Genomic DNA, 57,671 nt, shown 5'->3' with positions numbered 1-57,671 from the left:
ATTAAACTTGGTCTAATAAAAGAGTCATTAAAAAGATAATTTAAAATAACATCGTAATTAGAATCATTGATGTTATGAACCCTTTCATGGAACTCAATTAACTACAACCAAGTTTCATGCCAAAACATAAATCACTGATTATTAAGTGAAAATACAAAGGGTAAATGATAAGCCTGTGGCTTCTTTGTAATAATTACAGTCCTGCTTGTCAATTTTGCATGGTTCACAATGAAAATAGATAACTACTCAGGCCGTCGCTATTTAAGCCTATTTCTTCGTTGAAAAATGCTCATTTAAACCACTAAACTGCGCTTTTTCGCCTTGAACTAAGCATAAATAGCTTAGCCCTGAGCATTTACGTTTTTATTTTGGTAAAAAGCACTCAGTTTTAATGAGTGCTGAGTAGTTACGAAAATAGATAATCAACAAGTTACATTATCGAATAATGTCTTACACCAGCAGTTGAATCTAACAACGAGGCTGTAGAATGTCATTAAGTATATGATCAATTATTGGCAAGTAAATATGCATCAATTTAAGGCTGAAATTGCGTCAAATAGTTGTTCTCTTTGCAAAATGTCTAACACAGAAGTGATGTATTTTAAGCAATAAAACTCATCAGCTATTTAGCAGAATTGGACTAATTATTTGTTAACGTAAACTAACTCACTAAGTAAAGGAAAGTGATCTGAATCGATAGACGGCATTCTTTGAATTGTGCCCAACTCAAAATGCTCACTATGAAAGATATGATCTAGAGGCCAGCGCATAATAGGATAACTGGCATGAAACGTATTAAACATGCCTCTGCCCATCCTTGGATCCTTAAGTCCACTAATACGCCTAAAAGCACGCGTAGTTGGCGACCAAGCAACATCGTTTAAATCACCTGTCACTATAATAGGCTCCGTTTGTCCTGCAACTTGCTTTGCAATTACCAATAGCTCCTGATCTCTCGGCGTTGAAGTTGTATTCTCCGTTGGACTTGGCGGCGCAGGATGTAGAAAATGACATTTAACTTTAATATTATTCTTTAATACTAAATAACAGTGTATTGAAGGGATCCCTTCCTCGATAAGGTCTAACAATTGTACGTCCTCTAATACAAACTTACTGTAAAGGTGCATACCGTATAAATTATCTAGTGGGCTATTAACGCGATGTGGATATTCGCTATGGATGGGTTGTAATGCATCTTCCCACCATTGATCTGTTTCCAAGGTCACCACTACATCAGGTTGATGTAACCGAATTAACTTAATTAACTTATCAGCAGAATGATTGGTCATCAGTACATTACTGGTCATTATTTTTATTGATTGTTGATACGGTGCGACAGCCTTTTTTACTTGTATTGGATATAGCCTTGTATAAGGGAAAATCCAAGCGATTTGATACACAGATAACAAGCCGTTAATACTAACCAGAACGATTGCCATGCTTGGAGAAGCTAGGAACAAACTAGCAATGGTAAGACTCACCGTGAGGACGGCAATTTGTACGCGCGGAAACTCCCAGACTCTCGATAACCAATGATTACTCGGCAATAAAGGGACCAGTGTCACGCACAACATGATGCAAGTTAATAGGGTAATAACAATTTCAAACATCTTCAATTCCTCAGCATAACTATTTTCTAATTATGTATTAATATGGCTTATTTATACTCTAATGACGTGTATCTTGATTAATGCTAGGGTAATGAAGAGACAATCTTGTAAAGGCAAGATCATCGAGGTAATTCAGCAACCAATATCGATGCTTTGTATTTAAGGTTGATTGTGTATCTTGACTTTTCGCAAGTGTCTCTATTCGCACTCTACTTTGAGATCCCTCTTTGTTTTCGCGCTTCCTCAATACTGCCAGCATTGTGTAAATTTTTATACCCTTCTAGTTTTAACGCTGAAATGGCAATATCCGACCTTCCCCCTGTTTTATCATAAAAATAGAAAACTGTTTCTCTATCGGGAAACATTTTAATCACTTCTCTAACAATATTAGAATGCGAAATACGTAAGTCTCCCGCAATATTGTCACGTTGATTTTCCACTAAGGTACGGACATCAATCCACACCGGTTCTGCATAAGACAATGAACTAAATAGCATAGCCAAAGTGAATGAAGCGATACTAATAAGTCTTTTAATTTTCATTAAATAACTCCTTTTGAGTTAATCATAGTCTTTAGGTTAATTTAATAGATCTCGCAAATTATAAACCGCAGAGTCAGTCCGTTTAATATAACTATAATCCGCAATCGGTGATAACTCTAAAATAGCTCTGCGTAACATATCAAAAGCAATAGCAACACTTAAGTCACGTATATAATCTCGACTACGGGTTGAACTAATACTGATACTTTGACAATAAATTTTATGTTTCGCTTTAACGGCTATTACTACGGTGCCAACTGGACGATGTTCTGTTCCACCACTAGGGCCAGCAATACCGGTAGTCGCGATCGCAAAGTCAGGCGTTGTAATATTAGAATTAGCGCAAGCTACGCCGACAGCCATCTGTGCAGCACAAATTAATGACACTTCAGATTGCTCAGCAATATCTTTTGCTTGTACATTAAGCAAACCTATTTTTGCTTCATTACAATAACTAACAACACCTTGTTTAAGGTAATGAGAGCTACCTGAAAAAGCAACTAATTGACTACAAATTTCACCACCTGTTAGGGATTCAGCAATGGCTAAGGTGCTATCACCTTCACTCAAAAGCCGATGCACTTCTGCCGCTAACGTATCTTTATTTCGAGCAACAATCGCATCGCCTAACAAAGTTTCTGCTTGCGATATTGCTAACGCTTGCTGCTCTTTACTAACATCACGGGCAATCAATTTTAATTCTAAATAAGGGGTATAAGAGCGGTAACCAAGTGTAATCCCCGTTGGCCAAGATAGTTTTTCTAAACGTTCAGCCATGTCAGATTCACCGATACCAATACTCAACAGTTTAGTCACTTCAACTTTACTCTGTTTTCCTGCTTGGGATTTTACAAAGGGGATAAACTGCTCTAAGACCATTGTTTTGTATTCATGGGGGACACCTGGTGTAAAAAAGAACCAAGCTTGATTTAATTTGACTCTAAACCCGCAAGCACTGCCCACTGGGTTATCAACCACTAGCGCGCCTTTAGGCAATAAAGCTTGTTTTAAGTTACTAGCAGTTAAGGTGATATTACGCCCTTTTGCCCATTGCGTTAATGTTGCACGCCACTCCGCACTTTCTTCTAATTCAACCCCCATTGCATTAGCCATTGCCAGAGAAGATAGGTCATCCGCCGTCGGCCCCAACCCGCCATTAACTAAAATGATATCAGCACAAACACTTCGCTCTTTAAACACATCCACTAAATCCGTTAAACGATCACCAACTGTGGTACGACGATGCATTTCAAAACCATGTTCCATCAATTGATTACCTAACCAGGCAGCATTAGTATCGACAATCTGTCCTGCTAATACTTCTTCACCAGTGCATATCATTTCTAGCTTCATAAACTCTCTTTATTAGTTGTTTGATTGCTTACATAAAACAATGCTAGCGTACTCATCTATACTGACTAAAAGATAGTACGCCCATTAGGATTGGTAACAACGCCTTGATTGTTGGTTTACTTTAACATGTTCAAATAAAAAATATTCTATCTATATTTGATTAATCAAAGCGGCTCCGACAAGGCATTAGGGCTGTTAATTTATCTATATCTATTATCGTTCACAGTTAACAATTAAAGCTGATTTTATCGAGTAAGTACAAATAATATGCGACTTTCAATTCACCGATCAAAAACGTAGACTACCCTATAAGTACAATTTAAGAATAGGTTTAATTTCTCGGTCAACACAACGATCAACATTCAATACAAAAAGCATGGTTAATATGGATAATCAAGTACTTCCCAACATTTTGTCTTTTCTGCAGACCATCCCTACCTTCAGTGAACTTCCAAGGAATACACTCAAAGAGGTTGCTGAAGCCGTTGATATTATTGTGCTTGATGGAGGAGAAATACTAAACCAAGATCTTGAAAAATCGTACCTTTATATTATTAAAAATGGTGTTATTAAACAAAATAATCCAGATGGTTCGCTACGTTCAAAACTAAGTAATGATGATATTTTTGGATTTAACCTGCAGCCCGATGATGCTAAACAAACCTATTCAACGACTGCTATTGAAGAGACCTTACTCTATCAATTCAATTACCGTGTGTTGATGAAACAAATTGAAGCTTATCCTGACATTAAGTCACAGTTGAATTTAAGCTTAAAAATCCGTTTAAAAGCCAGCATCACCGATCCCAATAAGTCACGTCAATCGTCACATCAATATATGCGAGCCTGCGCTGATTTAATGACCTCTAAAATGGCCTTGGTATCAGCCGATGACAGCATACAAAGTGTTGCCAATCAAATGCGCGATGCGGTAGGTGTTTCCTGTGCGTTTATTATTGCCAAAGACAACACATTAATTGGTGTGGTCACCGATAAAGACATCACCCACCGTGTTGTCGCTGATTGCGTTGATATAAATAAACCAATTAGTACTGTAATGACCGTCAACCCTTATACTATTTTTGGTAATGAGTTGGTGATGGAAGCAATACGCTTGATGACTAAATACAATATTCAACACATTCCAGTGGTGGATAATAAGCATCAAGTGATTGGCTATATTACCCCCAAAGATTTAATCCAAAACAGTGGTGTTCAAGGTATTTACTTAGTCGATAAAATTCGCCATGCGCATTCTATTACGCATTTAATTGAGTTGTCGGAGCAACGTAATGAGGCCTTCCAAGAAATAATGGAAAGTACTTCGTCACCTAGTTTAGTCGGACAAACACTAACGACTATTTATGATGCTTTTACCCATCGCTTAATTGAATTAGCGATTGAAGCCTTTGGTAAACCACCCTGCGCTTTTTCTTGGATGGTCGCCGGTTCACATGCTCGTAATGAAGTTCATTTAGCTTCAGATCAAGATAACGCAATTATTCTAGCTGAGGATGCAACGCGAGCTGACCGTATGTATTTTAATCATCTGGCTATGTATATCTGTAAAGGGTTATCTAACCTTGGTTACACTTTATGTACCGGTAGATTTATGGCAGCAACACCCAAATGGTGCCAAAATAGCCAAGTATGGAGAGAGTATTATCGGAAATGGAGTGATAAACCAGAGTATGATTCACTGCTTAACCTAAATGTGTTTATTGAAATTCGCCATATTTACGGGGATAAAAATTTGTTTGATGGTATCAATGAATATCGTCAGCAGCAGATCAGTAATAATTTTCAATTATCCTTGGCTTTGGTTAAAAATGCACTGAGAACTCGTCCTCCACTAGGTATTTTTCAGAACTTAGTGTTGGAGAAAGACGGCCATAATAATCGTGTTTTAAACATCAAAAAAGCAGCGATCAGTTGTATCTCTGACGTCGTGCGTATTTATGCCATCATGAATAATTGTCGCTATATCAATACTAATGAACGTATCAAATGGTTATATCAAGAAAAAATTCTCAATAAAGTGACTTATCAAGATTTGAAAGGCACCTACCAATACGTTTGCCATTTGAGGTATCGACACCAACAGCAAGCAATAGAGAATAATCAAACCATTGATAACCTATTAAAGCCGAATTTATTTGGCAGTTTTGAACGACAGCATTTAAAAGACTCTTTTCGCATTGTTAGCAGTTTTCAGAACCAGATTAAAATGAAATTTATGAAATTCACTAAGTAACCATTATTTAACGGTTACTTAATAAGTAGGAAAGCTACTTCGCACTTATTAAATAACCTCAGCTTGAGATAAGCTAATCGATAAAGAGCAGCTTGCTCCGAACTTATTAAGTAAATGCTTTAAAGATAATCTACAACAGCACAACAAAAACGACAATAGTCGTCAAAATAACAACCATCATTGCAACTAAATATCTTCCTCAATTAAACCTTAACTTCCTCTTAACCCTCACTATGAGATTATTGAAAAATCCGTATCTATTGATACTAAATTTGTCATTTAAGGTTGATCTATGTTTTTTACTCGCGAAGTTAAATACTCTTTATTTTTATTAATCCTACCCTTGGGTTTATTGGGGTGTAGTGACCAAACTGAGACTAATAAAAGGCCGGTGCAGAGTATCCACGTTGATACTTCAACGTTAACCTATTCCACATTACGCTTAACTACCGAATTACCAGGGCGGATTACCGCTTTTAAGGAAGCTGAAGTAAGGCCACAAATCACTGGTATAATAGAAAGCCGCTTATACAAAGAAGGCAGCTATGTAGAAAAGGGAGATATCCTTTTTCAAATAGACCCAACGACTTATCAATCAACCGTTAACAGTGCTAATGCTGAACTAAAAAAAGCTTTAAGCAGTGAAAGAAATGCAAAAAAAGAAATGGCGCGTTATGCCCAGCTATTAAAGAAAAAGCTAAGTAGCCAACAATTATTTGATTCTGCAGAAGCCGCATACCTAGAGGCCAAAGCTGAAGTAGCCGTTCGCCAAGCAACGTTAGATTACGCAAATATAGAATTATCTTACACCAAAATTAAAGCACCTATATCAGGTAAAGCAGGCTTCTCTCAAGTCTCTGAAGGGTCGCTATTAACATCAGGCCAATCAGACTACATTACCACTGTTATTCAAACTGATAATGTCTATATTGATATGCAACAATCTGCAGTTGCTTTTTATAAAATACAACAAGAATTTAAAAATGCTACGACTAAAAACCCAACTGTCCCTGTTTCTATCACGCTAGAAGATGGCACTATTTATGATCAAACGGGCCACTTAGAATTTACAGATACTCAAACTAATGGTTCAACGGGCACAGTCGCTTTACGTGCAATTATTGCAAATCCTGATAATGCCCTGTTAGCTGGAATGTATGTTAGAGCTAAAATTTCAATGCCAGAAGCGCGTGACTACCTTATTGTAAAACAATCAACTGTTGTAAGAAGCCAGTCAGGACTACCTTCGGTATTTATTGTTGATGATAACAATCAGATTGTAAAAAAATCTATCGTATTGGGTAATGAAGTAGATAACGGATGGGTTGTTAAAGAGGGATTAAAAGCAGGTGATAATGTCGTCATTAACAATTTAGCTAAAGTTAAAAATGGCTTAACAGTCATTGTTGATAATGCCTCTAGCAATGCAACAACAAAAACTGACAATCAATCAAAAGATCAGGATTAATTACATGTCTAACTTTTTTATTCACAGACCTATTTTTGCTTGGGTGCTTGCCATTGTTGTTATGATGGCGGGTATAGCCTCTATTTTGACATTACCCGTAGCGCAATACCCTACTATTGCACCACCAGCAATATCTATTTCGGCAAGCTACACGGGTGCATCAGCTAAAACCATTGAAGATACTGTGACCCAGGTTATTGAACAAAGTATGACAGGGCTAGATAATTTACTCTACATGTCATCAACCAGTGACTCTTCTGGTAGCGCAAAAATAACATTAACTTTTAGTGCAGATACCGACCCCGATACTGCACAGGTGCAAGTATCAAATAGCTTACAAAAAGTCAGCAGTCGCTTACCTACTGCAGTACAAAATGCAGGTACATCTGTCACTAAAAGTACGTCTGGTTTTATATCCGTGACTACCTTATATTCAGAAGATGGCTCGATGAGTGCTGGTGACATTCAAGATTATGCAAACTCTAACATTAAGGACATTATTAGCCGTGTAAATGGTGTGGGTAGTGTGACTGTTTTTGGTCCATCTTACGCCATGCGAATTTGGTTAGATCCAGCTAAATTAAATAGTTATAACTTAACACCAGTAGATATTTCTACTGCAGTATCAGCACAAAATAGCCAAGTCACTGTAGGACAATTAGGCGGCACACCTTCAACAGAGTCACAATTAATTAATGCCACTATCACAGCACAAAGTTTATTAACAACGGTAGATGAATTTAAAAATATTTACCTTAAAGTTAATTCAGATGGTTCTCAGGTCCGGCTTCAAGATGTTGCTCGTGTTGAACTTGCAAGTGAAAGTTCGAGTGTTATCCCTACTTTTAATGGCTACGCAACTTCAGGTATAGCAATAACACTTGCTTCAGGTGCAAATTCATTAGATACACAAGCAGGAGTAGATGAAAAATTAGCACAATTATCTGAGTCATTTCCTACCGGTTTAGAGATTGCGAAAGCAGTCGATACCAATGCCTTTATTCGAATCTCTATTAGTGAAGTAGTCACAACATTAATAGAAGCAATCGTATTAGTGTTTTTAGTCATGCTGTTATTTTTACAAAATTTTCGCGCAACGTTAATCCCAACCATTGCGGTACCTGTTGTATTACTGGGTACGTTTGCCATCATGTCGGTATTGGGTTTCTCTATCAACACCTTAACCATGTTTGGGTTAGTGTTAGCCATTGGCTTGTTGGTTGATGATGCGATTGTTGTGGTCGAAAATGTCGAACGGATCATGCATGAAGAGAAACTGTCCCCATTTGAAGCAACCAAAAAATCAATGGGACAAATTACCAGCGCGTTAGTCGGTATTACTATGGTATTGATGGTGGTCTTTATTCCCATGGCCTTCATGTCAGGCTCTACGGGTGTTATCTATAAACAATTCTCTCTGACTATTGTATCTGCAATGGGATTATCAGTATTAGTGGCTTTAGTATTAACACCGGTACTGTGTGCGACTTTGCTAAAGCCGGTTGATAAAGAAAAAAACCTTAAAGTATTCGAAATATTTAACCGTTTATTTGACAAATTATTAGGAAAATATAACACATCTATTAAACACTTATTATTGCGTCCGATTCGTTTTTCTTTAATCTATTTCCTATTGTTCGGCGGTACTGTTTACTTATACAACTCATTACCAAGCTCTTTTTTGCCTAATGAAGACCAAGGTTCATTTATGGTCATGGTGTCTTCGCCAACGGGCTCAACGTTAAGAGAAACTAATGCCGTCATGACCGAAGTACAAGAATACTTTAAAGTAAATGAGCCAGATCTAATCACTTCTGTTTTTACCGTTGCAGGTTTCAACTTTTCTGGAACGGGCCAAAATGCCGGCATGGCGTTTGTTGGTTTAAAAGACTGGGGAGAAAGAACTGCACCAGGTACGGATGCAGACGCTATTATTGCACGTACGATGAAGCATTTTTCAGGTTATAAAAAAGCATCTGTATTTGCTTTTAGTAGCCCTGCTATTAGAGAGTTAGGGCAAGCGACTGGTTTTGACTTTTATCTTCAGGATGTGGGTAGTATTGGTCATGAAAAACTCATTGAAGTACGTAACCAACTATTGGAAAAAATAGCACAAAGCCCATTGATACAAAATTCAAGACCAAATGGTTTAGAAGATACGGCACAATTTTACCTCGATATTGATTATGAAAAAGCCAAAGTATTAGGTCTCGATATTGATGATATTAATAACTCATTATCTATTGCGTGGGGTTCTTCTTATGTAAATGACTTTATAGACAGAGGTCGATCTAAAAAGGTTTATATACAGGCAGATGCTGAATATCGTATGACACCAGAAGACATGAATCTTTGGTTTATCCGTAATGATAAAGGTGAAATGGTGCCATTGTCAGCTTTTAGTTCCTCGCATTGGGGAACAGGCTCCCCGCAATTATCACGTTTTAATGGTAACTCTGCAGTCGAAATATTAGGCGAAGCAGCACCAGGCTATAGCACCGGTGATGCAATGGCTGAAGTTGATAAAATAGCAGCAGAGCTTTCTAGTGATGTACAAGTTAGTTGGACAGGTATGTCATATCAAGAGTTAGAAGCAGGTAATCAAGCACCTATTTTGTATGGTATTTCGCTATTGATGGTATTTCTTTGTTTGGCAGCGCTTTATGAAAGTTGGAGTATTCCAATCGCGATCATTTTAGTTGTACCGTTAGGTATTATGGGTGCGTTAGCAGCTGTTATGGTACGAGGTCTTGAAAACGATGTTTATTTCCAAGTAGGCGTACTGACCACCATTGGATTAACTGCTAAAAATGCCATTTTGATTGTCGAGTTTGCCAAAGAGTTATATGAAAAAGGAATGAACTTAATTGATGCTACAGTCAAAGCTTGTGAAATGCGTTTACGTCCGATCATTATGACATCATTAGCATTTGGTTTAGGTGTTTTACCCTTAGTGATCAGTACCGGAGCTGGTGCAAATGCCCGTAATGCGATTGGTACTTCAGTGCTTGGTGGTATGATTGCAGCAACCTGCTTAGTGATTTATTTTGCACCTTTATTCTTTGTTTTAATTCTGAAGATGGTTAAAAAAACGCGCTCGGTCCTAACAAACAAATAGCGTGATATCAGCATTAAAAAGGCTAATTCACTTATCGTGAGTTAGCCTTTTTATTATAGGTGCAAGCCCGTAAGCAATGAAGTTATAATCGAAGTTAAATGTTAACTTTCTCTGCCCGTTTATTTAACTGCCTATATAACGTCGATAAACCCGTTAACTAATTGCACACATACTTTCCCAATGTTCAGCTTGTTTAATAGCATTTTTTAATAAATCCCACTCTAAAAGGCTTTGCTGATACTCTCCTGCTTTACCTGGCAATGTAATCCCATAGCTATTAAGACGAAATGCTAAAATGGCATAAAAGGCATCGACTGCACCAGCAAGCTCAAACATATAAGGCAAGGTCGCACTTTCAAAAATAGTCTCCACACGGGCTAACTCTTGGTGAATTTGTTCATTCAATATTACCGGTGTTTTTATAGGTTTTAACATGAAAGGCAACTGTTCGCGTAATAAGGTAAAACCAGCATGCATTTCTGCACATAAACTTCGTGCACAAGCTCGCTGTTTAACACTAATAGGGTAAAGCGCACCATGTGAATGTTCATTTAGGTGCTCAATAATTGCTAGCGAATCATTAATCACAATGTTGCCATCAATATAGGCAGGTACAAGTCCACTTGGTGAATACTCTAAAATTTTTGCTTGGTGATCAGTACAGCTTAAATCAATCACTTGCTCAGATGCTTCTACTTTAATTAGCTGTAAACATATCCACACTCTTAGTGACCATGTTGAACCCGTTCCTACAATCAATTTCATTTTATTGCTCCACTATTAAAAATTCACTCGTCTATTTTCTATCACCATCAATCATTATTTATATTTTGTCGTTTTTATTGCGCTTATTGCAGCTCTGCATTGTAATATTACTTCATAACATCAGCTCTCAAGGTTTTTATATTGTGTTGCTGTGTTGCATTACTACCTTACAGTATCAGCTTATATTGTGTCGTTTTTGTTACCTTATGCAGAATAAACCAAAGATTGAATCGCACTAGGTATATTGATAAATTCAATTTTAGTCAGGCAAACATTTGCTTTACTAAATTCATGATCTCGCATTAATTGTGTCACTTCTTGCGTAGAAAAAACACGTTCAGTTTTCATTAACTGCAGATCACTCTCAGCTGCCTTGATCAAGTAGGTCATTCCGTTTGAATCAACGACAGCGTCATCATCACTCACAATTAACTCTTGGCATTCGTTAATAAACTCTGATTCATCAGCTAAATAAATAAGCTCGTCATCCCCTTCTAATGTTAACAAACATGGCCAACAAACCATCAATATACCTCATTCAATAAAAGACTAAAAATAAAAAAACATTGCTTACTACCTAATACAAAAAATGTAAAAGCTAATTAATAAGGCTTAATATAACGCCTCTAAATCTGCAATAGTATCATCCAGTTTTGATTGTACACTGCTTAACTGCTTTGTATTTAATGAAGCAATTAATTGACTAAGAAAGTCAGCCCATACTGTCTGATTATGCTCGAATACAGCTAAATAAGCCTCGGAACGAATACTATTCGAATCCATGAGAGCCGGCCTTAATGCTTGTTCAAATGCCAAACGTTGACTGTCGCTATCACCATTAGCCTGGCCGCGAACTTGATAAGCCGAGGCGATTAAATTTGCCCACTCCCGACGAAACTGAATACGTAGATAAAAAGCAGATAATAATGACTGATTTAATTCACTCAGTAGTACCTTTTGTGGCTCAGTGATCGCCCCTGTAAATGAGGTGACTTGCCCTTCTATACGATCGAAACGATTAGTTAAGCGCTCTTGTTCATTACTATTGTTATGTTTTTCTATTTTATTAATATTTTGCTGTTCTATTTCAGACAAAAACTCAGTGACTTGTTTATCTGATAATGAATAAGCCAATTGCATTATCTCAGGCTCAGCCTTAAGGAGCATCACATCTACAAATTGTTTTAAAGAAGTAATGTACTGTTTGATGGTCGAAGGTTTTATGCCATTCTTAAGGTCAATCTTGATATATTTAATTTGCACCACGTGGTTTTGTAGTTCGCTCGTGCGATGCCACAACAGCAAAGATTCAACGCTGTTATCAAGTTGTTTTTCTTGTGTATTAGTTAACGTAACATAGTCGTCTATATACCAAGAGGCTATCCAATCTAGATTGTTATAAGCTATTTTAGTTGAACAAGCTGTCATGCCAAACATCAACGAAATCAGTAGCCACCATTGAACACTTAACTTTTTAAATTTAAAGTACTTATATTTTTTAATATACTTTTTAAAGATCATAAAATGTACTCCTGTTCAGTCGTCATCTCGTTTATTAAACAGCTTTTTTAAATGACTAACTTCTTTTAACATCAGCCTTTTACACTTTAAAGTACGCTCACGGTAACGACAGCAATACTGTCTCTCAATATTGTCTAGCAATAATCGCTGTTACTGCGCAGTAAAGTAGATATCTCCATAATAAGTGATCGCCTTTTGCCCTGAACTGTCGCTGTCAGTCATCACTGCAATTGCATCGATATAACGTACCTCTTTTCCTAAAGTAGTTTTTAAATCGTCACGCACATTACGTTTATAGTTCATCCATTTACCTAGATTGTTAGGGCCTGACTCAACGGCAAACATAGTCGCATTGGAAGTGTAAGGATTAGGCCAAAATTGCTCGTGCTTAAAAGCGGACGACCAAACATAATTTAGGGCTTTTGTTTTCCACATAAACATACCACCATCTATAACGATATAGATACGTGCTACAAAGTCATCCCCTGCTTTTTTAAGTTCATTCAAACCAGAATATAAATGTTCTGTTTTCCAAGACCAATGCAGGTAAGGTGTTTTGTGCAAATCAATACGTTGCTCTTTAAAGAGTCCTGAAGCACTATTATCACTGCTTGCTCTTAATCTCTTTTTAAGTTTTTCCTGAGTGATGCCATTATCTCCACCCTCTTCAACAACAAGTACGTAGTTAGTATTACCTGAAAAAATTTTCTCTTCCCACCCCTTAAGGTCGCCTTGTGAAAAGTTACCCATAATAAGTTTTATTGCAGCCTCGTTAACGGGTTGCGCAGCACTGGCGTTGAAACTCAGCACTAAAAAACCACAAAGCAATACTTTAAAGAAACTCAAGTACCAACGATTGAGGCGATCATTGAAGCGATGAGATAAAGGTTTTAGAAGGTAACAATGAATGTGCATATAAATAGCCTATTGATAATTGTAAAATACTAGACTCGCGTAAAATATGATGTGCGAAGTATTAAGTACTAATAATGATGCTTCAGCTATATAACAGCTAGCAATCTAGCAATTAAAAAGATGAATTAGGTTGTGTTAAAAAGACTATTTCTTCAGCTGTAGATTGTCGCTGTAAAATTGAATTTCTATGCGGATAACGTCCAAACTTAGCAATGATATCGCGGTGTAGTATTTCAAAATCAAGATTGTATTGAATGCCATTGCCCTCAAATAATGTGATGGCAACATCATGAATTTTTAAAGATTCGCTGTGCATGAAGGGCATAAACAAAAAACAACGCTCAACGGCTGTTAACTCATTTTCTACACCTAATGCAATCGCTTCTTGCGCTAATACCAACGCTAAGGGATCTGATGAGAAAGCATCAGCACTATCTCGAAACATATTCCGAGAAAACTGATCTAAGATGATGATTTCAGCTAAACGTCCTTTCGCAGAATGTCGCCAATCGAATAATTCACACTGCTTTGCTCGCTGATGTATAGTTAAGAATCGTTGTTTAATTTGCACGTCTAATTGCAGATCTTTAACCCACCACTTTGACGGCTCAATTTGCTCAAACCAAAATGATAAAACATCATCAGCAGTGATCGCATCATTGTTTGTATTATTGGTTACTCGACTCATCATTTACCCTTGGTTTTTTTTGAGGGGGTGTTGGACCTTTGCTTGATAGGCAACTTGAACAACAACTTCATTAGCGACTGGCTCAGAAAAGCATTACTATTTACCACCCGCTAACTCTAAAAATGAGCCGGTAATATAAGAAGCTTCATCACTTAACAAATAAGCAATAGCCGAAGCGACTTCAGCAGGTTGGCCGCCACGTCCCAAAGGTATGCTGCTTTTGACTCTGTTTATTCTATCTGGTTCACCACCATCTGCGTGCATACTAGTTTCAATAAATCCTGGCCTGACACCATTAACGCGAATACCTTGATTAGCCACTTCGATGGATAACCCCGTCGTTAATGTATCTATCGCTCCTTTTGACGCTGCGTAATCAATATATTCATTTGCTCCTCCTAAACGTGCGGCTGCAGAAGATACATTGACAATAGCGCCCCCTTTTCCTGCGTGTTTAGTAGACATCCGCTTAATGGCTTCACGGCAACATAAAAAGTAACTAGTAATATTAGTGGTTAATATTGTATTGATACGCTCAGCGGTTAAATCTTCAACACGGCTTTGAGGTAATAGAATGCCCGCGTTATTTACCAGTACCGATAATCGTCCTAACTTTTCATCTATGATTTTAAATAAACGAACAACGTCATCTTCATCAGAAATATCTGCTTTTACAGCAATACACTTTCTACCTAATTGCTGTATTTCATACAACACTTTATTTGCAGCAACGTCGTTTGATTTATAGTTAATGCAAATGTCATAACCTTTAGCCGCTAAATTTATTGCGGTGGCAGCGCCAATACCTCTGCTTGCACCCGTAATTAATGCTATTTTTGACATCTATAACCTCTTATTATTTACCCTTAATCGTTTAATCTTAAACATGTTGGCTTATTCCATTTTCATGGTCTTATTTTTAATATTATATGGGTTTAATTACGGGTGCTGTTATATAGAAGCGAGTTTGATATGAACGGCCATTAGCGTTTGATCACCAATTAATTCCGCACGATGGCCATGAACGAGGTCATCGAATGCTTCATTAATTTGTAAACGATCCTCGGCGACGAACAGGTCTCCAGCGCTAAAATCACGGTATTCTCCACTACGTAAGGTAATACGTAATGTGCCTGAACGGATAATGATTAATGTAGGGTCACCAGCGACATGCCATGAACTAATGTAACCCGGTTGACTAATGCGATGACGGAAATTATGCGCCTCTATTCTATCGGTAATAAACAAGCCATTATAATCTTCCACTGAATAGGCCATATCATTAAAGAACGAAGATCCAGTTTTGTAACGACCTTTAACCGAACTTGCTTGCTCAGTTACCTGTAATTCGACAGTGTTTATTTCTTTGGTACTTAATTCAGTATTGCTTACTTTTGTTTCATTTAAGGCTGCGCTAGATTGTTGGTCACATTGATGAATGAGTGACGCCGTTAACACCGGTACAATAATTTTATTCACTGTTTGTTATTCCTAATAAAGTACTTATGAAACAATTGCCCGTATGTTAATCATTTCCATTTCCAGGCGAGAGTCACATAGTAATTAATACAGTCAGCTCCTAATAAACGGTCACTTCAGCGACTTACTATTGATTCTTTTTAGCGCCTATCAACATCGCATTAACCAGTTCTTTTGCATCAAACTTAGCTAAGGCTTGATCTGCACCAACTTGAGTTGCACGGTCCACACTCATTGCACTAGAAAGCGAACTATGTAGAATTACATACGTATCAGCAATGGCAGACTCACTTCGTACTTCAAAGGTTAATTCATAGCCGTCTAAACCTGGCATCTCAATATCACTGACCAATATATCAATGGGGTTGCCTTTTGCAGCACATTCCTTCATGACGGCAAAGGCATCATTACCATTTTTACAAACTTTAAAGGGTACATCAATTTTGGTCAATGCACTTTCTAATTGACGACGTGCAACGGAAGAGTCATCAACTAATAAAATGTGAGAATTCTGCAATAGCCCTTTTTGTACACCAGTGATTTCCACCGCTTTTTGATCATTATCTGGGAACAGCTCAGCCAGCAATAATTCTACATCCAATAGCTGAATAAGCTGATTTTCAAAACGAGTAATACCGGTAATATAGGTTTTATGCCCTAATGAATTAGGTGGTGGCTCAATATTTTTCCAATTACATTCGACAATACGCTCTATTTTTCGCACCAAAAATCCAATATGCATGCGGCTACAGTCGGTGATAATGATGGTTGCTTGTTTTTTTTCAGCTTCGCTCATCGCCGGGTAACCTACCGCAGCGGCCATATCGATAATAGGTAGCGTTCGTCCTCGAATACTAGCCACACCTAATATATTGGCATCAGCATTAGGTAATTGAGTAAGTGGCATATAAGGAACAAGTTCTTTTATTTTTAAGGTGCCTAGCGCAAAATTTTGAAGCTGAGACAACCTAAAAAGCAATAACCCTTGCGATTGACTAGATGTTGATTGCATATTAAATCCTTATTAACTGACTCTGAGTGCTGTTTTTAAAGCAATATTCAATCTGCAAACAACAACGATATATTTTAATTTTTATTGTTTAAAGTTTAATGTAAAAAATGTGATCTTATCTGCACAATACAACCACATGATACTTCAAGGTATATAGCTGTTACCACCCCGTTGACTTAAATATCATATCAACTTTTTTATAAATAAAATTTTACCATTTTCGCCATATTTATCATCTTCATTCGCTTGATATCCATGGATCTGGTAACCACTATTAATTAACAACTGTAACATCGTAGGGTAACGATTCATGGACTTGACATTGATGCAACTATACCCCGCGTTGACTGCCCATTGCTCTTGATAAACCCGTAATTGATTGGCAATGCCTTGTCGACGATATGAGGGAGCTACAGCACCTAACCAACTATAAAATGCATTCTTCGATAGCGCATAGCCAATTTTGTAAGCAACGGCAATCCCCTTTATTTTTGCCACTAAAATGAGCGAGTTTTTTGCATTTAATCTAGCAGAGATTGATTGCTGCGTATGGCGTTGTCCAAACTCAGGAGTAAAAGCGTTAACGAGTAACACATCATCAATAGTTCCTATTTCTATTATTAAATCCATCACGGTTTCGCCTGTTATCATTTGTATTATAAGTCTATGTTAGCAGATTAAGTGATCACCTATGCTTGGATACGAATAACCAATACAGGCGGTATCGCACGATTCGTTTAAGGGTAAACCATGGTATTCACCATTATTTTATGGCCTTGAAAGCCGACTTGAAATTCATCATCTATACGAAAACCAAGCTTTTTATACAGCGATTGCGCGCGTTGATTTGATTTCCACACCGACAATGTGGCCCCTTTTTCTAGTTTATTTAAAACATATTGTAGTAGTTTATAGCCTACGCCATAACCTCTACGGCTAGGGTCGACAAAAAGCCAATTGATACGATTTCCGGTAAAACCACAAAAACCAAATATACCGCCTTGTTCATAAACAAACACTTCTGATTCACCTAACATGAACATAATATATTCATCATCCGCTAAAGGTATAAAGTTGAAACACCCCTGCTCTGCATAAAACTCATCGGGTCTAGCGATATTATAAATATTCTGTAATGCTTCAAAATCATCGTCGTTATATTTACGAATTGGCATTTATCCCTTCCTTTAGATTATTTACGATCTTGAATTCAAGTAATAAGAATTAGCTTATCACTAACAATAAATAATTCGAATATCTAGTGTCGAAGATTTTATACCATTCATTCCATTAAGTAATTGCGTTAAGTGATTTTTCCTTTACAAAATGTCTAACACAGAAGTGCGCATCTTAACTAGCAAGATTTTTCAGCTTTTAGCGAAATCGGTATTACTTAGCTTTGCGGGTTGTGTCCTCTTAATAGCGTGATAAAATAATCATCACATCCTCTGTAACACTTCGCCCATCTAGGGTATAGACAACATTAAGATATTTTATGAGTTCTAACGGTTTAAATAGTATTGAAAAAAAAGCGGCTTTTTCTTTAGCTGCTGTTTTTGGTCTGCGTATGTTGGGTTTATTTATGATCCTGCCTGTTTTTGCTATTTATGGCGAACAGTTAATAGGCTATAGCCCAATCTGGATCGGATTAGCGATAGGTGCTTATGGCTTGACTCAAGCTATGTTACAGATTCCCATGGGTATTTTATCTGATAAATATGGCCGTAAACCCATTATTTTGATTGGTTTATTAATTTTTCTATTAGGTAGTATTGTGGCTGCCATGTCAGACACTATCTATGGTGTAGTATTGGGCCGAGCATTACAGGGAACCGGTGCAATTGCGAGTGCTATTTTGGCATTAGCCGCAGATTTAAGCCGTGAAGAACAACGCCCTAAAGTGATGGCAACCATTGGCATGTTTATTGGTTTATCATTTACTATTGCGATGATAATAGGCCCTATTGTGGCAGAGGCCTTTGGGTTAAGCGGGCTATTCTGGTTTATTGCACTGTTAACTATTTTTGCAATGTTATTAATTCAATTTCTAGTGCCTCATTCTGTCAATAAAGCCCCACGTGGTGATAGTGTTGCTTTACCAGCTCAACTCAAAAATTTAATTCGCCACCCACAATTATCACGCTTAAATTTTGGTGTATTTGCGCTTCACATGGCAATGACCGCTTGTTTTATTACATTACCTAAACAGTTCGTTGAAAGTGGTTTACTGCTTGAAGATCATTGGCAATTGTACTTGCCCACATTAATTGGCTCATTCTTTTTGATGGTGCCATTTATGATTTTTGCGATTAAAAAGCAAAAAGAAAAACAAATGTTATCCGCGTCGGTTTTATTACTTACCCTCGCGCTATTTCTACTTTGGTACTTGCCAACAAGTTTTACCGGCCTAGTGATCACAGTGATCATGTTTTTCACTGCATTTAACTATTTAGAAGCAACAATGCCTTCTATATTATCGCGCCTTGCCCCAGCTGGTGTGAAAGGCAGTGTAATGGGTATCTATTCTAGTAGCCAATTTTTAGGTGCTTTTAGCGGCGGCGTACTAGGAGGAGCCATTGCTAGCAGTTTTGGTGAACAATCTATTTTCTTAGTGATGGCAGTGATCTGCTGTATATGGTTAATCATTAGTTTAGGAATGAGCCCACTTAAAAAATCTAAAAACTTAAGCTTTACCATTAATGTTGAAAATGAAAAACAAGCAGGAGAAGTAGCAGAGCAATTAATTAATATGCCCGGTGTCATTGAAGCAACGGTGGTATTTACTGAAGCAATTGCTTATTTAAAAGTAGATGAAAAAATAGTGAACATAACCAAGATTAAAAGCCTGCTCAACCAAGTTGAATAAATACAAAAAAGGTTGAATAAAAACAAAAAGGCGTTAAGTATTAACTTAACGCCTTTTTTAGTTTGCCTGTTTAAGCTTTACTATTTGAATCCAAGTTTTAATAACCATAGCTATCAATCAATTTAGTCATGAATGATATTAGTTGCGGATGATATTAATAGCCAATAATTCAATTACTAGGAGTGTTAATTACCAGCAAAAGTAACGACTAGCTAGCACTATCAAAACCTCCTTTAATTTAATTCAATTCAATTCAATTCAATAGTGCGAATTGCGGAGCAATCATTTGATAATCCATCGCCATCGCAATACTCAATGCCGTAATATTAACAATAGAAAAACCAAACACTTGTCGAGCCCAACCAACCACATCAATATCACGGCGATAACCGCGCAATGCCATTAGCAACCACCAAAAACTAGTCGTACAAGCAACCGCCATAAAGGCCGCGCCAGTATAGCCACCAATAGGCAATAGCATGACTACTAACGCATAGATGGCAATATAAAGCACAATATGGCGTTTTGCTTTATCAATCCCCTTAGCTACTGGTAGCACTGGAATATTAGCCGCTTGATAATCTTTAAAGCGAAAAATAGCGATCGCATAAGAATGTGGCATTTGCCATAAACTAAACATCACTAATAATATCAACGCCTCCATATCAAAGCGCCCTGTTACTGCACAATAGCCGACCACAGGTGGTACCGCGCCGGATAAACTACCGATAAATGTGCCATAAACAGAGTTACGTTTCATATATAGGCTATATACGCCGACATAAATAACGTAACCAAATACAGCAAAAAATACAGCAGCCGACGTCGTATAAGTAATCAATAAACCAAAACCAATGATCCCTAATACAACACCGTGGCATAAAGCTGTCAATGCAGACATTTCGCCAGTTACCGTCACTCGCGTACGCGTGCGCGCCATTTTGATATCAATATCTCTATCAATCACATTATTAATGACGCACCCAGAAGCAATCACAAAAGATAAACCTAATAACGTTGCGATCATCAACCATGGATCAATATCACCACGTGAAGCGAGTAAAAAACCACCCGCTACACTGATAAAATTACCCATAATGATACCCGGCTTGGTCACACTCCAATAACGACGAAACATCTTTAACCTCTTTTTTGCCATTTATAACTCGGTTTAATACGCTTTACTAAGCTTACAAACTTTTACGTATCCTTGTATCAACTCTGATTGAAAATAACCTTGCGACAAACGATTGTCGCAAGGTTGATTAATTTAATACATCATCATTGCGTTTGATGCATAAATAATCCAAACAGATAATCCCACGACCATAATAATAATGAGCGCACTAAACAGGAATGAGAAGCTGTTAGCACGACCGCTTTCGGTAATAAAATTAAGGTGTAAAAAGTATTTCAAATGCACCCAAATTTGTACTATTGCTAAAATAACAATGCTCCACAGCGTAGTGGCTTTTGAAAAGTCTCCACTAATCACCACATAAAATGGAATGGCAGTTAAAATAACAGATAATAGAAAACCAATTAGATAGGTTTTGACGCTACCATGAGAGGCATCATGCTGTATTTCGTTATGGCTCATTACATTGCTCCCATTAAATAAACAACCGTGAAGACACAGATCCAAACAATATCCAAAAAGTGCCAGAATAAGCTTAAGCAACTCAAACGTGTCACAGTTGCGTTACCAAGACCACGACGAGCAACCTCTATCATCATTACCGTCATCCAGATCAAACCAGCTGTTACATGTAAACCATGTAATCCGACTAAGGCAAAAAATGAACTCAAGAAAGCACTCCCTTGAGGGCCGTTACCATGCTCGATAAGGTGAGTAAACTCATAAAGTTCCATCGCGATAAATGAAGCGCCTAAGCAAAAAGTAATCAATAACCAATTTAAGGTCCAACCCTTTTTTTGCCCTTGCGCAGCAATCATGGCAAACCCAAAAGTAATACTACTGATCAATAATGCGGCAGTTTCTACTGCCACAAAATCTAGTTCAAAAATATCTTTACCCGATACACCACCCGCAGTATTCATAAATAACACCGCGTAAGTTGCAAAGAACGAGGCAAATAACAAGCAGTCAGTCATTAGGTATAACCAAAAGCCAAAAATCGTATCTCCGGAAGCATCATGATGCTCATGAGATACTACTTTAGTATCTATTTGTGCACTAACAGTACTCATGCATTGTTCCCCTTACTTGCGCTTAAATTATGGGCTTTTTCTGTTGCTAATATCTCTTGTGGTTGCACATAAAAATCAACATCTTTGCTATAACAACGTTGTATAAAGACAGCAATACCGCCCACTAAACCAATAATCGCTAACCACCAAATATGCCAGATCATGGCGAAACAGAATGCCGTTAAAGTGATCCCCATAAATACGCCTGCCGTTGTATTTTTAGGCATGTGGATAGGTTCATAGCTTGCTTGGGTTTGATAAACTTGGCCTTTTTCTTTCATATCCGTCCATGCATCAATGTCATCGATGTGCGGAATTTCGGCAAAATTATAAGACTGTGGAGGAGAAGAGGTTGCCCATTCAAGTGTATGGCCATTCCACGGATCACCTGTTTTATCATCAAGCGCTTCACGATCTCTAAAGCTCACGTACAATTGAATTACTTGACAAATGATACCGAACATAATGATCACAGCACCCACCATCGCAATGTATAACCAAATATTCCAATCAGGATTATTGGTATGATTTAAACGACGCGTCATGCCTAAGAAACCAAGTACATAAAGCGGCATAAAGGCAACAAAGAATCCAATGATCCAGCACCAAAATGCGCCTTTACCCCAACCTTCATTAAGCTTAAAGCCCATCGCTTTAGGGAACCAGAAAGAGAAACCAGCAAGGTAACCAAATACCGCACCACCAATGATCGTATTATGGAAATGTGCAATTAAGAATAAACTGTTATGCAATACATAATCCGCACCAGGAATCGCTAAAAGTACGCCTGTCATACCACCAACCGTAAAGGTCACCATGAAACCAAGGGTCCATAGCACCGGTACGGTAATACGTAAACGACCACGATAGATAGTGAACAGCCAGTTAAACAACTTAACGCCAGTTGGCACGGCAATGACCATGGTCATCATGCCAAAGAAGGCATTAACATTAGCGCTTGATCCCATGGTGAAGAAGTGATGTAACCACACGATGAAGCCTAAAATTGAAATAGCACCACTTGCATAAACCATTGACGTATAACCAAATAAACGTTTACTAGTAAAGGTCGAGATAATTTCAGAAAATATACCAAAAGCAGGTAACACTAGGATATAAACTTCAGGATGACCCCAAGCCCAAAACAGGTTGATGTACATCATGGCATTACCGCCGCCATCATTAGTAAAGAAGTGGAAACCAAGATAACGGTCAAGAGTTAGCATTGTTAACACTGCGGTTAAAATTGGGAAAGATGCGGCAATTAAAATATTTGCCCAAGTACAGGTCCAAGTAAAAATAGGCATTTTCATTAATGTCATACCTGGCGCACGCATTTTTAAGACCGTCACTAAAAAGTTAACGGATGTTAATAACGTACCGAGCCCGGATATTTGTAGCGCCCAAATATAATAATCTACTCCCACTCCAGGGCTAAATGTCAACTCCGAAAGTGGTGGATAAGCAACCCAGCCTGTTTTAGCAAATTCACCAAAAATCAGCGACATATTAATTAAAATGGCACCGCTGGCTGTTAACCAAAAACTTAAATTATTTAAAAAAGGAAAAGCAACATCACGCGCACCAATTTGTAACGGTAAAATAATGTTCATTAATCCCACCATAAATGGCATCGCCATAAAGATGATCATAATCACACCATGTGCCGTAAATATTTGGTCGTAATGTTCAGGTGGCAGATAACCCGGTGCACCACTTGTTGCTAATGCAAGTTGTGAGCGCATCATTATCGCATCACTGAAACCACGAAATAACATCACTAAAGCAAGAAGGATGTACATTATACCTAAACGTTTATGATCAACGGAGGTGATCCACTCAGTCCATAAAACGCCCCACTTTTTATACTTTGTAATGAGTGCAAAAAGTGCAATGCCACCGATAGCAATGGCGCCCATAGTGAACACTAAAATAGGTTCATGGAACGGGATGGCATCTATCGATAATTTACCTAAAAACGACATAATTACTCCTCGCCTTGGCTGTTAGATAATCTTGCTGAATGTTCAGCCATTTCATGATGCAATTGGTCAATATTTCCCATCTCTTTATTTTTATCCATTTTGCTCATGCCGTTCATACCCGCCATGTATTTCATGATGATGGTATGGAACAAGCCTTTGTCAACACGGCCGTAATAAGTCACAGGATTGTTCTCACTGGCTAGAGCTAATTGATCATAATTTGCTTTCGTTAATGACCCCCCCTGTGCTTTAACATCACTCACCCATTGATCAAAGTCAGCTTGTGTAGGCGTTGCAATCGCATTAAATTTCATACCAGAGAAACCAGCGCCACTGTAGTTAGCAGAAATACCTTTGAAGGTACCTGGTTCATTAGCAATCAAATGCAACTTAGTTTGCATACCGGCCATTGAGTAAATTTGACTACCTAACTGTGGAATAAAGAACGAATTCATGGTGCTTTCTGAGGTGATTTTATATTCAACCGGTACGTTAGCTGGAAACACCAACTCATTGACAGTCGCAATACCTTGTTGCGGGTAAATAAATAACCATTTCCAGTTTAAGGAAACAACTTCAACAGTCAGATGTTTCCCCTTATCTTCAATCGGTTTATAAGGATCTAAACGATGCGTCGACTGCCAAGTAATAACGCCTAAAATAATCACGATAAGAATCGGAACAGCCCAAACAAAAGCTTCTATTTTATTTGAGTGTGCCCATTTTGGCGCATAAATTTCATGGGTCTGTGTGTCTCTATATTTCCATGCGAAATATAAAGTCATTACAATAACGGGGATCACGACAAGTAACATAAGCACAGTAGCAATGATGATTAAATTTTTCTCATCAATACCAATCTGCCCTTTTGGGTCGAGTATCCCACCTGAACAGCCAGACAATGCGAGTACTGCACTCACTAAAGCTATCTTACAAAGGTTGCGAATTAACAATGGACTATCCTACTCATACCAATTCACGTAACTAATGAAAACGCTGACTTACTGTCATAAATCAACTAAACACATGTAATTAAGTAAACAGATATAACCTAAAATTTAAAAGATGTTATTTGATGCACCACAGCAAATGTAAAGGCGGTACATAAAAAAACGGATTAGAAATTCTCTGGTATTTTTTTACTCAAAACAAAAATGAGTGCCAAAAAATAACAGTAAATTGAATAAGGGAGGTGAATCGCAAGCACAGGCGGCTACAAAAAAGCAAAGATCAATAAAACTAAAACAGCTAAGCTACATGCAGCGATTAACCATTTACAAAAGGGGGGGCACGGCAGCCGTGAATACTGAAGGAAATAAAAGATTTTAGAGTTTCGCAAAAAGCCAACGCTGTTTTACGTAACACCATCGCCGTTCGGCGTGCAGGAAAGTATAAAAACAATAACCAGCATAAACCAATTAATAATTGACTCGACATTAGTGGGTCATCGAAAAAGCTACTACTATTAACCGACATAGACTCAGAAAAAGCCCCTTCACTTAATAGATGATTTAATTCGCTGATATCTTCAATTAACCCATTCAACAACATGAATGTATAAATGCATAGTAGCGATAAAATAGGCAGTAACTTACCCTCCACTCCCATTGTGCGCGCACTCAAATCTGATCCACTAACTGTAGATTGCGATTTAATTTGTAAACAATGTTGAAGAGAAAGCTTTACACTCAAAAGTTATTACCTTAATGATTCGTAAAAATCAATTAAACCTCCTACTTCATTTGAAGATATATTTGCATGACATACATCAACAAACAAGCAAAAAGTAAGAGAATTTTCGGCAGTATAACAAAGTCATTGAGCGCGACAAGTAGAAAAGACCTTAAGTAATAAATGAATTAATTCGAATGCTCAATAGAGCTATAAAAATTTGTTGCCACCAGCTTCAGATATTTTTTTGCACCATCCTTATTATTAACCATTAATTACATGTCTATCTATTCGATCATCAGTTAAAATAACAAAATATCAACATGGTACTTAAAAACCTTCCTCCCGATTAACAAATTTAATTTTCAAGCAAGGTTTCAAGTCATGTTAAGCTTAAATATCAGTCATGATATAAAAATTTCAAAGGCAGTAAAATCAAATGAGTAAAGCGAATATCCAGTGGTTTCCAGGACACATGCACAAAGCACACAAACAAATTCAAGAAGTACTTCCGCAAGTTGATATTATTATTGAAGTTGTTGATGCACGTATCCCTTACAGTAGTGAGAACCCACTAATAGCAGCTATCAGAAAGAAAACGCCTTGTATTAAAGTATTAAACAAAGCGGACCTTGCTGACCCAGAAATTACCGCCCGATGGATTGAGTATTTAGAACAAGATCAAGATATAAAAGCAATTGCCATCACTACTAGCAAACCAGAGCAAGTTCATCAAATCACTAAACTCTGTGAGCAAATGTTACCTAATCGCTTAGGGCAAGATAAACAAATTCGTGCCATGATCATGGGTATTCCAAATGTAGGTAAATCCACCATCATTAATATTTTAGCTGATCGCATTATTGCCAAAACGGGTAATGAACCTGCGGTGACTAAAAATCAGCAACGTATCCGTTTACCGAGTGGCATTATGTTGTCCGATACACCGGGATTTTTATGGCCTAAAATTGAGAATGCAAATTCTGGTTATCGTTTAGCGGTAACGGGAGCGATTAAAGATACCGCTATCGAATATGAAGATATTGCATATTACGCAGCGGAATATTTAATAAAACATTATTTGCCTCGTTTACAGCAGCGTTATGAGTTTGATGAAACACCGCGATCGGACCATGAATTAATGGAACTGATTGCTAAACGTCGTGGTGCATTGCGCGCAGGTGGGCATTTTGATATCTACAAAGTATCAACAATTTTGTTAAATGAGCTACGTTCTGGCGCATTAGGCTTATTAAGTTTAGAAATACCTGAAATGGTGGCGGTTGAGAAGCTAGAAGTGGAAGTGATCATGGCAGAAAAATTGAAAAAGAAAATTGAAGTCAAAGAAGCAAGAAGAAAGAGATACAAGAAAAACAGATAACCTCAATAACCGCTTGCTATGCTAATTGCCCCTTATGCTTAGGCATAGGGCAGGAAAATATAGGCATAAGATAAGTTTTAGATAAACATCACATTGGCTTTGTACATTTTTTGTAGACACTGTAAATAATGCTAATGTGATGAGATAGTTACAACACTCATTCACTCCCTTCCTTTTTAACAAAAATAGTGATCGATAACTCATAGTATAGAATTTGAATTTATTTATATAACTCCTTTGTCAAAAAAATGTTTATATGCGCTCATAAATATCTGTTATGATTAATTTTTAAGCACTAGTCTTATTTAATATCTGATATATAAATTTGCATCGTCGAAAAAGGAATTCTGAGTGCCCATCAGTATCAGAGCATGTATTTGTTTTTTTGCATTGTTTGTTAATACATTGCATGCAAATGAACTCAAGCAAATAACTTTGCAAGCTTCTTGGTTTGAGCAATTTCAATTTGCTGGTTACTACATGGCCCAAGAAAAAGGCTTTTATAATGAAGTGGGTTTGGCACTGACCATAAAACCTTTTCGCATTGAGATACAAAATGACATTGCGCAATTAGTCACCGATGGCAAAGTTGATTTTGCAGTTGGTAAAGAAAATCTCATTTTAGAACAAGCCCAACATAAAAAAATAATCGCTTTGTATGCCATTTTTCAATCCAGCCCCTTGGCTATTTTTAGCACTAGAACATCTCATATTAATACGTTCAAAGATTTCCTGGGTAAACGGTTCATGACCACTCAGGCAGATGCTCAGCAAGTATCATTGAAGTCCATGTTGAGTTCACACCATGTGCAACAGTCAGACTTAACTTATTTACCTCATACGCATGATATCAAAGACCTCATCAATAATAAAACAGACTTAATCTCTGGTTATGTATCCAAAACCCCACATGATTTAGAAGTACTGGGAGTGCCCTTTAATACTTTCTCACCCAAAGATTATGGTTTTGATTTGTATAGCGATTTTTTGTATACCAGTGAAAAATTTATGGCAAATAATAAACTACAAGCCGAAGCCTTTAGATCCGCATCTTTAAAAGGTTGGCAATATGCATTTGATAATATAGTTGAAACCGTTGACATAATATTTGAAAAATATAATGAACAAAACATAAGTAAATCAGCCCTTTTATTTGAAGCAAAAGCACTTAAAAAATTAGCCTACCTCAATACGCCAATACTGGGTGTTATTGACGAAAATAAACTTAAAAAGAGCTTTGATTTATATAAGGTACTAGGGGTTGATAAAGGATCAATTGATTTCAGTCAATTCATTTACGATGAAACAAACCCTTTTTTGTTCTTAACATCGCAGGAGAAAAGTTATTTAAAGAATAAGCAAAAGATAACAATATGTATTGATCCTAACTGGTTACCCTATGATGGTTTTGATAGTACAGGTGAGCATATTGGGTTGCATACTGAGTTTCTTGATATCTTCAGAAAGCGCCTACCTATTCCATTAGAAACCGTGAGAACTGAATCATGGACTGAATCGCTATTTTTTGCCAAACAAAGGAAGTGTGACCTTTTATCACTTGCACGTGTTACTGAAGAACGAAAAGAGTTTCTTAACTTTACTTCAACTTACTTAACTTTTACTCGTGTATTGGTGACTAAACCAGACCTTCCGTTTGTTAATAATTTCAATCTCTTAATAAATAAAAAAATTGGCATGGTTCAAGGCTACGCAGAACAAGATATGATTAAAAATACCTACCCCAATATTATCGTGGTAGATGTTAAGTCAATAAAAGATGGTCTTGACAAAGTAGCTAAAGGCGAACTCTATGGTTTCATTGATGCCTTAGATTCTGTTGGCTATTTTTTACAAGACGATTTTTTAGGGCAACTAAAAGTCAGTGGTAAATTTGACCAAAAAACAGAGCTTGGCCTTGGGGTAAGAAATGACCACCCTCTTTTATTAAGTATATTTAACAAACTGATCGACAACTTGTCAGAAAAATCAATCAAGACCATTACCGAAAAAAATGCATCCATTCAATATATTGATAAATTTAACTATCAATTATTATGGTGGTTATTGTTTATCGTATTAGCCATTATTGCGGCCTTTATATACAGACAGAGTTTGTTGAAAGATTTAAATAATAAGTTGAATGAAAGAGTTGCAGAAAAAACCAAAGCCTTACTGGAACTAAATGAAAGCTTAGAGCTAAAAATAAAGCAGCGTACTGAGCAAATCGAACATTCAAAACGTCTATTACAAGACGTTGCTTACAGAGACAATCTAACCGGTGTTTTTAATCGACATTATTTAATTGAAAAGTCGATCTGCTTTTTTAAACAAGCCGATACGCTTAATCAACCTCTCTCTCTATTAATAATTGATATCGATTATTTTAAAAAAGTAAATGATGCTCATGGGCATATTGTTGGAGATAAAGTGTTAATTCATTTTGTGAACAATATTCGAAAAACCTTAAGAACTGATGACTTACTAGTGCGCTATGGCGGAGAAGAGTTTATTTTGCTTCTGCCTAAAGAGGATTTGCAACAAAGTTTAATCGTTGCAGAAAAACTACGTCAATATATAGAGTTGCACCCTTATCAATTAGACAAAGAAAATAATTTAATTAATATCACAATCAGCGTCGGTGTTGGGCAATATGAAACAGGCGATTCTTTAGAACAATTCATCGGCAGAGCTGATTCAGCATTATATACCGCCAAAGATAAAGGTAGAAATCAAGTACAAACAATCACGAAAAAATAAAATAAAAATACAGAGTCTATTTACCGACATCTATCAGTCATAATTGAAATGCGAACAAGCAATCAAACATGAAGCCAACAATATATGTGGTTTGCATTGTTCGGTTAAGAACTTAGTAAAGCGACAGTGGGGGCAATATTATCCATTAAGTTAAACTTTAAAAGGACTCTGTATTCATTAATACTCTTTTTATAGCCTGAATTTAAGGCGCTTCTATTTAAATATTAAACTCAAATCATAACTATCTTAATTTAGTTTTGAATATACCCCTGCTAAATTTAAATATCTCACCATCAGAAGTAAAAAGGTTGTAGTAGGTGACCTCACACAATAGCGCTAAATATATTGTTTAATGCTAATAGCCGTAGTATCACTTTCAGAGTTGGAATCGATTCAAAATAGTTATTATCTAAGTTTATTGAATGATTTTTTTAACGTGTGATCAATAATTTATATTGATATACATTTATGAGTTATATTAATTTAAATGTAAAATTTATGTACCATTTTCATCTAATATTAGGTCTATCTCCTCTCTATCAGACCATTTAAATTGTCTTCGAAGTGCTCTATCAATAGTAAGTTTATATTAACTACTCCGCTAAAATAGTAAGGACAAAGAAAATGACAAATCTTGATCATGATTCACTGCTAAGCACTGCAATTTATCCAAAAAATTCGTTATTTTTCTATCAATACAAAAAATTAGCAAACATTCAACTTTCTTTAAAAAAACCAACTTTAGCAAGCCTGTTTTGTCTACCAACTTTGTATGATGTGGCACTATGAAATTAAACAATTCAAAGTCATCTGACCTACTTATTAATGATACGGAGTTATTATTTAAAATAGCTTTCAATCAACCATTTTATTTAATGGCGATACTTTCACCAGAAGGAAATATTTTAGACGTTAACGACCTAGCGTTAACATCACAGGGATTGAATAAAGAAAATTATATTGGCAAGCTATTTTGGAAGTCGCCAGCATGGTCTAATTTACCTGAATGGGAAAGTCTTTGGATAAAACGGTTGGCTAAAGCTGCTAGTCAACAAAAAGCGGTAATAACGGAAGATTGTTACCAAATTGCAGATGGTTCTATTTATTATACGGATGTATCGACAACTGCTATTTATGCCCCTAATAGCGAACTTTCGGGTTACATGATCCAAGCTATTGATACGACAAAATATAGACAAAAATATAGACAAAAATATAGAAAGGTAGAAGAAAAAACAAAAAAAGATGATACTGATTTAGAGCTTGTTCTAGAACAAAGCAAGATAGGTAATTGGTCTCTTAATCTAGCTAACCACAGTTCCCAACGCTCCCTGATACACGACCAAATATTTGGTTACGACTCATTGGTACCGCATTGGACCTCAGATACGTTTCTTCAACACATCATCCCAGAAGAACAGATAGAAGTAACCAACAAGCTTAAACAAGCTATTGAAAATAAAGTAAATTGGAAAATTGAGTGCCGAATTATTCGAAAAGACGGTGAGATTCGTTGGATTTTAGCTTCAGGTGGGCATGTAATTGATGCACCCGGTCAGTCAAAATTAATGGTCGGGATAGTACAGGATATAACAGATTTAAAAATAGCAGAGAACGCTAATTTACACCATAGTGCAGAGCTACAAAGTATATTTAACGCACTACCAGATACTTACTTTCGTATGCAGTCCGATGGAAAAATTCTCGATTATCGTACACAAAATAAAGGCGAACTTTTTAAAGCACCTGAACAGTTTATTGGTAAACGCATACAAGATATTTTACCAAAAGATACAGCAGCACTATTCCAATCAAGAATAGATCAGACAACACAGACAGATAACGTTGTTACTTTTAATTATCAACTGGCCACTAATAAGCAAGTAGTTCACTTAGAAGCTCGACTTAATAAAATTAATTTGAACGACCAACTTGTGTGTGTTGTTCGTAATATTACTGATCAATATGAATCTAGGGAATCTTTAGAAGTTAGTGAACAACTATTTCGTACTATTTTTGAACAAGCCTCGGTTGGCGTTGCATTAGTCAGTTTTGACATCAAAAAAGTTATTCGTATTAATCAACAGTTTTGCAATATGGTTGGTTACAGTAAAGAAGAAATGTCAGATCCTAATATGTTTGAAAAAATCACACATCCTGATGATTTAAAAAGCAATTTAAATAAACGAAATAAAGTATTAAAAGGTAAAGCACGATCAACAACGATGGATAAGCGTTATATTCATAAAGACGGGCATATTGTTTGGGTTGAGCTAACCATTTCTCCTACCCATAAAGTCGGTAGCCTACCTAAAACGATTATTGTAGTTGCTCAGGATATTAGCCAACGTAAAGTAGCTGAAGAAAGGCTAGAACTATCTTCTAAAGTATTTAGTGACACTCATGAAGGTATTGTGATCACAGATGCTCAGCAACTTATTGTTGATGTTAATCCAGCCTTCGTTAGAATAACAGGCTATAGCAAACAGGAAGTTATGGGTAAAAGACCAAGCTTCTTAGGTTCAGGTCAGCAAAGCCCTCAGTTTTATGAGGAGATGTGGCGCTCCATTAAAGCCCACGGGCATTGGCAAGGAGAAATTTGGAACAGAACAAAAAAAGGAGAACTCTACGCTGAACTGCTCAATATCTCATCACTAATCAATCAACAAAATCAAGTCACTCACTATATAGGTGTATTTTCCGATATCACCAGCATTAAGCAACAACAAGAAAAACTTAACCTGATGGCTCACTATGATGTACTGACTAAATTACCGAATAGAGCTTTATTTATAGATCGTTTTCATCAATCTATAGCCCATAGTATTCGTACAGGTCATCAACTAGCGGTGTGCTTTCTAGATTTAGATAATTTCAAACCTGTGAATGATACTTATGGCCACGAAGCAGGTGACCGTTTATTAATTGAAGTCTCTGAACGTATTATTGGGTGTATCAGAGAAGAAGACACGGTTTCCCGCCAAGGTGGTGATGAATTTGCCATCCTACTAAATGATATTAAATCGCCTTCACAATATGAAGCAACCATCAAACGTATTCATAAAGTATTAGCCCTACCTTATATTATTGATGATATTGAGCACAAGCTTACTGTATCTAGTGGTGTGACACTTTATCCATCGGATAATGCTGATATAGATACTCTATTACGTCACGCTGACCATGCAATGTACCAATCTAAATTAGCGGGTAAAAATCGTTCTCAATTATATAGCCCAGATTCTGACCAACGTATAATTCAACAGAACCTGCAGCTAGAAGAAATTAATCGCGCTTTAATCAATAATGAATTTCAATTGTACTATCAACCTAAGGTTAATATGGCGACAGGTGAGGTGTTTGGAGCCGAAGCCTTAATCCGCTGGCTTCACCCAGAAAGAGGAATGATACCACCACTAGACTTCTTACCATTTATCGACGGAACACCATTAGAAATTAAAGTTGGAGAATGGGTTATCAATGAGGCCATGCAACAACTTGAAAACTGGCAGCAGCAAGGTATTGAACTTGAAGTTAGTATTAATATTGCTTCATATCACCTGCTATCTTCCTCTTTTTTTGTTGTGCTTGAACAGTGCTTAGCTGAACACCCTGCAATTAAACCTAAATGTTTACAATTAGAAATTTTGGAAAGTTCTACTTTAGGTGATCTCAAAACGATTACTCATATTATCAAAGAATGTCAAACGCAGTTAGGTGTCAGTTTTGCTTTGGATGATTTTGGTACAGGCTACTCATCATTAACTCATTTAAGAAGTTTACCTGCGGAAACGATTAAGATTGATCAAAGCTTCGTCAGAGACATGCTAGATGACCCAAGTGATTACTCAATTATTGATGGTGTGGTTTCATTAACAAAATCATTTAATCGTAATGTTATTGCTGAAGGCGTTGAAACTAATGAGCATGGATTGCTGCTATTGCTGATGGGGTGCGAACAAGCTCAAGGTTATGGAATAGCGAAACCGATGTCAGCAGCAGCCCTATCAAAATGGTTAAGCGACTATATTCCTAATCAAGACTGGATCACTTGTAGTAAAAAAGAGCACAATAATAAACAAAAAAATCTGAAAATATTTAAGTTAATTACTACACAGTGGAAAAATAAACTAAGGAAACAGATTTTATTACCCCCTAATAACAAAATAGTTTGGCCAATACTTGACAATCAACTATGTCATTGTGGTAACTGGGTTTGCCTAAGGAAACAAGAGCAGTTATTTACAGAAGAAGAAATGCAACAGCTGGAAAATGCTCATGATAAAATCCATAAAGTAGCTTATTCGTTGCAGCTTAAATATCAAGCCGGGGAGCTAGAGAGCGCACGAGCTGATTTAGCTGGACTTGATTTGGCCTTTATTGAAATGAACAATACGATCGGCTTATAGAAGCTATTGGTTCGTTAGCCCTTACTTTAAAATTAATTTTTACCTATATTCTACCTTAATATCATCATTAACTTTTATTCATAGGTTTTCAATAAAAAGACTTATATCGCCAGTAATATCACCTAAATCAATAGTCACTTACGTAAAGTGACAACCGGTTATACAAATACGGAATAAAATCAATTTGAAGTTATGTAATGAAACATATTGATAGGCTATCCGAGGTCATAACAACTCATTTTAATAGACCATTATACTTTTGTAATTTGACCTAATTTCCTTGATATGATGCTAAAAAACACCAGTAAGCTATTAAGCAATAATATAAAGAAATCAAAGCCTAAAATTTTAATCTTCCACTTCATTATTCTACTTGGCTATACCACATAAAGGCACTTGATTGTTTATTAAGAATAGTTAAATGTTGACTCTCATCACTTGCCCTACTTGCTAGACCATAACAAACATGTAACGGTAATAAATGTTCTTCACGTGGATGACAATAGCGAGCGTGTGGCGCCTGAACCCAGTTTATCATTCTCTCCCTGCGCTCCTCTTCACGAATATTTTTGTCGTTCAAGGTTATATCTAGCCAATCTTCAAACTGTTGATTTTTTAATTGGCTATCAGCCGTATTAGGCGCAAAGAATGCTTTCATATTATGAAATGAAAAGCCTGATCCAATCACTAGTAAATTATAATAATCAAGTGACTGCAATGCTTTCCCAATCGCTATATGCTGTGCAGGATTTAGACTATTCACCAATGAAAGCTGAACGACAGGAATATCAGCAGCGGGATACATTAGCGTTAATGGAACATATACACCATGGTCATAACCTCTTTTATATTCGAGTTTAGCTGGTATGCCTGATTGCTTGAATATCTGTTGTACTTGTTTTGCGAGCTCAGGCTCTCCCGGGCTTGGGTATTTTACTTCATATGCAGATGCAGGAAAGCCGTAATAATCGTAGATCAATTCAGGGTTTGCCTGCGCAGTGATCGTCACCTGCTCTGCTTCCCAATGTGCACTAACCAATAAAATAGCACTTGGTTTACGCATTTTTTTGGATAACGATTTTAAATAAGTCACCATTTTTGCGTGCGCAGGGTCACCAAACAGTGGCATAGGACCACCACCATGAGAAATAAAAGCAATATTAACGTTTTTCATGTTAACTCCAAAACAATAAATTAAGTTTGATAGCAACTCCACTATGTATACGAGCAAATGTTGTATACGAGCAAATGTTGGGCAGAAAAAATGAGTCAATTTAAGGCAGGAATTACGTCAAATGATGTTCCATTTGCCAAATGTCTAACGCAGACGTGATGCATTTTAACCAACAAGATTGACCCGTTATTTAGCAGAATTAATGCTATAGAATGTTCAATGAGCACTAGCCACTGAGATCAACACAGGTAATAACTTGTTCAGCCCCAAAATATTCAAGTGCTTAGGCAGGATAATAAAAGCAAAACGCAGACCAAAAAATTGACTAATAGATCGTTGTCGCGCACTGAGTCGCGACAATGAATGAATAAAGTAAGAAAGAAGGAATAATTAAGTTATTTATTCAACTTTTTACTTAGTAAGTTATCCAAACTGTAACTACCGCCACCTTGTACGGCGATAGCAACCAGGACAACCAAAAGTGTTAACGCATATTCGTATCCATTATTGGCCATAAATAAACCATTATTAATGTGTACGGAGAATATAGCTACAACCATAGTAAAAGCGGCAACGACTGCCGCAGGACGTGTTAACAAACCTAATAGTATGGCTAAGCCTCCAAAGAATTCTGCACTCCCAGCAAGTAATGCCATTAGGTAACCTGGAGTCATTCCTATGCTTGCCATCCATTGTCCAGTCCCCTCTAATCCATATCCCCCAAACCACGCAAACAATTTTTGCGCACCGTGAGCAGCTAAAATAAGGCCAATTGGCGCACGTAGTATTAATGCAGCAACACCCGCTTTAGATGACAGTGCTTTGTTTAACAATGATGATTTCATGGATTATTCCTTTATAAAATAGTTATTAATAAATTGCCCCTTCTTGTTGGGATGAGACCACTTTACTATCAATGAAATAAAAGAGTAATATGCGTAATATTGAATAATTAACAACAAAACGTTGATAATACGCAATAGGCTCTCTTGTAATGGCTATCTTCGTAATAGTTTTGAAGCGTTCGAATAATAAAATCGTTACAAAATCATTTAACAAAGTGTGCCCTAGCAATATCAATCGAATAAACCAGCCTAAAACAATCACAATCAAGTAAGGCAATAATGAACAGAGGGTGTGATGGATAGAATTGATGCAATGCGCGCATTTGTTGCAGTAGTCGCTGAAGGTAGTTTTAGTAATGCCGCGTCTGCCATGCAATTATCGCCACAACTGGTGAGTAAATATGTATCGAAGTTAGAAGAGCAGCTTGATGTGCGCTTATTGCATCGTACAACACGTAAAGTAAGTTTGACTGAAGCGGGCACGCATTACTATCAACATGCACAACAAATACTGTTAAGTATTGATGAAATGGACTCACAATTAGGTGGATTACAACAAAGCCCAAAGGGAACCTTACGGATCAGTGCCCCTGTTTCATTTGCATTAAAGCACATGGCAAAATTAGTGGCAGAATTTCAGTTACTATACCCTTTAGTTAATATCGATTTACAACTCAACGATCGTAAAGTGGATATTGTTGATGAAGGTTTTGATATTGCAATTCGCATCGGACAGCTTAAAAGCTCATCATTGATTGCTAAACATATTGCCCCGATCCGGGTGATTTTATGTGCATCACCTGAATACCTAAAAAAATATGGCACTCCCACTCAACCTGAAGACCTTAAAACTCACCGCTACCTGCATTATAGTTACATGGAAGTAGATGCTAACAATGAAGTTTTTAAATGGTTAAAAGCGCAAAATAGCGGCCAGAGTAGTGAATTGCGCAGTAACAATGGAGACGTATTAGTTGAAGCTGCCATTGCCGGTGCAGGTATCGTATTGCAACCAACCTTCATCGCCAGTAAAGCCTTGAACAGTGGAGAGCTCATTCAAATATTACCGGAATTTGAACCCGAATCGATTGGTTTATATGCAGTCTACGCTCACAGAAAATTATTACCTAATAAAGTCAGATGCTTCATTGATTTTATGGAAGGTTATTATGGCTCACCACCTTATTGGGACCAAACAATAGGTAAATAAGCCTGAAGAACATTGCTATCGTACTCGCTAGTTGATATTTTTTACGATATTATTTTCACCTATTCCAAATAAGCATTGATAGTCTATTGTTTAAATATTAGGTCCCTTTATCTTATGTTACTTGAAGGCATTGAAACTTTGTTAATGCTCAGCCATGAAAAAACCATGAGTCGAGTAGGTAGTCAGCTTTATATTAGCCAGTCTGCAGTCAGCAAACGTATCGCATTATTAGAAAAGAAGTTAGGTAAAAAGTTGATTGCACCTGATGGCCGGCATGTACGCTTAACACCTGCAGCCAATGAGCTGATCGCTAGCATTGGACCTACATTTCAAGAATTACAGGGACGTATTTACGAACAAAATACGTTAAAAGATGAAACAATTATTTCACTTGCTTGCTCGGAAACCTTAGTCGCAGGATACCTTGCCAGTATTATGGGGGATTATTGTCAACATGATGCCGCCATTCGTATTAACACACATCATACCCCGAGAATCATTGAACGTGTGCAATCCGGTAAAGCAACGATCGGCTTTTGTGCAGGCCAGATCCCTGCACACCATGGACTAAAAATGATTTGTCTATGGCAAGAGCCTTTTGTATTGGTCAGCAAGTCAGCATTATTAACACTGCCTAAGCAAATATTAACCAATGACCTATCGAACCCAGCTAACCGTTACCAATTAGATATATTAACGACATTAGGTATTGAGCCATTAATGGAGATGGACTCTTATACCGCTTCAGCACAACTTGCACTCGGTGGTACCGCGCCTGCATTAGTCCCGCTTTCTATTGTTAAAGCCATGAAAATAGAAGCGAAGCACTGTTTTACTTTTGAGCAGTTAAGGCCTTTATATCGACCAATACACATCTGTTTGCGGCCTAATAATTATCAAAACCAAAGAGTTAAAACATTGATAAAAGCCATAACGAGTGCTGTTCCCATAACAACTTAATGGCCATAGTCATCGACATAATGATCACCAATGGTCGAATGATTTTTTGACCATTACCTAATACCACTTTTGCCCCTAAACGCGCGCCAAAAAAGCCGCCTATTGCCATCAGTAATCCCAACTCCCATATTGGTAATCCTGCAATAATAAAAAACAGCAATGCAGCTATATTTGAGGTGAAATTTAACACTTTGGTACGTGCCGTTGCTGCGATCAATCCGTAACGCCCTAGTGCAACAAAACAGACCGTAAAAATAGAGCCCGTGCCTGGACCTAAAAACCCATCATAAAACCCCACACTCCCACCAATCACAAAAGCAAAGGCAGTTTCTGACAGTTTCGGTTTATCATCTGGATGTGGCGTGATTGAAGAAGAGAAAAGAAAGTAGCTTGAAATCGCAATCAGAATAATTGGAATAATACTTAGTAATAAATCAGCTTTTACATGCTGTACGATTTCAGCCCCGATTGCGGCACCGGCAAAGGTACATAAAATAGGTAAACGCATCGGTTTTAACTGCACAATGCCAGTGCGTACAAAATATAAGCTTGCGGAGAAACTTCCAAAAGAGCTTTGTAGTTTATTAGTTGCTAATGCCTGTGCAGGTGGAATACCTGCAGCGAGTAGAGCAGGAACGGTCAACAATCCCCCGCCACCAGCCATCGCATCTATAAATCCGGCTAATGTTGCAACGGCAACGAGAAACGCCATGACCTCTAGTGAAATTTCCATACTTTTCCTTATCATTATCAAGGCCGCGACTATAACATTGAGCAGGCGGTTAGATGAGCAAAAGCATGGAAATTAATATATTCCTATTTTTCATAGGTCCATTTGTCGTCTATGTTATATTAGACGTCTTATTAAAGTGGTTTATTTTGACAATTTATTAAGATTGTTTGTTTAAGCTCCTTTACTAATAACGTTGTTTAATCTTTTTTTAAGCGACTCGCTTTACCGCCTGTGGTTCTTTTTTTACGAAATGATTTTTTAAAGCCTGTAGGGCTAGCGGGTAAATTAATTAATGCCTGTGGGCCATCTACAATTGCCTTGCTAATAATACTGCCTAATTGATCCTGCAACGGAAACACAAACCCCTGATAACTTTGTTGCTTTTGGCTAATTGCATTTAACTGCATTTCCCATAACGCAGTCATGTCGGGTAACGTCAAACTATCCGGTAAACTCTCAATTAACTTGCGACCAACCTCTGTTGCCTGAATCGTTTTACCAATTCGCTGTAAAAATTGGCGCTTAAACAATAGCTCTATAATCCCAGCTCTTGTTGCTTCAGTGCCCAATCCATCGGTTTCTTTAAGCACTTTTTTAAGTTCTGAATCTTTAACAAAACGTGCAATATTACTCATTGCGGCTAATAAAGTTGCATCGGTGAAATGAGCTGGAGGCTGTGTATTTTTATCAATGACTTCACCACGTTGACAGTATAATATTTGCCCTTTTTTTAATGTCGGTAAAAAATTTTCCGTTTCTTTTTGGGGAAATAATACCTTCCAACCATCGCTTTGTTTTGATTTGGCTTTACTAATGAACAGGCCTTTATTGATCTCAATCTCAGCAACACATTCAGCATAACAATAATCATCATAAAATTGACTGAGATACTGACGAGCAACCAATTGATAAATATTTTTAGCAACAATATCTAACGAACTAGTGGATTTTTTAGTATCCGTTGGAATAATTGCATGGTGTGCATCTACTTTACTGTCATTCCATGCCCGCCCTTTAATCGACAGATTTGCATCCTGCACAGCTTGATGCAATAACGGTTCATTATTTGCAACAGCTTGAGTAACGTATTTAGCTTGTTGGTGATGATTACGCGGTAAATAACGTGAATCTGAACGCGGATAAGTAATTAGTTTGTGGCGCTCATAGAGAGCTTGCGCTGCATCTAAGACTTGTTGTGCACTGTATCCAAAACGTTTTGCGGCATCAATTTGTAATCCAGATAAGTTATAAGGCAATGGAGCAACTTGTTTTTTATTTTTATTAATAAAGCTTAATACTGTGGCAGGTTGGTCGGTGATCCTAGTCGCTACATTTCCAGCCAATGCTTTGATCAGCACTCGGCCTTCTGGATCTTGGTAGGGAGCGCAAGCCTCACTAGGTTGCCATTTAGCCGTAAATACCTGCTCTGTGTTTTTATTTTCCATCAAATGCGCTAATACTTCATAAAAAGGTTTACTGACAAACTGCTCAATCTCTTTATCACGCCTTGCCACTAACCCTAACAATGGCGTTTGTACTCTCCCCACTGAAATAACCCCTTTATAACCCGATTTTTGGGCTAATAAAGTATAAGCACGGGTTAAATTTAAACCGTACAACCAGTCGGCACGCGTTCTTGCTAATGCCGAAGTTGAAAGTGGAATAAAATCTTGGTTTGAACGTAAATTTTGAATGGAACGTTTCACCGCATTAACGGTTAAATCGCTTATTAAACAACGCTCAACTTGTTTTAATTTATTGCCTTTAACACCACTAAAATGAATCACTTCATCGACCAAAAGTTGACCTTCGCGGTCAGGGTCCCCAACATGCACTAGTTGGTCAGCTTGTTTAATTAACTTTTTTAAAATACTTAATTGCTTGCTGGTTTTGGCAACAGACTTCAATTTCCATTGTTCAGGAATGATCGGTAAATGTTCAAACTTCCATTGCTTGAAGCTCGGGTCATAGGCTTCAGGATCTACTTGAGTTAATAAATGCCCGATACACCAACTCACCACATCACCATTACCAGCATAGATGCAACCATCAGCTTTACGATGTGGTTTAGGTAATGCATCTGCAACCGCACGCCCTAGGCTAGGTTTTTCAGCAATATATAGTTTCAACGTTTACTCCAACTGTTTTTATAGACAGTATTTTATCTGTTCCCATAATTCAAGCCTTGGTCGCTTTTATTTGCAACTATGTCCACTATTGCTTGACTAATAAGCAATACTTTTAACTAGGTGTCTTTTATAAGATTGGTATTACTTTGCATTATCGCCATATGCTTACCTTAATAAAACACCAGATTGATTAAATGACATTGTTTGAATGAACCAAACAGATTTTTAAAAAACATTGAAATAGTATATTTGATAACGAATTTAACGAGAGAACCAAATATGAAACTAACCAAAAAAGTAACATCATCATTATGTCTATGTAGTGTGTTATTTGTTGCGGCCTGTAATGCCGATGAAATCAACCAAGATTCTGCAGTAGCAGTGCTTGACGCTCCATTAAGCACCAAACAAGTAAGCCACGCAAAAGCAACGGTGGATACTGTAATTGACGCAGAGACGCTATATAAAACTTCTGCAGCCAAAAAAACTGAGCCCACTAAATCTTGGGACGAAGTTAAAAAGTCCAGTGAAGAGATCTGGGATAAAAGTAAAAAAATAAGCCAAGATGCATTAGAGACGGGTAAAGAAACCACCAGCAAAGCATGGAAAGAAGGCACTGAATCAAGTCAGGAAATGTGGGAAACTAGCAAAGAAAAAAGTAAAGAAATTTGGGATAAAAGTAAAGAAACCAGTAAAGGCCTTTGGGAAGATGGTAAAGAATCAAGTAAAGAGTTGTGGCAAAAAGGCAGTGAAAAGCTAGATAAATTATTTGAAGAGTCCGATGCACCAGAAAAAGGTGATGCTTTTGATAAAGCAAATCAAGCTTTTGAGTCTGATGAAATTTAACGATATAAAAATTTTACGATGCGAAAATTTAAATAACCCCAAAGATCACACAACAAACAGATAACTTACCCCTGTACTTATTCAGATTATAAGCACAGTAAAGATGCATTAAATTAATGCATCTTTATCAGGAACAAAACATAAAAATCACATTACTGTGCTAACACCTATATCATTAACTAACAGTGTGACTAAGTCTCTTAGTTTGGCATCAATTTCTTTATTCTTTACCGAACGAGTTTCAATATTATAGTTATCAAAAAAGTTTGGCATAGACAGCGAACCCTTTAGATCAGCTGCAAAATAAGGAGCAGATCCCACCGCCGAGGCCAATACTGATGCCGCTCCACCAGGACCAGGAGAAGCGGATAACATTAACATCGGTTTATTTTGGTACACTTTAATGTCGATACGTGAGGTCCAATCAAAAAGGTTTTTATAAGCCGCTGTAAATGACCCGTTATGCTCTGCATAAGAAATAACAATGGCGTCAGCTTCGGTGATTTTGTCGTAAAAGTCTTGTGCCTGTTGCGGTTTTCCTAACTCTACTTCTCGTTGAATACTATAAATTGGCATTTCAAAATCATTAAGATCCAATAATTCAACTTCAGCTCCTTCTATTAAATGTGCGGTGTAGTTTGCTAACTTCCGATTCATTGAGTTTTTTGAATTACTGGCTGCCAATGCTAATACTTTCATGCGGAATCCCTTACTGATGATCACTTTTTAAATGAGGATAATAATTAAAATACACCGAAAATGACTCTATTAATGGAATAGGCTAAGGTATATTAATTTTATTAATAAATTATTCTTTCATATATAACTAACTGATTTTTTTCCTAACAATATTAGATCATATTCAGCGCTAAATTGGTATGGCTGATTGATACTAATTACTCTCGGGTTTAGTGACATCAATTGCAGAATCATATGAATAGTAAGAAAACAGAACAAAGCAGAACAAAGCGGTATGGAAAAATGTGCTGGAATAGTTCAATACCATAGAATGGTGTTTGTGAAATCAATTGAATCCTAGATTCTCATAACAAGTAGGAAAAATGTAAAAAAAAGGCTGATGTTTCCATCAACCCTTTTTAACAGATAAAAGGATAATATGCCCCGTACTTTGACCTAAGCTAAATCACTAACATTAATATTTAATGAAGTTAACTTTTTATAAGCAAGTTACAAAGCAACATTATTAATTTATCTATAAAAATATGTTAACTATCTAAGTAATCTAAGTCGTCGTAATCATCACCTAATAGTTCTTTTAAACGTCTTCTTTCTTTTAACTCTTCAATACTACGGCGAACTTTGCCTCTTTTTCTATCATTTAATAATGCTTGTTTTTTCTTCATCGATGCATTTTCTTCATCCCAATCATCTTCAGGAAAAAAATCAGTGATATCTTGAGTCTCATCTTCAGTTTGTAGAGAGTTTCTATTTGAGTGTGCCATTTTAATTCTCCAATCATGACAGTATTGCTATGCCGTTATAGGCTTATTTATAACTACAAAAAACTAATTTTAAATATTAAGTACGGGAGACTTTTATCTACGATTAAATAAAAAACCATACCTACTCTTTTTAACTCATTATTTAAAATAATTCGATATAAATTTACATAAAAAATAAGATTAAAAATCATTTTCTATAAAATATGAGATTAACCAGTCATTTTTTTGATGATTAAGTCAATTTAATGATAAAAAAATATTGACGATAATAATTATCACTCTATTTTTCACCTATTCGATAATATACAACAGCTTCATAAGCAGTTACATTAAGAGTCTTTTTCAAGATATAAAAGGGTGAGTATGCAGTTTTCAACGTTAGGCAGTAGTGATGAATCAGTTTCTCGAATTTGTTTAGGAAGCATGACATGGGGCTTGCAGAATAATCAACAAGATGCAGACCAACAAATAGCCTATGCATTAACACAGGGTATTAATTTCATCGATACCGCAGAAATGTACGCAGTGCCTCCTTCTGCTGATACATATGGAAAAACAGAATCAATCATAGGCCATTATTTAAATAATAATGCCAGTCAACGTAAAGATATCATTTTAGCTTCAAAAATTGCCGGTTCAGGACTACCTTGGGTAAGAAATGGTGGCGATATAACCGGTGAAGCAGTGATCAGTTCAGTAGAAGCCTCTTTAAAACGCTTACAAACGGATTACATTGATCTTTACCAATTACATTGGCCAAATCGTCAGTCTCCTCATTTTGGACGTCACACACCTAATACGTTTAAATTTTCTGATAGCGAGACAGCACGACAAACAGATTCGATGCTCGATATACTTCAAGGTTTAGATAAGTGTGTAAAAGCTGGGAAAATAAGATACTGCGGTTTATCAGACGATACACCTTGGGGCATTAATAGCTTCTTAAAACTTAGTGAACAACATAACTTACCGCGTATGGTATCTATTCAAAATGAGTTCAATTTATTACATGCCAAAGATTGGCCATATTTAATCGAAAACTGTGTACATGAAGATATCGCGTACTTACCTTGGTCACCATTGGCAACAGGCATGCTAAGTGGCAAATATTTAGATGGACAATGTCCAGCAGGCAGCCGTTGGAGCATTAAGCAACGTAATGGTTTATTTAGAGATACGCCTGAAAGTGAAGCAGCGGTAAAAGCTTATCAAGACATTGCCCATCAGAATGGCATGACCACGGCACAATTGGCCTTGAAGTGGTGCGACCAAATAGATGGTGTAACGTCGACCATTATTGGCGCGACTAAAATGACGCAATTAAAAGAGAACATCGAAGCATTTAAAGCGCCTTTATCTGAACAAGCGTTAAGTGATATCAGCGCAGTATTTAAAAAGTACCCTGCGCCTTATTAAGAATGAATAACACCAGCCTCTATAATAACAAATAAGTAGGCTAAATTAGCCTATTAAACATGCCTAAATCAGTGCCGAAGCTGACAGCAAACACTTCGGCACTTTTATTACTTCACTTCCCACTGTATTTGATAATAGTCGGGATAGCTCACCTTCTACTTTTGATGTTTAACGTTGGCACTTAGTCTTGATAACCGTTGTGTTAAGCACAAGCTAACAGGCCTAAGAATACCATTTAAGCTAAATAGCTGATCATTCTCGTTGGTTAAAATAGAGACATTTGATCCGACGTTATCATATTAAAATCTTTACCTAATACAGGCAAAATTGCCTCTGCAATAGGTTTTAGCTGTTTATCAATGTACTGCTGATAATCAATATCAGAATGACAATATTCTTGCGATTCTGGCCCATTTACTGTTAATAAATAACCAATGCGCCCGCGTTGCTGATAGCGTAGGGGTAACCCTAACGCTGCATTTTGTTGATCTGCTAGTCGTGCGGCACGTACTTGTGGGGGAATGTTTTTAATATAATCAGCCAGAGGACGACGTAGTCTTTTATGATAGACAAGCTTATCATCCAACAAACCTTGTTTTAGTTGCTCAATGGTATCAGTGATATATGCTTCAACGGGTAACTCGGCAAATATTTTTTGATATAACGTTTTTTGAAACGTTTGCGCTAATTCAGTCCAATCTGAGCGCACGGTTTCCAACCCTTTAAATACCATTTTTTCACCACTTTCAGTGGCGGTTAACCCTGCATAACGCTTTTTAGAACCTGTATCTTGGCCGCGTAGGGTAGGCATAAAAAACTTAGAAAAAGCCGTTTCAAATTCTATCTCTAAAAAGCAATCAAGATTAAAGTCCAGACGTAATAAATCAGCCCAATACTGATTGATATCCAACGCGAGTTGTTGGCCAATTTGATTCGCTTGCTGTAAATTTTTGCAATCTTTGAGGTAGACAAAAGTGGAGTCAGTATCGCCATAGATGACTTTTTGCCCTTTGTTTTCAATAAAACGTGCAGTTTGTTGCATAATTTGATGTCCACGCAAGGTGATTGAACTCGCTAAGCGCGTATCATGAAACCGACAACCTGCAGATCCTAATACCCCATACATACTGTTCATAATAATTTTTATGGCATGCTGAAACGCATTATTTTTTTCTTTTTTAGCTTGTTCTCGCGCACTGGTTAATGTGTTTAATAAACTAGGCAGATGATGTTCAGTTCGACTAAACCTGGCCCCTCTAAATCCAGGAATTGTTTCTTCTTCAGGAGCTAATAAACCTTCAATCATGCCCATTGGGTCAATTTTAAAGCTACGAATGATATTTGGATAAAGCGATTTAAAATCGAGTACTAGCACCCATTCATATAACCCAGGGATCGAATCCATCACAAATCCACCGGGAGAGTGTTGTGCTTGAACATCTCCTAGATTGGGCGCGATATAACCACTACGATGTAATAATGGTAAATATAGATTAGTAAAGGCGGCAACTGACGCCCCCCTTCTATCCAAAGCAAGTCCTGTTAATCGTGCTCGCTGGATCGTATATTCTGCGAGTTGTTTATCTTCAAAAATGCGTTCAACTAATAAACAGTCCTGCAAGTTATAACGTGCAAGTGTAACGGGCTCTTGCTCAAATTGGCGTTTAATCTCTAGCCCTTTGTCACTATTGGTTTCAATTAACTTACCTTCACCGAATAAACTCTGACTGACAAACTCCAAGCTATAGCTTTCAAAATGTAGACTGGCATTCTTTAATGCGTCGATACCGTCTAACACCACACGCCCGTTCAGTATGACTGAGCCACTATCGGGATCATCTCTATGGGTTAACCATTTTAATGCACTACCATCTCGGCCAATGGTTAACGGGACATTAAGAATTTGAGCACGTTGCGCTAATAAACGCATATCAAAGTTAGCAACTGCCCAGCCAATGATCGCATCGGGATCATATTGATCAAACCAAGTAATTAATTGCAATAATAATGACCGTTCATCTTTAACCCAAATGATATTAATATCATTAGCAGCTTGAGGCCTTCCTATCATCAATACCGTATGGTGTGCTTGCTTTTTGTCGCCTACATTATGCATGCTCAATGCAATACTATACAGCTCACTTTGCGGGCTACATTCGACATCGAGTGACACCATATTTAAGGTTGTATTGGCACTGATAACATCGGGATTAATTTCACTAGATACCGTTGCTTGCTGACAAGACCAATACTTTCCTAACCATTCAATTTGACCAGAAATTTTCACCAAACCATAGATGAAACGCTCCATTAAAAATCGATCGCTGAGTTTAATATCTCCTTCATAGGTGGCAATGTTTTGTTGCATTAATGCTAATTGACACCATTTATGAAGTTGTTGTTTAACGGTGTAAATAGCACACACTTTTTTGCCATTAAAGGTTTTAATATCAAGCGGACGAATAAAATTAGGCTGACAGTTTTCTTGTTTCCAAACTTGTTCAGCTTGCTCAAGTTGATCCTGTTCAATCAGAAATACATAACGTTGTTGTGGCACCACAAGTCGGCAAGGACCACGTTCGGTGCTTAACCAAAAAATAAGATCGACACCATTCGCCGTCTCAACTTGTTGACGCGATAGAATTAAACCGGATAGAGAGATAATAGAAGATTCTGTCATGTTGCTATTTTAGGATAGTTTCAACGTAAACGTTACCGCTTAATAAAAGTAATTAAAAACAAAGCATAGTGTCCAATTTAAAGGAAAAAAACAGGGCAAAAAAAGAGGCTGATACTCAGCCTCTTTTTAGATGTCATATTGCATGCTATTACGTGTGAATAGTACGTGAAAATGCTTCAAAGCATCGATACTGAAACCATTTAAAACTACGCTCGATGACGAGGTAATAACAAATTCAGTAAAATGGCGACTATACCGCAGAGGCTCACACCTTGTAGGCTGAACGAACCAATACCCAATGCCATACCGCCAATGCCAAACACCAAGGTCACTGAAACAATACACATATTACGTGGCTGTGAGAGATCAACGCGATGGCGGATCATTGTATTTAAACCCACAGAAGCGATCGTACCAAATAACAACATCATTATACCGCCCATGACTGCACCAGGTATGGTTTGCAATACAGCACCAAATTTACCAACAAAGGCTAATAAAATGGCAATGACAGCAGCCCACATCATTATTTTTGGATTAAAGTTACGTGTTAGCATGACCGCGCCAGTTACTTCTGAATAAGTGGTATTAGGTGGACCACCAAATAACGAAGCAGCACTGGTCGCAATACCATCCCCAAACAGAGTACGATGTAATCCTGGTTTTTTAAGGTAGTCTTTACCAGTAACGTTACTGATAGCAAGAATATCGCCCACATGTTCGACGGCTGGCGCTATCGCGACTGGGATCATGAATAACACGGCATGCCAATTCCACTCGGGTGTAACAAACTGTGGGACACTTAACCAATCAGCTTCATAAATGGCACTGAAATCTAGAATACCAAAAAATAGTGATAATAAATAACCAACAATTACACCACAAAAAATAGGGACTAATTTAAAGATCCCTCTTGCTAAGGTTGATACTAATAGCGTGGTAATTAAAGAAGCAAAAGAGATAATCATCGCGGTATTTTGTTCAATCAATACCATACTTGCATCACCCGTTTTACCCAACGCCATATTAACAGCAACAGGGGCAAGGCCAAGACCAATCACCATGATCACAGGGCCAACTACCACAGGCGGTAATAATCGATGAATAAAATCAACACCTTTAAGTTTTACTGCATAAGACATCAGCATGTAAACAACACCTGCGGCAAATAAACCAGACATAGTCGCTGGAATACCCCAAGTTTGAACGCCATAAGCAATAGGTGCAATAAATGCAAAAGAAGAAGCTAAAAAAATAGGTACTTGTCCTTTCGTCACTAACTGAAATAATAGTGTACCAATACCTGCAGTAAATAACGCGACATTAGGATCTAAGCCAGTGATCAATGGCATTAAAACCAATGCACCAAAGGCAACAAATAACATTTGAGAACCAGCAAGTAGTTGCTGAAATACGTTAAGATTGGCAGTAATATCTTGCTCAGGTTGTTTGGATTGTTCTTCTGAGGCGATGTCAGACATGAATAATTCCCTTTAATAATTTGAAATCGTAAAGCTTACTTTTATGAGCACGTTGACTTAAATGTTTTCATCAATAAAAACGTCAAGTCAACATACTCAACATGCTTGAAAGTGACTGTTTAGTCTTTATTTAGTACCAAATATTTTGTCACCTGCATCACCTAAACCAGGGACGATATAACCACTTTCATTCAAATGTGAATCGATAGAAGCCGTATAAACTTCGATATCTGGGTGTGCGGCTTCTAGTGCTTTTAAACCTTCAGGGGCAGCCACTAAAATTAGGACCTTAATATTGGTACAACCGCTTTCTTTAATCAGGTCTAGTGTTGATATCATTGAACCGCCTGTTGCTAGCATTGGGTCAACGACTAATGCTAAACGTTGGTCAATTTGGCTCACTAATTTTTGGAAATAAGGAACAGGCTCTAATGTTTCCTCATCTCGATAAATACCCACCACACTGACTTTTGCACTTGGGATATAATCTAAAACACCATCCATCATACCTAAACCCGCACGTAAGATAGGCACAACAGTGACTTTTTTACCGGCAATTTGTTGAACTTCTAACTCACCTTCCCAACCTTGGATTGTCACTGTTTCTAGTTCTAAGTCTTTAGTCGCTTCATAGGTTAATAAACTGGCAACTTCACGCGCTAACTCACGAAAACGTTTGGTACTAATATCCGCTTCACGTAATAAACCTAATTTATGTTGGATAAGAGGATGTTTTACTTCAACTACTTTCATGATATTTCTCCAAAAGGGTATAATTAAAAATTGGCTAATAATAACAGCTAAATATATTAGGATAATGTTTTGCGTCATTATAAATTGAAAATGCGCAGTTGTTTTAAAAAATAAAAAATAAAGAATAAAAAATTTAAAAAAAAGGCTAAGAATCACTTCTTAGCCTGTAGATTAATAATCATATAATTAATTATTATTCAGGTTGGTTGCACCAATTTTATGAATGGCGACATCTGCACCATTAAATTCATCTTCTTCACTAAGACGAATAGGCATGATGGCATTAACCCCTTTATAAACGACGAAACCACCAACAACTGCAAACACTACGCCTGTAATAGAGCCAATGAATTGACTCATAAAGGTCACACCACCTAAACCACCAAAGCTTTCAAGACCAAAAATACCCGCAGCGATACCACCCCATAAACCGCAAATACCATGTAATGGCCACACACCTAGCACATCATCAAAATTCGAAAATTTATTTTGTACGTAGGTAAATAACCACACAAATAAACCACCAGCGACTAATCCAGTCATTAGTGCACCAATAGGATGCATTAAATCAGAACCTGCACACACTGCGACTAAGCCGGCTAATGGTCCATTATGGATGAAACCAGGATCTTTTTTACCAATAACTAACGAGCTAATAATACCACCAACCATCGCCATCAATGAGTTCATTGCTACTAAACCACTAATACCTTCAATGGCCTGTGCAGACATAACATTAAAACCAAACCAGCCAATAGACAGTATCCAAGCACCTAAGGCAAGTAATGGAATATTAGATGGTGCAAACGCCACGACTTTACCGTTGCGATAACGACCATTACGGCTACCTAAAACAATAATGGCAGCAAAAGCAATCCACCCACCCACTGCATGCACTACAATAGAGCCAGCAAAATCATGAAAGGCAGCACCAAAGTTAGCTGTTAACCAATCTTGGAAACCATAGTTACCATTCCACATAAGACCTTCAAAGAAAGGGTAAACCAGGCCAACACAAAGCGCGGCTGCAATCAGCATAGGATTAAACTTAGCACGTTCAGCAACACCACCCGAAATAATCGCAGGAATAGCAGCGGCAAAGGTCATTAGGAAGAAAAATTTAACTAACTCATATCCGTTATTTTCAGCTAAAACAGCAGCACCATCAAAAAAGGTCACACCGTAAGCTAGCCAATAACCAAAAAAGAAATAAACCAATGCTGACACTCCAAAGTCAGACATGATTTTAACCAAGGCGTTAACTTGGTTTTTATGGCGCACGGTGCCTACTTCTAAAAAAGCAAATCCCGCATGCATGGCAAAAACCATGATTGCGCCTAATAAAATAAATAATGTATCTGCACTACTAATTAATGCAGTAACATGGTTTTGTACTGACTCCATAAATCCCTCTCTAAAGTCCTTAAAAAAATTCAACAGAACCTTAACCGATCAGCAAGCTAGTTAACATATTTTTATGGCTATATTCGCAGTTTGTTTGACCATAAATCAATATTAGTGATAAAAATAGAACAAAAAAACAGCTAAACAATAAGGTTTATAAAAAAGATATATTTGCTTATCTTAAGTTTACATTAAATGAAAAACATCAATTTTTCCTTCAACATACTCATATTGATTAATTTCAACCGATAATGAAAATTACTCAAGGTTCTTTACTTGTTTATATAAAAGGCCTTACGTATAGTCCTATTTAATATTAATACACTTTTAAAGATAGAATTTTTCATACGTTGCTCGTTATAGGACTCTACTGCTTTGCCACATAATCCATTACCGAATAACGACAAAAATAGCGCTGTAGATGTAACATCATTATCGTGCTTTACAGCGTGTAAACCTGCTTCGTTTGAATTGAACAATCTAGCTTGGTCCCCTTATAGACAGATGCCATTACTTCATCCTATTAGCATTACCGTTAACCCAGCTGAGTTTGTTGCTGTAGTGGGCCCTAATGGTTCAGGTAAAACCAGTTTGTTGCGTTGCTTATACCGTGTTAACAAACCTTCTTCCGGCCAAGTTTTAATGGATGGCAAGGATATTTGGAGGTTAACAGCTCGTACTTGCGCTCAACGTATTGCGACAGTATTACAAGACACCAGTGCAGAATTTGGTTTAAGTGTGTTTGAAATGGTTGAAATTGGGTTAACCCCTAAATCAACCAGTTGGAAACGTACCAAAGAAGATAGTGAGGTCATTGAAAGTGTATTAGCGTTATTAGATCTATCACACCTTATCGATCGTAACTTTAGTTCTTTATCAGGCGGCGAACGACAACGTGTTATGATTGCCCGAGCATTAGCCCAAGGGCCAGATATTCTAATCCTCGACGAGCCCACCAATCATTTAGATATTCGACATCAGCTTGAAGTCCTTGAGTTACTCTCAACATTACCTTGTACTATCATCGTCTCTTTGCATGATTTATCCCTAGCAGCCGCTTATGCAGATCGCGTGCTCGTAATGAAAGATGGACAGATGCAAGATTACTCTGCAGCAAATGAAGCGTTTACAGAACAACAAATTGAACATGTATTTGAAGTTAAAACCATTATTGACCAGCATCCGATAACACAACGCCCGCGATTTTCTTTTTATACGAATAACCAACAGGATTAATTAACCATGGTTCACGTTAATGCCCAATTCAAATATACTGCCATTATATTAACAAGCTTGTTAGCCAATACCGTATATGCAGCGCAGAGCGATGAACAACATTATCCTATTAATGTTGAAAGCTGCGATCGTGTTGTCACTTTTGACCATAAGCCAAAGGCAGCGGTTTCAAATGATGTGAATTTGACAGAAATGATGTTAGCACTTGGTTTACAAGAGAATATGGTCGGGGTAACGGGCATTTCAGGTTGGAAAACACTCGATCCGGTTTTACGTGCTGGCATCGGTGAATTACCAGAGCTTTCACCTAAGTATCCAAGTAAAGAGGTGTTACTTGGTGCGGACACTGACTTCTATTTTGCAGGTTGGAACTATGGCATGCGTGTTGGTGGAGGTGTTACTCCAGATACGCTAGCGCCGTTAGGTATAAAAGTTTATGAATTAAGTGAAAGTTGTATTCATATTATGAAGAAGCCTAAAGTCTCAATCAATGATCTTTATAATGACTTAACCAATCTAGGTCATATTTTTAATGTTGAAGAACGCGCTAGTAAACTAGTTGCAGGCTATAAAAAAGAATTAAAAGACTTCCAAGCTAATTTAGCACCACTTGATCATCCGACCAAAGTATTCGTCTATGACTCAGGTGAGGAGCAACCTTTTACGTCAGGAATGCACGGTATGCCAACGGCATTAATTGAGGCAGCTGGCGGTAAAAACATTATTGATGATGTACAAAAAAGTTGGATACAAGTCGGCTGGGAATCTGTTATTGACCGAGCACCGGAAGTTATCACGATTGTGAATTACGGTGACGTAACCGCACAGCAAAAAATTGATTTTCTGCGTAACCATTCGGGGCTTAAAGATATCCCCGCTGTAAAAAATAATCGTTTTGTTATTTTAGAATATGTTGAAGCAACACCAGGACCAAGAAATATTCAAGCTATCAAACGTTTAGCTAAAGCGTTTAGAACGGAATAATGAAAAAGCTACCTTCATCTAAAAAGCTAAGCTTTTCAAATATACCATTAGGTTTGCTATTAGTAGGCTTAGCTGGACTACTCATTATCTCCATGGGTATCGCAATTGGTGTTGGCTCTGTACCTATTTCACAATCAACAGTGTGGGGAGTAATTGCTCATAAGCTATCCTTTTCCAATAGTTTACCTAATTGGTCCATAGGACGTGAAAATATTGTGTGGGCAGTCCGTTTCCCACGCACTATTCTAGCCGCTACTGTAGGGGCTACGCTTGCTGTGGTTGGTGCAGCATTACAATCGATCACACGAAACCCGCTCGCAGATCCACATTTATTGGGAATTTCTTCTGGAGCAGCTTTAGGCGCTATTATTGCGTTGTTACATACCGGTATGATTTTAGGATTAGTCACCGTGCCTGTATTCGCCTTTATTGGTGCTTTGTTTGCTATGTTTTTAGTATTAGGCGTGGCTAACTTCTCTATGGCTAACAGCGCAGGTAGATTAGTGCTTGCAGGTGTCGCGGTAGCATTTGTACTCACCGCATTAGGTAACTTATTTATCTTCATGGGCGACCACCGCGCATCACATACAGTTATTTTTTGGATGTTGGGTGGATTAGGATTAGCACAATGGAATCAACTTTGGTTTCCATTTATTACTTTATTACTAGGGGCAAGCTACCTTATTTATAAAGCAAGATACCTAAATGCCATGATGCTAGGCGATGAAACGGCGAGTACCTTAGGTGTGCCTGTACAACGCTTCCGCTTAATCGTCATTGTGGTTTGTGCACTGCTAACGGGCGCTGCAGTGGCTTTCTCAGGCGTGATAGGCTTTGTAGGCCTAATGGTACCGCATATCGTCCGTTTGTTAGTGGGTGGTGACTATCGTAAAATTCTACCGTTATCAGCTTTATTAGGTGCGCTATTTTTAGTCTTTGCAGACATAGTAGCAAGAATTATTATTCCACCAGAAGATATGCCTATTGGTATTTTAACGGGTTTAGCTGGCGGTATCGCTTTTGTCTTTTTAATGCGACAACGTCGTAATGTAGCTTTCTAAAAGAACATAAATAAAATTGAAGTTGTTAAATCATGTTTTAGCAAGCTTATTAATTTCTAAACTGAATTAAATAACTTCATCACTCATGGTCAATCAGCCAATCAGTAATTAATATTGCATGCTTTTTATTTAAAACCCAATCGACACTTAACAGGTTATACCTCATAAATAGCTGCACATGCAAAAGAGCAAGATTAATGATGATAAGCTCTATTAAAGGGTAACGTCTTCAGAATGAGGTAATAACCTATCGTTAATTTTGGATTAACGATAGGTACTTTATTTCCAACTCAATTAAGGTGAATAGATAATAGATGTCATTGTACCTCTAAAACAGGGCTGTCCGTTGCTCTACTAACTGAGCTAAAGAGGAATTAACTTTTTAAGTCACCAAGTTTTACAACCTTTAGACTTGCTAAACTCGAAGGCTTAACTAAATGTGGCTCCTCTTGCTGGGCTTGAGCCAGCGACACACGCTATATATCTAAAACAGGACAGTCTTGCTCTACCAACTGAGCTAAAGAGGGATTGCTTTTTGACTAGCCTATTCTGGCAGCTTTTAATGTGGCTCTTCTTGCTGGGCTTGAACCAGCGACACACGCTATACCTTATAAACAGGACAGTCCGTTGCTCTGCCAACTGAGCTAAAGAGGAATTCCTTATTTTGCTAATGTATAAGTAGATCATAAATTTTAGATAAAAAAAAGCCCGAACAATGTGTTCAGGCTTTTTAATGTGGCTCCTCTTGCTGGGCTTGAACCAGCGACACACGGATTAACAGTCCGTTGCTCTACCAACTGAGCTAAAGAGGAATTGTAACTTTCTCACTATTAAATCTAAATACGAATTAACAGTGTCTCTATCGCTCTAACAACTGAGCTAAAGAGAAATTGTTCTTTTAAGTCTTCAATTATCAGACTCGTTATGTTCGATATAATCAAACTTAACTAAATGTGGCTCCTCTTGCTGGGCTTGAACCAGCGACACACGGATTAACAGTCCGTTGCTCTACCAACTGAGCTAAAGAGGAATTGTAACTTTCTCACTGAGAAATCTAAATACGGATTAACAGTGTTTCTATTGCTCTACCAACTGAGCTAAAGAGGAATTAACTTTTTAAGTCACCAAGTTTACAACCTGTAGACTTGTTAAACTCGAAGGCTTAACTAAATGTGGCTCCTCTTGCTGGGCTTGAACCAGCGACACACGGATTAACAGTCCGTTGCTCTACCAACTGAGCTAAAGAGGAATTGAAACTTTCTTACTGAAAAATCTAAATACGGATTAACAGTATCTCTATCGCTCTACCAACTGAGCTAAAGAGGAATTAACTTTTTAAGTCATCAAGTTTACAACCTGTAGACTTGTTAAACTCGAAGGCTTAACTAAATGTGGCTCCTCTTGCTGGGCTTGAACCAGCGACACACGGATTAACAGTCCGTTGCTCTACCAACTGAGCTAAAGAGGAATTGTAACTTTCTCACTATTAAATCTAAATACGAATTAACAGTGTCTCTATCGCCCTACTAACTTAGCTATAGAGGAGATATAATTTTATAACTTACTATCATATCAATTGATTTATTAATTGATAGTCTAACTAGCGTTTATTTTTTCAGTCTCGTTAAAGACGGGCGCAGTATATTTTTTGCGTTTCCGCATGTCAACAAAAAAGGCCGATAAAAAAATTGGTTGCTGATAAATCAAGCAACCAATGTTCGTTATTTGTTAATTAGCCCTTTTTTGCTCATAATTAAAACAAATCAGATATCCCACTTAATGCTGCCAGCTAGTTTCTCTTTCATCATTTCAAGAGGTTCATCTTGCTCGCCAACAATAACAAGGCTTGCCTTACCGATATGCTCAGAAATTCCTTTTAAGTGCTGGTCTTTAAATGAAGAGGAAGGCTTAAACCCTGCATCTTCAGGAACCACAAAAACAGTAATACGTCCTTTTTCACCTTTTAAGATCATATGTAATGCAGAAGTCCCTTCAAAACTACAATAATTAACAAATAACACTTCACCAAAACTATCTGTCGCTTTTGCACCGTATATCGCTAATTTCGCATTCACACTTTGTAACGTCGCATTTTCATTTGCTTTTGCAGTTAAGAAATATTCTTGCTTAACATGCTGCAATGCAACACTACCAATATCAGAAGGTGTATGTACAAGCTGAGCACTATTAATAGGTGTTGTTGAATTTGTTAATTGCTCCCCCACCATTGGCACACTAATACCAATAATAAATGCAATTGAAGCAGCAATACCTATATGCCAACGCGCACTAACCGTTTTATCGTGTTCTAGCGCAAAACTTTGCTCTAATAAGATTTTATCAGTAAGATCACTTGGCACTTCAATTTGCAAACTATCTTTCAATAATTTATCAAAGGCTTTCGATTCTTCAACTAAATTTTTAGCACAATCAGAAGCTGCAGCTCGAGATAAAAACGCATCGCTTTTATCATTAGGTGTCGCTATCGCAGTATGCCGGAATAAAATATCATCCATGCGCTTCTCCGTTATTATTAATTTCAACTTTCAAGTTAGTTTTAAGCAGATTTTTTGCTCTAAATAACCGTGTTAAGACTGTGTTTTTATTTAAGTCCAATTGAGTCGCTATTTCTTCAGCAGTAAAACCAGCAATTAACTGCAATAACAATGGCTCTCTATAATCTGATGGCAAAGCAGCAATTTTTTGCTGAATTAACTCCTTATCATAGGGGCTATTATTTTCTTCTGCTGCGATTTCATAGTCGTCAATATCGACTAAAGACAATTGTTTTCGCTCAAAACGCCTTGCGTTTTCACGGCGTAAAATAGTAAATAACCATGCTTTAGCTGATTTATCATCTAATAAGCTATCTATGCTTTTCCACGCTCGCAGGCAAGTTTCTTGCACTAGATCTTGAGCAACCTCAGGATCACGGCAAACCCAAAACGCATAACGGTACAAATCTGCACTGTATACGTTCACTAATGATTCATATCTTTTTTGTTTTCTGTCCATATCCTTATAGACCGCAGACGATGAACTTTTATTTCGTTTTGATGTAAAAAAATTCATTTTTTTCCTTAATACTCATTTTGTTCTACACTCTTTAGCTTTATAGCTCAGTATAAAGCTATCGATACAGTCAGTAACATTGAATGTTTGGCTCTGTTCCTGTTAATTGTTGTCTATACTTATAAGTGATCATAACGTATTAAAGGTAAAGACTATGAATACTAAATCGTTCGTTCAAAACCTTAACCAAATAACTGCAGCACTTATATCCATGACACC

At 37.3% G+C, this 57,671-nt stretch carries 46 protein-coding genes and 6 tRNA genes; 15 read left to right on the top strand and 37 right to left on the bottom strand.

Annotated features, from left to right (window positions below; translation table 11 throughout):
- Positions 1 to 644 precede the first annotated feature (644 nt).
- From H592_RS0119730 to H592_RS0119720, 3 genes are all read right to left on the bottom strand, one after another.
- On the bottom strand, positions 645 to 1,610 hold the full coding sequence (locus tag H592_RS0119730) for an endonuclease/exonuclease/phosphatase family protein (protein ID WP_028870286.1): 966 nt from the start codon (positions 1,608 to 1,610) through the stop codon (positions 645 to 647).
- 209 nt (positions 1,611 to 1,819) lie between these two features.
- Positions 1,820 to 2,152: a rhodanese-like domain-containing protein gene (locus H592_RS0119725; RefSeq protein ID WP_028870285.1), complete on the bottom strand. Its 333-nt coding sequence runs from the start codon at positions 2,150 to 2,152 to the stop codon at positions 1,820 to 1,822.
- Positions 2,153 to 2,188: 36 nt separating this feature from the next.
- The gene (locus H592_RS0119720) at positions 2,189 to 3,505 is read right to left on the bottom strand and encodes a CinA family nicotinamide mononucleotide deamidase-related protein (protein ID WP_028870284.1); all 1,317 of its coding nucleotides are present in this window, start codon (positions 3,503 to 3,505) and stop codon (positions 2,189 to 2,191) included.
- Positions 3,506 to 3,890: 385 nt separating this feature from the next.
- Here H592_RS0119720 and H592_RS0119715 point away from each other — a divergent pair, with 385 nt between their 5' ends.
- The 3 genes from H592_RS0119715 (at position 3,891) to H592_RS0119705 (ending at position 10,345) form a co-directional block, all read left to right on the top strand.
- On the top strand, positions 3,891 to 5,759 hold the full coding sequence (locus H592_RS0119715; RefSeq protein ID WP_028870283.1) for a DUF294 nucleotidyltransferase-like domain-containing protein: 1,869 nt from the start codon (positions 3,891 to 3,893) through the stop codon (positions 5,757 to 5,759).
- A gap of 292 nt (positions 5,760 to 6,051) precedes the next feature.
- Entirely contained in the window at positions 6,052 to 7,227 is a 1,176-nt protein-coding gene (locus tag H592_RS0119710) for an efflux RND transporter periplasmic adaptor subunit (RefSeq protein WP_028870282.1), read from the top strand.
- Between the two features lie 4 nt (positions 7,228 to 7,231).
- The gene (locus tag H592_RS0119705; RefSeq protein WP_028870281.1) at positions 7,232 to 10,345 is read left to right on the top strand and encodes an efflux RND transporter permease subunit; all 3,114 of its coding nucleotides are present in this window, start codon (positions 7,232 to 7,234) and stop codon (positions 10,343 to 10,345) included.
- A 153-nt stretch (positions 10,346 to 10,498) separates the two neighbouring features.
- Here H592_RS0119705 and H592_RS0119700 read toward each other — a convergent pair whose 3' ends face one another.
- From H592_RS0119700 to H592_RS22915, 10 genes are all read right to left on the bottom strand, one after another.
- A complete protein-coding gene (locus H592_RS0119700; RefSeq protein WP_028870280.1) occupies positions 10,499 to 11,110 on the bottom strand; it encodes a glutathione S-transferase N-terminal domain-containing protein in 612 nt (203 codons plus the stop codon).
- 204 nt (positions 11,111 to 11,314) lie between these two features.
- Entirely contained in the window at positions 11,315 to 11,635 is a 321-nt protein-coding gene (locus H592_RS0119695; RefSeq protein WP_028870279.1) for a DUF4144 family protein, read from the bottom strand.
- 87 nt (positions 11,636 to 11,722) lie between these two features.
- Positions 11,723 to 12,631: a DUF6279 family lipoprotein gene (locus H592_RS0119690; RefSeq protein ID WP_028870278.1), complete on the bottom strand. Its 909-nt coding sequence runs from the start codon at positions 12,629 to 12,631 to the stop codon at positions 11,723 to 11,725.
- 150 nt (positions 12,632 to 12,781) lie between these two features.
- Positions 12,782 to 13,546, bottom strand: a complete 765-nt coding sequence (locus H592_RS0119685) for a DUF3047 domain-containing protein (protein WP_084296346.1) — start codon at positions 13,544 to 13,546, stop codon at positions 12,782 to 12,784.
- Between the two features lie 112 nt (positions 13,547 to 13,658).
- Positions 13,659 to 14,234, bottom strand: coding sequence for a DUF924 family protein (locus H592_RS0119680; RefSeq protein WP_211235696.1), 576 nt, complete (start codon positions 14,232 to 14,234; stop codon positions 13,659 to 13,661).
- Between the two features lie 96 nt (positions 14,235 to 14,330).
- Positions 14,331 to 15,077, bottom strand: coding sequence for an SDR family oxidoreductase (locus H592_RS0119675; protein WP_028870275.1), 747 nt, complete (start codon positions 15,075 to 15,077; stop codon positions 14,331 to 14,333).
- A 108-nt stretch (positions 15,078 to 15,185) separates the two neighbouring features.
- Complete coding sequence (locus tag H592_RS22920; RefSeq protein WP_220485960.1) at positions 15,186 to 15,713, bottom strand: cupin domain-containing protein; 528 nt, start codon at positions 15,711 to 15,713, stop codon at positions 15,186 to 15,188.
- Between the two features lie 127 nt (positions 15,714 to 15,840).
- Positions 15,841 to 16,725, bottom strand: a complete 885-nt coding sequence (locus H592_RS0119665) for a chemotaxis protein (RefSeq protein WP_028870274.1) — start codon at positions 16,723 to 16,725, stop codon at positions 15,841 to 15,843.
- A 183-nt stretch (positions 16,726 to 16,908) separates the two neighbouring features.
- Complete coding sequence (locus H592_RS0119660; protein ID WP_028870273.1) at positions 16,909 to 17,355, bottom strand: GNAT family N-acetyltransferase; 447 nt, start codon at positions 17,353 to 17,355, stop codon at positions 16,909 to 16,911.
- 107 nt (positions 17,356 to 17,462) lie between these two features.
- Positions 17,463 to 17,900, bottom strand: a complete 438-nt coding sequence (locus tag H592_RS22915) for a GNAT family N-acetyltransferase (protein WP_051369280.1) — start codon at positions 17,898 to 17,900, stop codon at positions 17,463 to 17,465.
- Between the two features lie 320 nt (positions 17,901 to 18,220).
- On the opposite strand from H592_RS22915, the gene H592_RS0119650 reads away from it, so the two are divergent.
- The gene (locus H592_RS0119650; protein WP_028870272.1) at positions 18,221 to 19,591 is read left to right on the top strand and encodes an MFS transporter; all 1,371 of its coding nucleotides are present in this window, start codon (positions 18,221 to 18,223) and stop codon (positions 19,589 to 19,591) included.
- A gap of 253 nt (positions 19,592 to 19,844) precedes the next feature.
- Here the strand turns inward: H592_RS0119650 and cyoE are convergent, their stop codons facing one another.
- The 6 genes from cyoE to H592_RS0119620 all read right to left on the bottom strand — a co-directional run bounded on the left by cyoE (position 19,845) and on the right by H592_RS0119620 (position 25,479).
- The gene (cyoE, locus tag H592_RS0119645; protein WP_028870271.1) at positions 19,845 to 20,729 is read right to left on the bottom strand and encodes a heme o synthase; all 885 of its coding nucleotides are present in this window, start codon (positions 20,727 to 20,729) and stop codon (positions 19,845 to 19,847) included.
- Between the two features lie 132 nt (positions 20,730 to 20,861).
- Positions 20,862 to 21,191 (bottom strand): cytochrome o ubiquinol oxidase subunit IV, encoded by a 330-nt coding sequence (gene cyoD / locus H592_RS0119640; protein ID WP_028870270.1) that lies wholly within the window; start codon positions 21,189 to 21,191, stop codon positions 20,862 to 20,864.
- A complete protein-coding gene (cyoC, locus tag H592_RS0119635) occupies positions 21,191 to 21,802 on the bottom strand; it encodes a cytochrome o ubiquinol oxidase subunit III (RefSeq protein WP_028870269.1) in 612 nt (203 codons plus the stop codon). The genes cyoD and cyoC overlap by 1 nt, the downstream gene beginning before the upstream one ends.
- Entirely contained in the window at positions 21,799 to 23,787 is a 1,989-nt protein-coding gene (cyoB, locus tag H592_RS0119630) for a cytochrome o ubiquinol oxidase subunit I (RefSeq protein WP_028870268.1), read from the bottom strand. The genes cyoC and cyoB overlap by 4 nt, the downstream gene beginning before the upstream one ends.
- 2 nt (positions 23,788 to 23,789) lie before the next feature.
- Complete coding sequence (gene cyoA, locus H592_RS0119625; protein ID WP_028870267.1) at positions 23,790 to 24,740, bottom strand: ubiquinol oxidase subunit II; 951 nt, start codon at positions 24,738 to 24,740, stop codon at positions 23,790 to 23,792.
- Positions 24,741 to 25,053: 313 nt separating this feature from the next.
- Positions 25,054 to 25,479: a hypothetical protein gene (locus H592_RS0119620; protein ID WP_028870266.1), complete on the bottom strand. Its 426-nt coding sequence runs from the start codon at positions 25,477 to 25,479 to the stop codon at positions 25,054 to 25,056.
- A gap of 418 nt (positions 25,480 to 25,897) precedes the next feature.
- Here H592_RS0119620 and ylqF point away from each other — a divergent pair, with 418 nt between their 5' ends.
- From ylqF to H592_RS23440, 4 genes are all read left to right on the top strand, one after another.
- Positions 25,898 to 26,839 (top strand): ribosome biogenesis GTPase YlqF, encoded by a 942-nt coding sequence (gene ylqF, locus H592_RS0119615; RefSeq protein ID WP_028870265.1) that lies wholly within the window; start codon positions 25,898 to 25,900, stop codon positions 26,837 to 26,839.
- 351 nt (positions 26,840 to 27,190) lie between these two features.
- Positions 27,191 to 29,596 (top strand): diguanylate cyclase, encoded by a 2,406-nt coding sequence (locus tag H592_RS22910; RefSeq protein WP_051369279.1) that lies wholly within the window; start codon positions 27,191 to 27,193, stop codon positions 29,594 to 29,596.
- Between the two features lie 624 nt (positions 29,597 to 30,220).
- Positions 30,221 to 30,385 carry a hypothetical protein gene (locus tag H592_RS24105; RefSeq protein ID WP_156916163.1) on the top strand — a complete coding sequence of 55 codons (165 nt, stop codon included), beginning with the start codon at positions 30,221 to 30,223 and terminating at the stop codon, positions 30,383 to 30,385.
- Complete coding sequence (locus H592_RS23440) at positions 30,382 to 34,005, top strand: sensor domain-containing protein (protein WP_051369278.1); 3,624 nt, start codon at positions 30,382 to 30,384, stop codon at positions 34,003 to 34,005. The genes H592_RS24105 and H592_RS23440 overlap by 4 nt, the downstream gene beginning before the upstream one ends.
- A gap of 364 nt (positions 34,006 to 34,369) precedes the next feature.
- On the opposite strand, the gene H592_RS0119595 is transcribed toward H592_RS23440, so the two are convergent.
- Together H592_RS0119595 and H592_RS0119590 are read right to left on the bottom strand one after the other, a co-directional pair.
- On the bottom strand, positions 34,370 to 35,179 hold the full coding sequence (locus tag H592_RS0119595; RefSeq protein WP_028870264.1) for a DODA-type extradiol aromatic ring-opening family dioxygenase: 810 nt from the start codon (positions 35,177 to 35,179) through the stop codon (positions 34,370 to 34,372).
- Between the two features lie 395 nt (positions 35,180 to 35,574).
- Positions 35,575 to 36,024, bottom strand: coding sequence for a DoxX family protein (locus H592_RS0119590; protein WP_028870263.1), 450 nt, complete (start codon positions 36,022 to 36,024; stop codon positions 35,575 to 35,577).
- Positions 36,025 to 36,319: 295 nt separating this feature from the next.
- Here H592_RS0119590 and H592_RS0119585 point away from each other — a divergent pair, with 295 nt between their 5' ends.
- Positions 36,320 to 37,234 carry a LysR family transcriptional regulator gene (locus H592_RS0119585; RefSeq protein ID WP_028870262.1) on the top strand — a complete coding sequence of 305 codons (915 nt, stop codon included), beginning with the start codon at positions 36,320 to 36,322 and terminating at the stop codon, positions 37,232 to 37,234.
- Positions 37,235 to 37,348: 114 nt separating this feature from the next.
- The gene (locus H592_RS0119580) at positions 37,349 to 38,194 is read left to right on the top strand and encodes a LysR family transcriptional regulator (protein WP_028870261.1); all 846 of its coding nucleotides are present in this window, start codon (positions 37,349 to 37,351) and stop codon (positions 38,192 to 38,194) included.
- Here the strand turns inward: H592_RS0119580 and H592_RS0119575 are convergent.
- On the bottom strand, positions 38,145 to 38,927 hold the full coding sequence (locus H592_RS0119575) for a TSUP family transporter (RefSeq protein WP_028870260.1): 783 nt from the start codon (positions 38,925 to 38,927) through the stop codon (positions 38,145 to 38,147). The genes H592_RS0119580 and H592_RS0119575 overlap by 50 nt on opposite strands.
- 197 nt (positions 38,928 to 39,124) lie before the next feature.
- A complete protein-coding gene (locus H592_RS22900; protein WP_037072304.1) occupies positions 39,125 to 41,056 on the bottom strand; it encodes a DNA topoisomerase III in 1,932 nt (643 codons plus the stop codon).
- Positions 41,057 to 41,335: 279 nt separating this feature from the next.
- Here H592_RS22900 and H592_RS0119565 point away from each other — a divergent pair, with 279 nt between their 5' ends.
- Positions 41,336 to 41,902, top strand: a complete 567-nt coding sequence (locus H592_RS0119565; RefSeq protein WP_028870259.1) for a hypothetical protein — start codon at positions 41,336 to 41,338, stop codon at positions 41,900 to 41,902.
- A gap of 147 nt (positions 41,903 to 42,049) precedes the next feature.
- Here H592_RS0119565 and H592_RS0119560 read toward each other — a convergent pair whose 3' ends face one another.
- On the bottom strand, positions 42,050 to 42,601 hold the full coding sequence (locus tag H592_RS0119560) for an NADPH-dependent FMN reductase (RefSeq protein ID WP_028870258.1): 552 nt from the start codon (positions 42,599 to 42,601) through the stop codon (positions 42,050 to 42,052).
- Positions 42,602 to 43,128: 527 nt separating this feature from the next.
- Entirely contained in the window at positions 43,129 to 43,365 is a 237-nt protein-coding gene (locus tag H592_RS0119555) for a PA3496 family putative envelope integrity protein (RefSeq protein WP_028870257.1), read from the bottom strand.
- 363 nt (positions 43,366 to 43,728) lie between these two features.
- Between H592_RS0119555 and H592_RS0119550 the strand changes: the two genes are divergently transcribed.
- Positions 43,729 to 44,781, top strand: a complete 1,053-nt coding sequence (locus H592_RS0119550; protein WP_028870256.1) for an aldo/keto reductase — start codon at positions 43,729 to 43,731, stop codon at positions 44,779 to 44,781.
- A gap of 265 nt (positions 44,782 to 45,046) precedes the next feature.
- Here H592_RS0119550 and H592_RS0119545 read toward each other — a convergent pair whose 3' ends face one another.
- The 4 genes from H592_RS0119545 to H592_RS0119530 all read right to left on the bottom strand — a co-directional run bounded on the left by H592_RS0119545 (position 45,047) and on the right by H592_RS0119530 (position 51,099).
- Positions 45,047 to 47,461 carry a DNA polymerase II gene (locus tag H592_RS0119545; RefSeq protein WP_028870255.1) on the bottom strand — a complete coding sequence of 805 codons (2,415 nt, stop codon included), beginning with the start codon at positions 47,459 to 47,461 and terminating at the stop codon, positions 45,047 to 45,049.
- Positions 47,462 to 47,667: 206 nt separating this feature from the next.
- Complete coding sequence (locus H592_RS0119540) at positions 47,668 to 48,942, bottom strand: uracil-xanthine permease family protein (protein ID WP_084296345.1); 1,275 nt, start codon at positions 48,940 to 48,942, stop codon at positions 47,668 to 47,670.
- Between the two features lie 126 nt (positions 48,943 to 49,068).
- Complete coding sequence (upp, locus tag H592_RS0119535; RefSeq protein WP_028870253.1) at positions 49,069 to 49,695, bottom strand: uracil phosphoribosyltransferase; 627 nt, start codon at positions 49,693 to 49,695, stop codon at positions 49,069 to 49,071.
- 186 nt (positions 49,696 to 49,881) lie between these two features.
- Complete coding sequence (locus H592_RS0119530; protein ID WP_028870252.1) at positions 49,882 to 51,099, bottom strand: ammonium transporter; 1,218 nt, start codon at positions 51,097 to 51,099, stop codon at positions 49,882 to 49,884.
- Positions 51,100 to 51,474: 375 nt separating this feature from the next.
- Here H592_RS0119530 and H592_RS0119525 point away from each other — a divergent pair, with 375 nt between their 5' ends.
- From H592_RS0119525 to H592_RS0119515, 3 genes are read left to right on the top strand one after another with little or no spacing between them, the layout of a single operon-like run.
- On the top strand, positions 51,475 to 52,335 hold the full coding sequence (locus H592_RS0119525) for an ABC transporter ATP-binding protein (protein WP_051369277.1): 861 nt from the start codon (positions 51,475 to 51,477) through the stop codon (positions 52,333 to 52,335).
- 6 nt (positions 52,336 to 52,341) lie between these two features.
- A complete protein-coding gene (locus H592_RS0119520; protein ID WP_028870250.1) occupies positions 52,342 to 53,319 on the top strand; it encodes an ABC transporter substrate-binding protein in 978 nt (325 codons plus the stop codon).
- Positions 53,319 to 54,380 carry a FecCD family ABC transporter permease gene (locus H592_RS0119515; protein ID WP_028870249.1) on the top strand — a complete coding sequence of 354 codons (1,062 nt, stop codon included), beginning with the start codon at positions 53,319 to 53,321 and terminating at the stop codon, positions 54,378 to 54,380. Before H592_RS0119520 ends, H592_RS0119515 begins: the two co-directional genes overlap by 1 nt.
- 440 nt (positions 54,381 to 54,820) lie before the next feature.
- Here the strand turns inward: H592_RS0119515 and H592_RS0119510 are convergent.
- From H592_RS0119510 to H592_RS0119475, 8 genes are all read right to left on the bottom strand, one after another.
- Positions 54,821 to 54,907 (bottom strand) — tRNA-OTHER (locus H592_RS0119510).
- A gap of 38 nt (positions 54,908 to 54,945) precedes the next feature.
- A tRNA-OTHER gene (locus H592_RS0119505) sits at positions 54,946 to 55,034 on the bottom strand.
- An 82-nt stretch (positions 55,035 to 55,116) separates the two neighbouring features.
- A tRNA-Asn gene (locus H592_RS0119500) sits at positions 55,117 to 55,192 on the bottom strand.
- A gap of 142 nt (positions 55,193 to 55,334) precedes the next feature.
- Positions 55,335 to 55,410, bottom strand: a tRNA-Asn gene (locus H592_RS0119495).
- Positions 55,411 to 55,553: 143 nt separating this feature from the next.
- Positions 55,554 to 55,629, bottom strand: a tRNA-Asn gene (locus H592_RS0119490).
- Between the two features lie 143 nt (positions 55,630 to 55,772).
- Positions 55,773 to 55,848 (bottom strand) — tRNA-Asn (locus H592_RS0119485).
- Positions 55,849 to 56,143: 295 nt separating this feature from the next.
- Complete coding sequence (locus H592_RS0119480) at positions 56,144 to 56,896, bottom strand: DUF3379 family protein (RefSeq protein WP_028870248.1); 753 nt, start codon at positions 56,894 to 56,896, stop codon at positions 56,144 to 56,146.
- The gene (locus H592_RS0119475; RefSeq protein ID WP_028870247.1) at positions 56,889 to 57,452 is read right to left on the bottom strand and encodes a sigma-70 family RNA polymerase sigma factor; all 564 of its coding nucleotides are present in this window, start codon (positions 57,450 to 57,452) and stop codon (positions 56,889 to 56,891) included. Before H592_RS0119475 ends, H592_RS0119480 begins: the two co-directional genes overlap by 8 nt.
- Between the last annotated feature and the right edge of the window lie 219 nt (positions 57,453 to 57,671).

This window comes from Psychromonas arctica DSM 14288 (assembly GCF_000482725.1).
Taxonomy (GTDB): Bacteria; Pseudomonadota; Gammaproteobacteria; order Enterobacterales; family Psychromonadaceae; genus Psychromonas; species Psychromonas arctica.
Note: the sequence above shows the minus strand (reverse complement) of the source record. Positions and strands in the feature narration are given on the sequence as shown.

Coding starts and splice junctions, on each gene's coding strand:
- upp (WP_028870253.1), bottom strand. CDS start 49,695: ATGAAAGTAGTTGAAGTAAAACATCCTCTTATCCAACATAAATTAGGT.
- H592_RS24105 (WP_156916163.1), top strand. CDS start 30,221: ATGACAAATCTTGATCATGATTCACTGCTAAGCACTGCAATTTATCCA.
- H592_RS0119680 (WP_211235696.1), bottom strand. CDS start 14,234: ATGAGTCGAGTAACCAATAATACAAACAATGATGCGATCACTGCTGAT.
- H592_RS22915 (WP_051369280.1), bottom strand. CDS start 17,900: ATGCCAATTCGTAAATATAACGACGATGATTTTGAAGCATTACAGAAT.
- H592_RS0119540 (WP_084296345.1), bottom strand. CDS start 48,942: ATGTCTGACATCGCCTCAGAAGAACAATCCAAACAACCTGAGCAAGAT.
- H592_RS0119555 (WP_028870257.1), bottom strand. CDS start 43,365: ATGGCACACTCAAATAGAAACTCTCTACAAACTGAAGATGAGACTCAA.
- H592_RS0119545 (WP_028870255.1), bottom strand. CDS start 47,461: ATGACAGAATCTTCTATTATCTCTCTATCCGGTTTAATTCTATCGCGT.
- H592_RS0119520 (WP_028870250.1), top strand. CDS start 52,342: ATGGTTCACGTTAATGCCCAATTCAAATATACTGCCATTATATTAACA.
- H592_RS0119530 (WP_028870252.1), bottom strand. CDS start 51,099: ATGGAGTCAGTACAAAACCATGTTACTGCATTAATTAGTAGTGCAGAT.
- H592_RS0119515 (WP_028870249.1), top strand. CDS start 53,319: ATGAAAAAGCTACCTTCATCTAAAAAGCTAAGCTTTTCAAATATACCA.
- H592_RS0119550 (WP_028870256.1), top strand. CDS start 43,729: ATGCAGTTTTCAACGTTAGGCAGTAGTGATGAATCAGTTTCTCGAATT.
- cyoD (WP_028870270.1), bottom strand. CDS start 21,191: ATGAGCCATAACGAAATACAGCATGATGCCTCTCATGGTAGCGTCAAA.
- H592_RS0119590 (WP_028870263.1), bottom strand. CDS start 36,024: ATGAAATCATCATTGTTAAACAAAGCACTGTCATCTAAAGCGGGTGTT.
- H592_RS0119565 (WP_028870259.1), top strand. CDS start 41,336: ATGAAACTAACCAAAAAAGTAACATCATCATTATGTCTATGTAGTGTG.
- H592_RS0119690 (WP_028870278.1), bottom strand. CDS start 12,631: ATGATCTTTAAAAAGTATATTAAAAAATATAAGTACTTTAAATTTAAA.
- H592_RS0119720 (WP_028870284.1), bottom strand. CDS start 3,505: ATGAAGCTAGAAATGATATGCACTGGTGAAGAAGTATTAGCAGGACAG.
- H592_RS0119665 (WP_028870274.1), bottom strand. CDS start 16,725: ATGCAATCAACATCTAGTCAATCGCAAGGGTTATTGCTTTTTAGGTTG.
- H592_RS23440 (WP_051369278.1), top strand. CDS start 30,382: ATGAAATTAAACAATTCAAAGTCATCTGACCTACTTATTAATGATACG.
- H592_RS0119715 (WP_028870283.1), top strand. CDS start 3,891: ATGGATAATCAAGTACTTCCCAACATTTTGTCTTTTCTGCAGACCATC.
- H592_RS0119475 (WP_028870247.1), bottom strand. CDS start 57,452: ATGAATTTTTTTACATCAAAACGAAATAAAAGTTCATCGTCTGCGGTC.
- H592_RS0119700 (WP_028870280.1), bottom strand. CDS start 11,110: ATGAAATTGATTGTAGGAACGGGTTCAACATGGTCACTAAGAGTGTGG.
- cyoB (WP_028870268.1), bottom strand. CDS start 23,787: ATGTCGTTTTTAGGTAAATTATCGATAGATGCCATCCCGTTCCATGAA.
- H592_RS0119650 (WP_028870272.1), top strand. CDS start 18,221: ATGAGTTCTAACGGTTTAAATAGTATTGAAAAAAAAGCGGCTTTTTCT.
- H592_RS0119695 (WP_028870279.1), bottom strand. CDS start 11,635: ATGGTTTGTTGGCCATGTTTGTTAACATTAGAAGGGGATGACGAGCTT.
- H592_RS0119575 (WP_028870260.1), bottom strand. CDS start 38,927: ATGGAAATTTCACTAGAGGTCATGGCGTTTCTCGTTGCCGTTGCAACA.
- H592_RS0119580 (WP_028870261.1), top strand. CDS start 37,349: ATGTTACTTGAAGGCATTGAAACTTTGTTAATGCTCAGCCATGAAAAA.
- ylqF (WP_028870265.1), top strand. CDS start 25,898: ATGAGTAAAGCGAATATCCAGTGGTTTCCAGGACACATGCACAAAGCA.
- H592_RS0119725 (WP_028870285.1), bottom strand. CDS start 2,152: ATGAAAATTAAAAGACTTATTAGTATCGCTTCATTCACTTTGGCTATG.
- H592_RS0119730 (WP_028870286.1), bottom strand. CDS start 1,610: ATGTTTGAAATTGTTATTACCCTATTAACTTGCATCATGTTGTGCGTG.
- cyoE (WP_028870271.1), bottom strand. CDS start 20,729: ATGTTTCGTCGTTATTGGAGTGTGACCAAGCCGGGTATCATTATGGGT.
- H592_RS0119675 (WP_028870275.1), bottom strand. CDS start 15,077: ATGTCAAAAATAGCATTAATTACGGGTGCAAGCAGAGGTATTGGCGCT.
- H592_RS0119585 (WP_028870262.1), top strand. CDS start 36,320: ATGGATAGAATTGATGCAATGCGCGCATTTGTTGCAGTAGTCGCTGAA.
- H592_RS0119660 (WP_028870273.1), bottom strand. CDS start 17,355: ATGGATTTAATAATAGAAATAGGAACTATTGATGATGTGTTACTCGTT.
- H592_RS0119480 (WP_028870248.1), bottom strand. CDS start 56,896: ATGGATGATATTTTATTCCGGCATACTGCGATAGCGACACCTAATGAT.
- H592_RS0119595 (WP_028870264.1), bottom strand. CDS start 35,179: ATGAAAAACGTTAATATTGCTTTTATTTCTCATGGTGGTGGTCCTATG.
- H592_RS0119710 (WP_028870282.1), top strand. CDS start 6,052: ATGTTTTTTACTCGCGAAGTTAAATACTCTTTATTTTTATTAATCCTA.
- H592_RS0119685 (WP_084296346.1), bottom strand. CDS start 13,546: ATGCACATTCATTGTTACCTTCTAAAACCTTTATCTCATCGCTTCAAT.
- H592_RS0119705 (WP_028870281.1), top strand. CDS start 7,232: ATGTCTAACTTTTTTATTCACAGACCTATTTTTGCTTGGGTGCTTGCC.
- H592_RS0119560 (WP_028870258.1), bottom strand. CDS start 42,601: ATGAAAGTATTAGCATTGGCAGCCAGTAATTCAAAAAACTCAATGAAT.
- cyoC (WP_028870269.1), bottom strand. CDS start 21,802: ATGAGTACTGTTAGTGCACAAATAGATACTAAAGTAGTATCTCATGAG.